This is a genomic window from Streptosporangium sp. NPDC051022 (assembly GCF_040683035.1).
Lineage (GTDB): Bacteria > Actinomycetota > Actinomycetes > Streptosporangiales > Streptosporangiaceae > Streptosporangium.
In genome coordinates, this window is the sequence record NZ_JBFBCF010000013.1 from 207,152 (window position 1) to 249,419 (window position 42,268).

Consider the following 42,268-nt stretch of genomic DNA (forward strand, 5'->3'; position numbering starts at 1 on the left):
GTGATGATCGCGGACACCAGGTCTTCGGCCTCGGCCCGCGACATCGCCGCACCCGCGGCGTAGGCGGCGGCGAACCCGGCGGCGCCCAGCGCGGCGGTGGCCCGCCGTGTGATCGCTCGCACGTCGGCGTCGCCGAGGTCCTCCCGGCCCCGCAGCACGGTGGCCACCCCGAGCAGCCGTCCCGCCCGCTCCGGCCGGTCGCGGCACAGCTCGATCGCGGCGGCCGCGGCCGCGATCGCGGCCGCGACCGGCGTGTGCCAGGTCAGCGTCGTGTGCACCGCCGGGTGGTCGAGCCGGCCCGCTGCCTCGTCCGGGAGACCCTCCGCGACGTCCAGCTGGGCGAGCACGCCCAGCAGCAACGCGGTCAGGTGCGGGGCCGACCGGCCGGGCGGCGCCTCGGCCAGGCCGGCCCGGGCGTGCTCGCGGGCCGGCCCCGGCCGCCCGGCCCGCCGTTCCAGCCGCGCCAGGCCCAGGCACACCTGAGCTCGCGACTCCGCCGACCCGGCCCGCTCGGCCTGGCCGAGCAGGTCCGTCAGCCGCCTCCGCCCGCCGTCCGCGTCGCCGGCCTCCGCCCGGTGCAGTGCCGCCGCCACCTCGCTCTCCATCGTGTGCTCGGGCATGCCGAGCTCCCGGAAGTACCGGGTGGCCCGCTCCACCAGGTCGGGCGCGCCGACCGGTTCGCCGGACCGCTGCAACGCCGAGTTCAGGGTGCTCAGTGTGGTGGCCAGGCCCCACCGCTCGCCGACCTCCTCGAAGCCGGTCAGCGCGCGTGACAGCAGGCGCGTCGCCTCGGCGGCGTGCCCGGTGTTCATGGCCAGCACGCCACGCGCGAGCAGGGCCAACGACCGGCTCCATGGATCCGCCCGCTCATCGGGCTCCTCCGGCTCGTCCGCAGAGCCGGGCATGTCCGGTGAGGGGGCGCGTCCCGAGCCTATGGCGAGCGCCAGACGGGCCATCTCCGCGATGGGGTGGGTGCCGGGGGCGGCGTCCTCCAGCGCCTTCCCGATCCGGCCGAAGGCCGCTTCCGCCTCGTCCGGTCGGCTGATGGCCTCGGTGGCGGCGAGCGCGTGCGCGGCGGCCACCAGCGCCCGCGCCCGCGGATCGGCCGGGCCGGGGACCCGCAGCACCCGGCCGAGCAGGTCCAGCGACTCCGGCGGGTGGTCCCGCAGGAACCAGAACCAGCACAGCGCGACGCCGAACCGGACCGCCAGGTCGGCGTCGCCGGAGTCGGCCGCCCAGCGGATCGCGGCCGACAGGTTGTCCCGTTCGGCGGACAGGCGGGCCAGCCAGCGCAGCTGGCCGGACGTGCGCAGGTGCGGGTCCGCGGTCTCGGCCAGCCGCAGGAAGAACACGGCGTGCCGCCCGCGTACGGCATCGGCCTCCTCACGCCGGTCCAGCTGTTTCAGCCCGTACTCCCGGATGGTCTCCAGCACGCGGTAGCGCGGCTCGGCCGGATCGGCGGGCTCCACCGGGTGCAGCAGGGACTTGTCGGCCAGTGCCGTCAGCAGCTCCCGGGCGTCGCCCGACCGGCCGATCGCCTCGGCCGCGTCCTCGGTGAAGGTGCCGGGCACGACCGACAGCCGTTCCAGCAGTGCCCGCTCGTCGGTGTCGAGCAGGTCCCAGCTCCAGGCCACCGCGGCGCTCAAGGTCCGGTGCCGCGGCAACGCGGTGCGGCTGCCGCCGGTGAGCAGCCGGAACCGGTCGTCCAGCCGTGCCGCGACCGCCTCGACCGGCAGGGTGCGCAACCGTGCCGCGGCCAGCTCGATCGCCAGCGGCAGGCCGTCCAGGCGGCGGCAGATCTCGGCCGCCGCGGTCAGCGCGCCGCCTTCCGGGGCGAAGCCCGGCCGTACGGCGGCGGCCCGGTCGTGGAACAGCCGGACCGCCGCGCAGGCGCGGGCCCGTTCGGCCGTCGCCCCCGGCTCGGGCACCTCCAGCGGGAGCACCGGGTGCAGGGTCTCACCGTCGATCCGCAGGGGTTCCCGGCCGGTGGCCAGTATCCGCAGCCTCGGGCACCGGCCGAGAAGGGTCCCGGCCAGCGTCGCGGCCGCCTCGATCACGTGCTCGCAGTTGTCCAGCACCAGCACCAGGTCGTCGTCCGCGAGTGTCTCGGCCAGGTGGTCCAGGACCGCCTCCGGGGGGACGGGCCGCTGCGGCGCGCCCCCTTCGCGCATCCGCAACAGGTCGAGCACCACGCGGGGCACGTCGTCCGCACCGGCCGGGGCCAGCGGGACGAACCACACCCCGCCGGGCGGCGTGAGCCGCCGGCCGACGGTGCCGGCCAGCCGGGTTTTGCCCGCTCCTCCGGGACCGACCAGGGTGACCAGCCGAACCCGGCCGAGCAGTTCGACCACGCGGCGCACGTCGTCGTCGCGGCCCACGAAGCTGGTGAGCGGGACGGCCAGGTTGCCGTGCGGCCGGCGGGAGCGGGGGAGTTCACCGCGCAGCGCCGCCAGGTGGGCCTGCTGGAGCAGCGGCCCGGGATCGCTGCCGAAACCGTCCGCCAGCAGGTCGCGGATCCGCTGGTAGGCGGCCAGTGCCTCGGCGCCGCGGCCGTTCAGCGCCAGGGCCCGGATCAGCTGGGCGTGCAGCCGTTCGCGCAACGGGTGCGCGGAGGTCAGCGACTCGAGCTCGGCGACCAGGTCGAGGTCGGCACCCAGCGTGAGCTCGGCTTCGACCCGGTCCTCCAGGGCGGCCAGCCGGGTCCGCTCGAGCCGCTCGGCCTCGGCTGCGGCGAACGGCGCCTCGCGCACGTCCGCCAGAGCGGGGCCGCGCCACAGGCTCAGGGCCTCGCGCAGGGTGGCGGCCGCCTCGGCGGGCCGGGAGCGCGCCTGCGAGCTCCGGCCGGCGCGGGCCAGCCGTTCGAACCGGACGGCGTCGACCGCGTCCGGTTCGACGGCCAGCCGGTACCCTGCCGGGCCCGAGGTGAGCAGCCCGGGGTCGCCCAGGGCGCGCCGCAACCGGGACGCCAGTGATTGCAGCGCGCGCAGCGGGTCGTCCGGTGCCTCCTCGCCCCACAGCGCCTCGACCAGGGTCGCCGGCCGGACGGGCCGCCCGGCCTCCAGCGCCAGCCGGGCCAGCAACGCCCGCAGCCGCGCGCCCCCGACCCGCGCCGGGCCGGTGGCGGTCTCCAGCGCCAGGGAACCGAGGACGCCGACGCGTACCCGTCCGCTGCCGTCGCACGTCTCGGTCGCATTCGCCATGACCGGCAGTCTGTCAGGTGACGACGTGCAGTCCATCCGGCACGGCGTCCGGCGGGCGGGAACGCCGCCGGTCCGGCCGGGAGCGGGTGCCCGTCCGGCCGGTGTCAGGAGCTCGTGAGGATGACGAGCCGCCGGGTCGCCCGGGTCATCGCGACATAGCGGTCGACCGCTCCTTCGACGCCCGTGCCGAACGCCTCCGGGTCGACGAGGACGACCAGGTCGAACTCGAGCCCCTTGGCCAGCTCCGGGGTCAGCGACCGGACGCGGGACGTCTCCTGGAACGTGGGGTCGCCGATGACGCAGGCGGTCCCGTCGGCATGTGCGGCGAGCCAGGTGCCGAGGATCGAGCCCAGATCCGAAACGGGTCCGTGGACGACGGGGGCGCCGCCGCTGCGGATGGAGGCCGGCACGTTGGCGTCCGGGAGCACGGCCCTGATGACCGGTTCGGCCTCCGCCATGACCTCTTCCGGTGTCCGGTAGTTGATGCTCAGGGAGGCCAGGTCGATCCGGTCGATCCCGATCCGCTCCAGCCGTTCCCGCCACGACTCGGTGAACCCGTGCCTGGCCTGGGCGCGGTCCCCGACGACGGTGAAGCTCCGGGACGGGCAGCGGAGCAGCAGCATCTGCCACTCCGCGTCGGTCAGCTCCTGGGCCTCGTCCACGACGATGTGCGCGAACGGGCCGGCGAGCCGGTCCGGGTCGGTGCCGGGCAGTACGGTCTCGTCGACCAGGGAGTTCTGCAGGTCCTGTCCACGCAGCATCGTCACCAGCCCCTCACCGTCGTCGTCGGCCTCGATCAGGTTGTCGACGACCCGCGACATGCGCTCGCGCTGGGCGGCGACGGCGGCGTCGTTCCGGCGTCTGCGCCGTGACTCCTCCGGGTCGCCGAGCCGCTGCCGTGCCGCGTCCAGGAGCGGCAGGTCGGACACCGTCCAGGCCTGGGCGTTCTCGCGCTGCAGTTTCCGGACGTCGTCGGGGCCGAGCCAGGGAGCGCACAACCGCAGGTAGGCGGGTACCGACCACAGGTCTCCGACGAGGTCGGTCGCCTCGAGCAGCGGCCACGCGCGGTTGAAGGTCGTCAGCAGTTCCCGGTTCCGCAGCAGCGACCTGCGGAGCAGGTCGGCCGGGGCCTCTTCGTCGTCGTGCTTGTCCACCAGGATCGAGAGCAGTTCCTCCCAGATCCGGTCGCGTGCCTCGTTGTGCGGGGTGCCGGGATCCGGCGCATCGAACGCCTCGGCCCAGTCATCGGCGCTCAGCCAGATGTCGGACCAGTGTGTCGTGACCGTCATCCCCTTGGTGGGCGGGTTCTCGTAGAACCTGACGGCCGTCTCGATCGCCTTCACCAGGTCCGCGGACGACTTCAGGCGGGCCACGTCCGGGTCGGTCTCGCCCGTCGCCGAGGCCCCCTCGGGGACGAGGTCCCGCAGGGTGCAGAGCTGTACGCCCTCCTCTCCGAGGCTGGGCAGGACGTCGGCGACGTAGGCCAGGTAGGGCTGGTGGGGGCCGACGAACAGCACGCCGCCCCTGTGGTGGCCGAGGCGGGGGTCGGAGTAGAGGAGGTAGGCGGAGCGGTGCAGGGCGACGACGGTCTTGCCCGTGCCCGGGCCGCCGTCGACGACGAGGGCGCCGCGGGATCCCGCGCGGATGACGGCGTCCTGGTCGGCCTGGATGGTGCCGAGCACGTCCCGCATCCGGGGCGAGCGGCTGCCGCCCAGGCTGGCGATGAAGGCGGACTGGTCGTCGAGCGCGGCGTGCCCTTCGAACCCGTCGGCGGTGAACACCTCGTCCCAGTAGTCGCTGATCCGGCCGCGGGTCCAGCGATATCTGCGGCGGCTTGCCAGCCCCATCGGGTTGGCGTGGGTGGCGCCGAAGAACGGCTCGGCCGCGGGGGAGCGCCAGTCGAGCAGCAGCCGGCGGCCCGTTCCGTCGGTGAGGCCGAGCCGTCCGATGTAAACGGGTTCGGAGCCGTCCGCGCCGACCATGCGTCCAAGGCACAGGTCCAAACCGAAACGGCGCAGCGTGCGCAGGCGGGCGGTCAGCCGGTGGATCTCCATGTCCCGGTCCATCGCCTGCCGGCCCAGGCCGCCGGGTGCCCTGAGCTCGGCGTCGAGGCGGCCGGACAGGTCGGCGATCGTCTGTCCGAGGCTCTCCGCGACGGCCGCGAGGTGCCGTTCGTCGCCGGCGATCAGTGCGGGGTCGGCCTTGGCGGCCAGGTTTCCGGGAAGGTCGAACGCGCTGGTGGTCATGGGGTTCACGTCATCGGCTCCGATCCGAGGTCGTTCGCGTCGTCGCGCGGGGCGGGACGTCCGGCTCCCCGTCCGGCGGCACGCACACCCGTACCTTCGCGCCGAGTCCCCGCGGCCGCGCCGCGAGTCCCGCCACCGGTCCGGCGTCCCCGCCCGACCCATACGCCGACAACAACACGCGCACCTCGCGTCCCCCGTTTCCGTGGCTTCCGGTCTCGGCCGACGATTCTGCGGCACGACCCGGGTCTTGTGGCAAGCCCCCCGCTGCGCTATACGTTGAGAGTGGAGAGGAGCGGGTGCTCCTGTTTCCCCTCGTCGTCCGTGTGGACGGACGACCTCCCCGTGAAGCGGTGGCGCGCCGTGTACGGCTGTGCCGCCGGCTCGGGGGGACCTCGTCGCGCTCCGCGCCAGCGTCGGGCTCGCCCCGGACGTCGTCCTGGCCGCCGTGGTTCAGTCCAGCAGGGTGGCCGGGTCGGTGTTGGCCCCGCAGAGCACGACCGCGACCCTCTCTCCGTCCGCGGGGACGTAGGCGCCCGAGGTCAGCGCCGCCCACGCCGCGGCGGTGCCGTGTTCGATGGCCAGGCGGTGCCGGTCCCACAGGGAACGCCGGGCGTCGACGACGGCGTCGTCGGAGACCAGGAGCGAGCGGGCACGGGTACGTCCGGCCCATTCCAGGGCCATGGCCGAGGCGCGCCGGGCGCCCAGGGAGTCGGCGGCGATCGACTCGACCGTCACGTCGACGGGCCTGCCCGCCTCGACGGCGGCGTTCAGCGCCCGGCTGCCTTCCGGCTCGACCGCCACGACCCGCACGCCGTGGTGGTGGGCCGCCGCGGCGATCCCGGCGAACAGTCCGCCTCCGCCGACCGAGACGATCACCGTGTCCAGGCCCTGGGGCAGCGCGGCGAGGATCTCCGGCAGCAGGGTTCCGGCGCCGGCGGCGATCAGCGGGTGGTCGTAGGCGTGTGACTCCAGTGCCCCGGACTCGGCGGCGTAGCGGTGGGAGGCCTCCAGTGCCTCGGCGTACTCGTCGCCGCTGTGGCGCACCTGGGCCCCGTAGGCCCGGAGCCTGGCGACCTTGACCGCCGGGGCGGTGCGCGGGACGAACACGGTGGCGGGGATGCGGTGACGTCCCGCCGCCCACGCGCAGGCCAGGCCGGCGTTGCCGCCGGAGGCGATCACCACGCCGGCCTCGGGCATGGAGCCCCTCTCCAGGTGGGCGGTGACGAAGTTGGCCGCGCCACGTGCCTTGAAAGAGCCGGTGTGCTGCATGAACTCGGCGGCCAGGTGCACTCGCGCGCCGTTGAAGGCGCCGGGGTCGGTGCCGGCCACGGCGACGGGACGGATCAGTGCTCCGATGCGGCCGGCGGCGGCTTCGACGTCACCGTAGGTGAGGGTGGACATGGGAAGTGATCAGCTCCTTGGGGGTGAATCGCCGGCGATGCTTACCGGAGAAGGGTGCCATGGCCGCGGTTCCTTCCCCTTCCCCGGTCCTGTTGTCTCCGTCCCCGCCCGCTCGTCTCCGGCGCGCGGGCGACAAGCGCGAACAGTGAAGTTCCCCGCCGGGTTCACTGCCGGGTTCCGCCGCGGGAGGGCCGGTGGGGGTCGGTGTGCATGTGCGCGCGCATTCCCTGCGGGTCGAAGAGGATGAGGAGCTCGACGACGCCGCCGTCGGCGGTGCCCAGCCAGTGCGGCAAGGACGTGTCGAACTCGGCCGCCTCACCGGGCGGCAACGTCAGGTCGCGCTCGCCGAGGACGAGCCGCAGGCGTCCGCTGAGCACGTACAGCCATTCGAAGCCGTGGTGGGTCTGCGGGGCCGGTGCGAGCGGTTCCGGCCGGGCGGGGATGATCATCTTGAACGCGTGTGTCCCGCCCGGCCGCCGGGACAACGGCACGAAGGTCATCCCGAACCTCCGGATCGGCGTGAGGTGGATCCGGGGGTCGCCGGTGCGCGGGGCGCCGACGAGGTCGTCCAGCGGGACGTCGTAGGTGCGAGCCAGCGGCAGCAGCAACTCCAGGGTCGCCCGGCGCTGCCCGCTCTCCAGCCGGGACAGGGTGCTCTCCGACACGCCGGTCGTCGCCGCGAGGGCGGCGAGGGTGATGCCGCGGTGACGGCGCAGCGCACGCAGTCGCGGCCCCACGGCGCCAAGCACCTCGTCCGTTTCGTGGTCCACGAGGCCATCTTGCCAGAACCGCAAGTTTGCGTGCCAAGTCGCGGCGAGCCTGGTCAGACTGTGCGCGTACCGACGGAAGGAGTCTTGATGAGCACCATCGATGCGGTCACGTTCTGGGACGACCTCTACGCGGCCCGGCCTGCGGCCGTCGACCCGCGGCCGAACGCTCGTCTCACCGAGACGGTTACCGGTCTGGCGCCCGGTTACGCGCTGGACCTCGGATGCGGTGGCGGTGGCGACGCCCTGTGGCTCGCCCGCCAGGGGTGGCACGTCACCGCCGTCGACGTCTCGGCCGTGGCGGTCGGACGGCTCGCCGCCCTTGCCCGCTCGTACAACCTGGGCGACCAGGTCATCACCGTGCGGCACGACCTGCAGGAGTCCTTCCCCCAGGGCCGATTCGACCTGATCTGCGCCCACTACCTGCACACCCCCCTGGACCTGGACAGAGCGGCCGTCCTGCGCGCGGCCGCGCACGCACTGCGCCCCGGCGGGCGGCTGCTGATCGTCGACCACGGCTCGGCCGCGCCGTGGTCGTGGGGCCAGGGTCCCGGCATCCGGTACCCGGGCCCGGGGGAGGTCGCCGCCGGTCTCGAACTGGACGCGGCGGCGTGGACGGTCGAGCGGGCCGATGCTCCTCGCAGGATCGCGACCGGGCCGGACGGGCGCACCGCCGAGGTCACCGACCACGTACTGCTCATCCGCCGCAGCGGCTGACACGGCGAACGGCGCCGCCCCCACCCCGCGAAGACAGGAGACCACCGTGCCCGACACCACGACCGACACAATGCCCGACACAATGCCCGACACCACGACCGACACCGTGCACCGCCGCCGCGACACTCCGCCGCCCCGGACCGGGAGCGGCGAGGCCGAGGTCCTGCGCGGATTCCTCGACTACCTCCGGGCCTCGGCCGCCGCGAAGGTCGAGGGCGCCCCCGAACCCCGGGTGCGGACGAGCGCGGTGCCGTCGGGCACGAACCTGCTCGGCCTGCTCAACCATCTGACCTTCGTCGAACGCTCGATGTTCCTCGGGGAGGACGTCACCGACTGGCAGGCGACGTTCCAGGCCCCGCCGGAGGACAGCGTGGCCGATGTCGTCGCCCGCTACCGCGAGACGGCCGAGCGCGCGAACGGCGTGCTCGACCGCTGCGCCGATCTCGGCGCACCGGTCCCTCGGCCGCGGCCGGACCGCCCCGCTCCCAGCGTCCGCTGGGCACTCACCCACATGATCGAGGAGACCGGCCGCCACGCGGGCCACGCGGACATCCTCCGCGAACTGATCGACGGGACGGCCGGACGCTGACCCCACCGCCTTGGCGAAGACGGGAACACACGATCACCGCGCCCCGGCCGTTGCCGCGCCGCCTCCTCCGGCCCGCACCCCCACCGGGCCAAGGGCGGCGCCGCTCGACTCGGGGCCGCGCGGCGGGAAAACCTGGTGCGCCCGGCCATCCTGCCAGGCAAAGTGGACGAAATGATGTCCAGTTTCGTCCCTGGCCTGCAGCTTTCCCACGCCTTCTACACGCAGGTCGTACGGCCCGCCGTCGCCGACGTGCCGCACAGCGCCGCACTGATCGGCCCCGGCTCCGAGGTGCTGGCATTCGACACCGAACGCTCGACGGACCACGACTGGGGGCCGAGGGTGCTGCTGTTCGTCGCCCCCGGCGCGATCGCCCAGGCCCGGGCGGCGGTCACCGCGAACCTGCCGGACACCTTCGGCGGCTACCCCGTCATCTCCGGGGAGGTGGGCGGCACCACCGTCACCGACGCCGCCACCTGGTTCACCCGGCGCCTCGGCTTCGACCCGCTCGAATCCATCACCCCGCTGGACTGGCTGGCCGCACCCTGGCAGCGGCTGGCCGAGGTCACCTGCGGCGAGGTCTTCCACGACGGCCTGGGTGTGCTGGAGGCGGCCCGCGCCGCGCTGCGCTGGTATCCGCCCGACCTGGAACGCTACGTACTGGCCTGCCAGTGGAGGCGCCTGGCCCAGTCGGAGGCCTTCCCCGGCCGGTCCGGCGAGGCGGGCGACGACCTCGGATCGGCCGTCCTCACCGCCGCCCTGGCCGGCGACCTCATGAGGCTGGTGTTGCTGATGCGCCGCCGCTATCCGCCGTACGCCAAATGGGTCGGCAGCGCCTTCGCCCGCCTGTCCGGCACGGCAGAGGTCGGCGAGGCCCTGTCACACGCCGTCGCCGCCGCGGACTGGCGCACCCGCGAGCACCATCTGGGCCGTGCCTGCGAGCGGGTCGCCGGGCTGCACAACCGGCTCGGCCTGACCGAGCCGCTGGAGGCCACCACCCGCGGCTTCCATGACCGGCCCTTCCAGGTCATCGGCGCCCAGCGTTTCGCCGACGCGCTCACCTCGACCATCGCCGATCCGCTGATCCGGGCCCTGCCGCAGGCCGGCTCGGCCGACCAGTTCGGCGGCTCGGCCGACCTGCTCACCGATCCGGGGCACTGCCGGGCCGCGGCGCGCGCCGTACTCGGGCTGTGACCCCGGCCCGCACCGCCGCCGGAACCTCTACAGGGCCGCCGGCTCGCGCTCCGGCTCGCGGTGGCGGGCCAGCATGCGCCGCTCGAACCACAGCGAGGTGAACGGCGGGACCGCGCACGCCAGCCCCAGCACGATCGTCGGCACCCTCCAGCGCGCCACCCGCGCCGCGGCGAACACTCCGGCGACGTACAGCACGAACAGCGCGCCGTGGATCGGCCCGAAGATCTTCACCCCGAGATCACCGGTGGCGGCGACATACTTGAAGTACATCCCCACCAGCAGCCCCGCCCACGAACATGCCTCGGCGATCGCCACATAGCGAAACAAACGGAGTGCGCTGGGCACGGTGGAGCACCTCTTCCTCGACAACGGGGGAAACGGCCTCCACCCTATGGGCGACCTGCGCCGGTCCCGATTCCAGGGCACCGGGCACGCCCCGCCGAAGAGGCGCGGAACCGTTCTCGGCCGCGGGCGGCCCGGCGGGGGTGATGCCGTGACCCGGGAAGGGGAACCGGGGGCAGGGGCCATGCTGGAAGGCGTGAACGACGACGATCTGCTGCCCATCGGGCAGTTCGCGCGGCTGTGCCGGCTCAGTGTCAAACAGCTGCGTCACTACGCCGAGCTCGGCCTGCTGACTCCGGCGTGGGTCGACCCCGGCAGCGGCTACCGCCACTACCGGGCGGCCCAGGCCCGCCAGGCGCTGTCGATCGGGCTGCTGCGCTCGCTGGACGTGCCGCTGGGCGTGATCGGCGAGGTGCTGTCCGGTACGGCCGCCGCCCCCCAGGCGCTGGGCCGGGTCCGCGACGAGCTGGAGGCCGAGCTCGCGCGGCGCAGCCGTACCCTGGCCACCCTGGAGCGGCTGCTGTCGGAGGGGGTGCCCGAGGCGGAGGTCCGCCTGGTCCGGGAGGAGGCCCTGCCGGTCGCGCTGGTGCACGACGTGGCCGAGACCCCGCAGGACATCGCCCGCGTCACCGGCGCGTGCGTGGCCCTGCTGCTGTCCCCGCCCACCGGCCGGGCGGCGGCCGGGAACACCGGGAGCGGCGGGAGCGGGGAGAAGGCCGGGGACATCGTTCCCGGGCGGCTGATCGGCCTGTTCCCGGTGGAGCTGGACGAGCGGATCCCCATCAGCGTCGCCGTCGAGTCCGGCGGCCCGCCGCCGCCGGGAAGCCGGCCGGGCGTGCTGCCCGGGGGGCTGTTCGCGTGCGCCGTCCACACCGGACCCTACGACCAGATCAACCTCACCGCCCACGCGCTGCTGACCTGGTGCGCCGAGCGCGGGCACGCTCCGGACGGCCCGATCCGCGAGGACTACCTGTCCAACCCGGCGGACACGCCGCCCGAACGGCTGCTCACCCGGCTGATGATCCGGCTGCGGGAGTGAACGGCCGCTCCTCGCACGGTCCCGCGAAGGCCCGGTGACCCGGGGCGGGGGAGCGGTCACGGCAGGGTGAGCACCCGCGGCCCGTGCTCGGTGACCGCCACCGTGTGCTCGACGTGGGCCGCCCGGCTGCCGTCGGTGCTGGACAGGGCCCACCCGTCGGGCGCGGTCAGGTAGGCGTCCCCGCCTCCGGCGACGAACATCGGCTCGATCGCCAGCACCAGGCCGGGCCGCAGCACCAGGCCCCGCCCCGGGCGGCCCCGGTTGGGCACGGCCGGGTCCTCGTGCATGGCGCGGCCGATCCCGTGGCCGCCGAAGTCGTTCATGATGCCGTATCCCGCGCCGCGGGCGACCCCCGCCACCGCGTGGCCGATGTCGCCCATCCGGCCGCCCGGCACGCACGCGGCGACGGCCGCTCCGAGCGCGGTCTCGGCCGCGCCGATCAGCCGCAGATCCCGCGGATCGGCCTGCCCGACGACGAGGCTGATCGCCGAGTCCCCGGCCCAGCCGTCCAGATAGGCGCCGCAGTCGACGCTCAGCAGGTCGCCGGAGCGCAGCCGGTAGCCGTCGGGGATGCCGTGCACGATCACCTCGTTGACCGACGCGCAGATCACCGCGGGGAACGGCGTCGGTGCGAAGGAGGGCTTGTAGTGCAGGAAGGCCGGTTTCGCGCCGGAGGCGGAGATCACCTCCGCGGCGGTCTCGTTCAGCTCCAGGAGGCTGACGCCCACGTCCGCCTGACGGCGGACCGCCTCCAGCGCCCGCGCCACCACCCGGCCCGCCTCGCGCATGGCCTCCAGCTCCGCCGCGGTCTTGATCTCCACCATGTGACAACCCCTCTCGGGCCAATACCTATACCGGTATTGTTATCACGTTTGCTAGGCTCCTGCGCATGGTGAGACCTCCACTGACCGAACTCGACCACGAACGCGGCCACCGCCTGGGCGCCCTCCTGCGCCAGGCGCGCGGCGCCCGCAGCATGGCCGAGGTGGCCGCGGCGGCGGGCCTGTCCGCCGAAACCCTCCGCAAGATCGAAACCGGCCGGATCCCCACCCCCGCCTTCTTCACCATCGCCGCCCTCGCCCAGGCCCTGGGCGTCTCCCTGGACGTCCTGGCCGAGGTCTGCGCCGCAGAACGCGCGGCCTGACCCCTTACCCGCCCCCGGCGGGACCCGGCTCCCGGCGGGATCGGGTCTCCGGCCCGGCCCCGGTCTCCGGGGCGCGGGCCGGGACGGTCACGCCCTCATCCGCCCCCGGCGGGCCGCCGCAGCAACGGGTGGGCCCGCATCGCCACCTCCAGTTCGCCGGGCAGTTCGTCGCGGTAGCGGCCCAGGGTCGCCAGATCGCTGTGGCCCAGCACCCGCCGTACCGCGTCCATGTCCACCGCGTCGGCCAGCAGGTGGGTCGCGGTGGTGTGCCGCAGGCCGTGCGGGGTCACCGAGCGCCGCCGATCGGGATCCACCTGCCGCTGCACCCGGTCGATCACCGCCTGGACGTCCCCGCGCGCCAGGCGCCTGCCCCGCCACGACAGCAGCAGCGCCTTCTCCTGCGCTGCGCCCTGCACCGAGCCCTGCCCCGTGCCCCGCACCTCGCTGACATACGCCGCCAGCACTCTGGCCACGTCGTCGGGCAGCGGCACGTCACGCGTCTTGCCGCCCTTGCCGAAGATCCGCCAGTAACGCACCCCGTCGTTGGTGTAGAAGTGCTCCACGTCGGCCCGCACCAGCTCCGACACCCGCGGCCCCACCGTCGACAGCAGCAGCACGATCAGCGCGTCGCGCACCTCCGTGCGCTGGTCGCGCCGTCCCGTCCGCCCGCTCCCCGCCCGCGTCCCGTCCGGCTCCCGCTCCGGAGAGGCCGCCGCCCGCTCCGGAGAGGCGGCCGCCCGCGAGTCGCCGCCGCTCAGGTCGCGCGCCGCGCCGATCAGCCCCTGCGCCTGCTCGCGGGTCAGCGCCCGGCGCTGCGGGCGCAGCCCCCCGCGTTCCCTGGCCGTCACCGTCGCCAGCGTCATCGGGTTGACCTGCACCCACCCCGCCAGCACCGCGTGCTTGAACAGCGCCGAGATCGACCGCCGGAAGCGCGCCTGGGACGAGGCCGACTGCAGCCCGCCGACGGGCTCCGACCGCCGCCCGTCGGGCTTGCGCGCGAACGCCAGCAAGATCGCGTCCACGTCCTCGCCGGTCAGGTCGTCGAGAACCGTCTCCTCGCCCGCCAGCCGCACGAACGTGGCCACATCACGCGCGTAGACCTCCGCCGTCGCCGGTGACAGCGCTCCCGTCAGCGTCTTCGCCCGGACCAACTCCACATAACGATCAGCCGACTCCTCCACGGTGAGACGGTTCAGATCCGCTGGCCGCATTCCCCAGGACACCCTTCCTCGACGATCAGGCCGACCGTACCGGCGGCCACCGACACCCTTGGTCGAGTATCCCCATGACCGCCGGGAAGCCCATCCTCGTCACCGGCGGCACCGGCAGGAGCGGGAGCGCGGGTGAAGCGGTGCCCGGGGCCGGGTCAGATGTAGGGCCGGGTGACCGCGACCAGCTCCGCGACCGCGTCGGCGGTGCTGACGAACACCGCCGACGGGGGAGTGCGCTCGCGCACGTCCTCGGTCCGGATCGCCATCACCGCCGGAGGGCTGCCCAGATCGCCGTATCGGGCGGCGACCGCCCCGGCGACGGCCCCGCGCACGTCGCCCACCACGTCCCTGACCGGGCCGTGCGTCCCGCAGACGGACAGGTAACCGATCAGCGCGGCGAAGCGCAGTTCCTCGTCCGCCCGGCTCTCGGGCCCGTCCGCGCGCGGCGGCCGCGGCGGGTCCAGCCAGAACGCCCCGCCGTACAGAAACCCCGAATAAGACGCCTCGTCCCGCCCGGGCGCCCGCACCGCGTCGGTCACCACCCGCCCGAACTCGGCCAGGTCGGCCTCCGGCGGCAGATCGGTGGTGACCAGCAGCGGCACTATGAGCGCGTCCAGCATCGGCAAGCATCCCTCCGTGAGTCGGCTCATCGTAGGACCCGGCACCGACAATTCCGCGGCTTCATCGCCGCCCGGCGCGTCGGGCGCCTTTTGCGGGGCTTCACCCGTACCGCGCGGCGGGTAAACGAGAAAGGAGCGCGTCCCCGGAAACCCCGCCTTCACCGCCGTTCACGGCCGTATTCCGCATGGGGCTCGTTATCGTGATCCGATGTCCGATCCCTACTGGAACCACAACGTCCACCACCGGCGGCCGGTGCTGGAGACCGTACCGCAGGGCTGCCGCAACGCCCTGGACGCCGGATGCGGCGACGGTCTCCTCGCCCGCGAGCCGGCCGGGCGGACCCCGGCCGTGACGGGGGTGGATCGATCGGCCGAGGCGAGCGGGGCCGGCGGGCCGGCCGTGAATCCCACCGCGTCCTGGGGGGAGGTGGGGCGGACGGCGCGTGCCGTACTGCCCGGCTGTCGATTCCGCCGCCTGCTGCTGCGGCGTTACCTCCTGGTGTGGGACAAACCCTGAGCCACCTCCTAGGGCGGGACAAACCCTGAACCGGAATCACGGACCGGCCCCTTTCCGGGCGCATTCGATATACCGGTGATCGTCCATCGCCCTTACGGCGGAAGATCGAAACTACGTCATTTGACGCAATCGAGGTTCATTCGTGCCCGTCTAGCGTTCCGGACATCTCCCCGATCGAGCCCGGGCCGAATCCCGGGCGAAGGAGGCTGTGCCGTGAGCTCAGATGTGGAAGTGAAGAACATCGTGCTGGTGCACGGCGGGTTCGTCGACGGCTCCGGCTGGCAGGGGGTCTACGACCACCTGACCGCCGACGGCTACCGGGTGGCCGTCGTGCAGAACCCGACCCTGTCACTGGCCGGAGACGTCGCCGCGACCCACCAGGTCCTCGACGGCCTGGACGGGCCGGCGGTTCTGGTCGGGCACTCCTACGGCGGCGTCGTCATCACCGAGGCCGGCAGCCACCCCAACGTCGCCGCGCTGGCCTACATCGCCGCATTCGCCCCCGACAAAGGCGAGTCGGTCAACACCCTCATCGCCGACCCGCCGCCCGGCGCGCCGGTCCCGCCGATCCTGCCGCCCAAAGACGGGTTCCTCTTCCTCGACCGTGACAGGTTCCCCGCCTCGTTCGCCGGTGACCTGCCCGAGGCGCAGGCGCGGTTCATGGCCGACTCGCAGGTGCCGTGGGGCGTCGACGCGCTCGGTGGCGTGGTCTCCGAGCCGGCCTGGCGGATCAAGCCGTCCTGGTACCTGGTCGCCACCGACGACCGCATGATCCCGCCGCCCGCCCAGCGCGCCATGTCCGAGCGAGCCGGTTCGACCGTCACCGAGACGCCGGGCAGCCACGCCGTCTACGTGTCCAACCCGGCCGCGGTGGCCGCGGTCATCGTCCAGGCCGCCACGGCCGTCACCGGCCGGTAGAGAACGTAGAGAACGCGGTGCGTTCCCGCGCCGCGCCACCGAACCACCTGCGAACCGTCTCGCCCGGCACCTGCGGCCGGGCGAGACGGCCTCCCCGCCCTCCCCGCCCTCCACATCCGCGACGATGAGCATGTCGAACCGGGGCCGTCTCAGGGGGAAGCCGTCCGGCGGCGGGCATGACGACTGTGCGGGCATGACGACTGTGCGGGCTGGACAGAGGCCCGGCGGGCCGAGGAAGGTCGGGAGATGGAGTGGTTCAGCGGGCACCGCGATCAGGCGGCTGCCGCGCCGACGAAGCTGATCGGCCGCGAACCGGAGATCGGGCGACTACAGCTGTTCGTCGGCCGGATCACCGAGGGAGCGGGGGACGCGCTCCTTTTGACGGGTGACCCGGGCGTCGGAAAGACGGCCCTGCTCGATCACGCCGCCACTCTCGCCGCCGGCTCGGGGATCAGGCTGCTGCGGGCGACCGGCTCGCAGTTCGAGGCGGACATCTCCTACGCCGCCCTCCATCAGCTCCTCCACCCGTGCCTTGGCGAGATACCCCGGCTGAGTCCCCTGCTCGCCGGGGCGCTGAGCGTGGCGCTGGGTCTGGGGGAGGGGGCGGCACCCGCGCAGTTGCTGGTCGCCGGCGCGGTGCTGGCGCTGCTGGAGCGGGCGGCCGAGCGGCAGCCGCTGCTGCTCGTCGTCGACGACCTGCCGTGGCTGGACCGGGCCAGCGCGCTCGTGCTCGGCATGGTGGCCCGCCGTCTGGCGGGCTTGCCGGTGGCTCTGGTCGCGGCCTGCCGGACCGGTGAACCCGGCTTCTTCGACCAGGGCAACCTGCCGGTCGTGTACGTGGAATCCCTCTCGGAGGAGGCGGCGACCGAGCTGCTGACCAGCCGCTATCCCGTGATGACCCCGCGCGTGCGGCGGCGGCTGCTGGACGCCGCCCTGGGCAACCCGCTCGCCCTGCTGGAACTGCCCGTCTCCCTCGGAGACCTGGCCCGCACCGTCGCCGGGGCCCTCCCCGCGGCGCTGCCTCTCAGCCGCCGGCTGCAGACCGTCTTCGCCTCCCGTGTCCGGGCGCTGCCGGCGCAGGTCGTCGAGCTGCTGCTCCTGACCGCCCTGGACGGCACGGGCGACCTGCGCCTCGTCCGGGCGATCGACGCCGACCGGGGCGGCGGGGGCCTGTCGGCCGCCGAACGCTCCGGTCTGGTGCGCGCTGACGAGTCCAGCGAACGGCTGACGTTTCGCCACCCCCTCATCCAGTCGGCGATCGTGGAGCTGTCGACCAGCGAGCAACGCCGCCGTGCCCACGCCGAACTCGCCGACCGCCTCGCCGACCGGCCTGAACGGCACGCCTGGCACCGGGCCGAGGCCACCGAGGAGCCCGACGAGGAGGTCGCCGCCCTCCTCAAGGAGGTCGCCATCGCCAATCTGCGGCGAGGCGACTCCGTCGGCGCCGTCACCCAGCTGCTGCGCGCCGCCCAGCTCAGCCCCCGGGGGAAGGGCCGCAGCGGACGGCTGGCCGAAGCCGCCTACCTGGGTTCCCTCGTCACCGGTGATCTGAGTGAGGCCCCTCGCCTGCTGGAGCAGGCCCGCCTGGCCGGCCCCGGCCCCGGCGACCTGCTCTCGGTGGCCGGTGCTCGCGCCTTCCATCTCCTGCACGGTGACGGCGACGTCGACACCGCCCACCGGCTGCTGGTCACCGCCGTCCACGAGCACGACGATCCCTATGAGGCGCGCGACATCGTCGTCATCGAGGTGCTGTACACCCTGCTCATGGTCTGTTTCTTCGGCGGGAGAGCCGACCTGTGGCCGCCCCTGCTCGACGCCGTCGGCCGCCTGCGGCCACGCCCGCCCGAACTTCTGGTGATCCTCTCGCACACCTTCGCCGATCCGGCCCGCCTCACCCCGCAGATGCTGGCCCGCACCGACACCGCCGTCGCGAGCCTCAGCCACGAGGTCAGCTCCGCCCGCATCATCCGCACGGGCATCGCGGTGGCCTACCTCGACCGGCTCTCCCGGTGCCGGGAAGCCCTCCAGCGCGTCATCCAGCACGGCCGTGAAGGCGGCGCGATCAGTTCGGCGATCGAGGCGTTGTTCCTCCTCGGCCAAGACTCCTTCCACACCGGCCGGTGGGACGAGGCCCGGCAGCTGGTCGACGAGGGGCTCCACCTGTGCGAGGCCCACGGCTACGACCTGCTGGTCTGGCCGGGCCGCCTGACCGGTGCCCTGCTCGCGGCGGCCCGCGGTGACTTTCGGAAGGCCGCCGGCACCGCCCGGGACATGGACGCCTGGGCCGCTCCCCGCCGCGCCGGGATCATCGGCGCCTACGCCTCCCACATCCGCGGCCTGGCCGCGCTGGGTCAGGGCGACTTCGAGACCGCCTTCCACAACGCCGCCGCCATCAGCCCGCCCGGCGTCCTGGCCCCCTACGCGCCGCACGCCCTGTGGGTGTTCCACGACCTCATCGAGGCCGCCATCCACACCGGCCGCGGCGCCGAGGCCGCGGCCCACGTCGCCGCCGCCCGCGAGGGCCGCCTCGACCGGCTCTCCCCGCGCCTGCGCCTGGTGGTCCTGGCCGCCGCGGCTATCACCGACCCCCGCACCGGCCCCAGTACCGACACCGCCGCCCTGGAACAGGCGATCGCCGAGCCCGGTAACGACCGCTGGCCCTTCGACCTGGCCCGTATCCGGCTCACCTACGGCTCCCATCTGCGCCGTGTCAAACGCACCGCCGACGCCCGCCGGCACCTGGCGGGCGCCTCACAGATCTTCCAGCGCCTTGGAGCCACCCCCTGGGCGGAGCGGGCCGACCGGGAACTACGCGCCACCGGCATCAGTCACTCCACCCCGGCGACCGGCCTGGCCGCCCTCACTCCGCAACAACGCCAGATCGCCCAGCTCGCCGCGGCGGGTCACACCAACAAGGAGATCGCCGCCCGCCTCTTCCTGTCCCCGCGAACGGTCTCCACCCATCTCTACCAGGTCTTTCCCAAACTCGGCATCACCTCCCGCGCCGCCCTCCGCGACGCCCTGGCCGACACCGGGGGTGAGGAACCGGCGGACAGCCGTCGGGGCTGAGAAGGATCTTGATTGCGGCGAGCGAGGCCGCTCCCGGTTCGTGAAGCCTCCTCGGCTCGTTGCCCGGTGCCGGTGCCGGTGCCGGTGCCGGTGCCGGTGCCGGCGTGCGGCGTGCGGCGTGCGGCGTGCGGCGCGGGTCAGGACGGCTGGACTTCGTCGAAGAGGGCGAGGGCCTGGGCGGGGTCCGGGCTCACGAGGCGTTCCAGACCGGCCGCCGTGATCTTCGCCCACCTGCCGGCCCGTGCCCACATCTGTTCCTCGAAGGCGCGGACGGCCTCGTCCAGATCGTCAGGGCCGGGGGCGGTGGCGACGGACTCGGCGAGTTCGGCGCCTTCCAGCATCGCGAGGTTCGCGCCCACCCCCAACGGGGGCATCAGGTGGGCGGCGTCGCCCAGTAGCGTCACCCCGGGGACGTGGGCCCAGGTGTGGGGAACGGGCAGGACGTGGAGGGGGCGGTGGACGAAGGCGGTGCCGTGGCGGAGGAGGTCGAGGACGGGAGCGGCCCAGCCGTCGAACAGGTCCAGCAGGCTTGATCGCACGGCCTCGGCGTCGGCCGGGTCCACGCCCGCGCGCCGGTCCGGGCCCATATGCCGGTCCGGGTTCGTGTGCCAGTCCAGCGGCGCGCGGAACTGGGCGTACACCTTGACGTGGCCGCCGCTGTTGCGCTGGGCGACGAGGTTGCGGTTCACACCGTACACGGCCACGGAACCGTCGCCGATCAGCCGGGCGAGGCCGGGGTGGCGGGTGTCGACGTCGTCCAGGGAGGTCTCGACCGAGGTGACGCCGGTGTAGTGCGGCGTCGCGGACGAGACCGCCGGGCGGACCCGGGACCAGGCGCCGTCCGCGCCGATCACGAGGTCGAATGTCTCCTGCCGCCCGTCCGCGAAACGGACCAGCACGCCGTCCCGGGTTCCCGGCACCACCTCCGTCACGCCCCGCCCCCACCGGACGTCCAGGGGCCCGAGCAGCAGGTCGCGGAGCTGCCCGCGGTCGATCTCGGGATGGGCCCGCTCGTCCGGGCGGGGTTGCCAGTCGCGCAGGACGGTCCCGTCCGTGGCCAGGATGCGCATGGCCTGCCCTTCGGGACGGGACAGCTCCTGGAACCGCTCCAGCAGCCCCGCCTTGTCCAGCGCGAGCTGGCCCAGCTTTTCGTGCAGGTCCAGTGTGCCGCCCGGAGGCCGGGCGTCGGGGGCGGGATCGCGTTCGAGGACGGTGACGGGGTGACCGTGGCGGTGCAGGACGCGGGCGAAGGTAAGGCCGGCGGGGCCGCCCCCGATCACGGCGATACGATGTCTCATGTCAATACACTGTATTTGAGCAATACGGCGTATCGCAACAGTACGATGTAACCCATGACTGTGTGGGACCGGCCTGAGCCGCCGACTCGCCCCGCCCCGCTCGACCGCGAGCGAATCGTTGCCGCCGCCGTCGCGCTGGCCGACGAGGGCGGGCTGGAGGCGGTGTCGTTGCGCAAGGTCGCCGCCCGGCTGGACGTCGGCCCGATGCGGCTGTACGGATACATCTCCACCAAGGAGGAGCTGTTCGACCTCATGGTGGACGAGGTCCACGCCGAGATCCTCCCCGAGGAGCGGCCCGGCGACTGGCGGGAGGCGCTGCGCGTCCGCGCCCACCGCACCAGGCGGGCCGCCCTCCGTCACGAATGGCTCGCCGACCTGCTCGGCGGCCGTCCGAGCCTGGGCCCGAACGCCCTCGCCGTGACGGAGGGCACGCTGGCCGCCCTCGACGGCCTCGCCGACCTCGACACCGTCATGCGCGCCGTGGAGACCGTCGGCGCCTACATCACCGGCGCGATCAGGCGCGAGATCGCGAACCTGCGGGCCGAGCGCGCCACGGGCCTGTCCGAGCGCGACTGGCAGCGCGCCTACGGCCCGCATGTGAGCAGGATGCTGGCCACGGGCCGCTTCCCCGCGCTGGCCAGGGCCGTGCACGACGGCACGGAGGTGGACGCCGAGACGTCCTTCGCGACCGGCCTGGACTGGATCCTCGACGCCGTCGCCGCCAAACTCGCCCGGCCTCCGGCGTAACGCCCGGGATTCCCGGCCCGCATCCCCGGTACCGCACGACCCCGCCGGACCGCGCACCCGCCTGCCCGGCGATCGCCGGCGGATGCCGTGAACTCCACGGCGCGACCGCGCCGGCCACCGGCCCCGACGCGGCGGCCTTCCGGGCCGCCGCGCCTTCACTTTTGGGTTGACCGATTGTCCAATCTTGTGCCTATTGTCACACTACAGGTCCTTCTATATGGTCAGAGGTCATACGACATACGACCTCCCCCCATTCAGGGTCGTCTGTGTATCCTCGCTGGTCAGAAAGGACCGCGCATGGGACTTCGGAGCAACCCCCTCACCGTCGTCCTCGTCTGTGTGGCGTTCGCCGCGATGGCGTGTTCCGGTGAATCCACGACGAAAGGGTCCGACAAGGCCGCTTCAGGACCGTCCGGAACCCTCCGGGTGGCCACTGACACCCCTCCGGACAACTGGGATCCGGCGGACGCGACGCCGCAGGACGTCAATATGCTCTACTACCAGGGACCGTACGACTTCCTGGTGAACACCGACGAGACCGGAAAGATCGTTCCCGGGCTGGCCACGGCCTGGACGCAGAAGCCGGACTCCCTCACCCTCACCCTCCGCCCGGGCGTCACCTTCACCGACGGAACCCCGTTCGACGCGGCCGCCGTCAAGGCCAACCTCGAGCACATCCAGAAGGACGGCATCCCGCCGAACAAGCGCAAGTTCGCGAACGTCACCTCGATCGACGTCGTGAGCCCCACCGAAGTGAAGATCAACTTCAGCCGGCCCACCCCGCAGCTGCTGGACAACCTCGCCCGCCAGCAGGGGCTCATGGCCAGCCCCAAGGCGCTGGCCGACCCGCAAAAGCTCAAGACGAACCCGGTCGGCACCGGCGGCTGGACGCTGGACACCGCCGCGACGATCCCCAACTCCAAGTACGTCTTCACCGCCAACCCCAACTACTGGAACAAGGCGGCCCAGGGCTTCCAGAAGATCGAGATCCACCTCATCGAGGACCAGCAGGCGCGCACCAACGCCCTGATGACCCGCAAGGTCGACTGGATCAACATGGACAACCAGTTCGCCGACCAGGTGAAGGGCGCCGGGTTCGAGGTCAAGGACGCCCCCGGCTTCCCCTACTACCTGCAGATCCTCGACCGCGAGGGCAAGACGGTCCCCGCGTTCAAGGACGCGCGGGTCCGGCGGGCCATGGCGATGGCCATTGACCAGCAGGCCTTCTACAAGGTCACCAACAGCGGCTTCGGCACCCCGTCCAACCAGTGGGCGATCCAGGGGCAGTACGGCTTCGACCCCGGCTACACGGGCCTGGCCTACGACCCCGCCAAGGCGCAGAGCCTGCTGAAGGAGGCCGGGGCCGGCCCGTTCACGTTCACGGTCCCCTCCTACGGCCCCTTCGACGTCAAGAACGAGGCCATCGCCGGGTTCCTCGCCAAGATCGGCATCACCATGAAGCTGGAGACCGCGCAGACCGGCAACCTCTCGGGCGCGGCGGCCAGCGGGAAGTACGCGGCGGCGATCCTGCCCGCGCACGAGACCCACCCGCAGGACTTCTACGAGTCGCGCGTGGCCAAGGGCGCCAGCCTGAACCCGTTCGGCGTCACCGACCCGGCCGTGGACGCGATCATGAAGAAGATCACCGGTGTCGATCCCGCGGCGGACGAGGAGACCTACCGGAAGATGGCGGCCGAGGTCTCCGAGGAGGGCATCGTCATCCCGATCGGCGTGGTGAACTGCACCACGGCCTTCGACGCCAAGAAGATCACCGGCGTCCAGGTCTGGCCCTGGACCTGCGCCAACACCAGGTTCGCCGGGATCAAACCCGCCAATGGCTAAGCTCATCGGCTTCCGCCTGCTGAGCATGGTCCCGCTCCTGCTGGTCATCTCGGTCCTGGTCTTCCTGCTGGCTCACCTGATCCCGGGAAGCGTGGCCGTGGTGCTCCTGGGGAGCGGGGCCAGCCCGGAGGCGATCAAGGAGCTGGAGCACCGCTTCGGCCTGGACCAGCCGCTGCCGGTGCAGTACGGCACCTGGATCGGCAACGCGCTCAGGGGTGACCTGGGGCTGTCGACCCGTTCCCAGGAGAGCGTGCTCAGCGAACTGGGCAACCGGATCCCCGCGACGGTCTCCCTGCTGGCCGGGGCGCTGCTGATCGCGGCCCTGGCCGGGATCGCCGCCGGGATCGCGGCCAGCCTGCGGCCCGGCGGCCCGCTGGACCGCCTCACCACCGTGGGCGCCTCGGCCGCGCTGGCGCTGCCGTCCTTCTGGGTCGGCATCCTGCTCAGCGTCTACGTCGGGGTCCGGCTGGGCTGGCTGCCCGCCGGGGGCTACGTCCCGATATCGGAGGATCCCGGCGGGTGGGCCATGTCGCTCGTGCTGCCCTGGATCGCGCTGGGGCTGCCCTCGGCGGCCGTCATCGCCCGGCAGACCCGCAGTTCGATGATCGTCGTGATGCGCAGTGACTTCATCCGGGCGGCCGTCGCGTGCGGTGTCCCCCCGCGGACGGTGATCCTGCGGCACGCGGTCAGGAACGCGCTCGTCCCGGTCATCCCGGTGATCGGCTTCCAGCTCGTGGTCATCCTGGGCGCGTCGTTCGTCGTCGAGTCGTCCTTCGTCATCGACGGCATCGGCTCCATGGCGATTCAGGCGATCTTCGACAGGGACATCCCGCTGATCCAGGGCACGGTCCTGGCGGTCGCCGTACTCGTGCTCGTGGCCAACCTCCTCGCCGACGTCGCGCTCGGCTGGGTCAACCCGAAGGTACGCTCGTGACGATCCCCGAGGAGCGGCCAGGTTTCTGGCGCAGGCTCATCCGCAACCGGCCGGCCTTCGCCGCCGTGCTGTTCCTGGCCTTCACCGTCGCGGTGGCGCTGCTGGCGCCGTGGATCACGCCGCAGGACCCCGCCGCGCAGGATCTCGCCTCCTCCCTGCAGGGCCCGAGCGGGGCGCACTGGCTCGGCACCGACCAGGTCGGGCGCGACAACCTGGCCAGGCTCATCGCCGGCACCCGCCTGTCGGTCCTGGCCATGCTCCAGTGCATCGCGATCGCGCTGGCCATCGGCATCCCCCTGGGCATGTCCGCCGGGTACGCGGGCGGACGCTGGGAGCGGGTCGTCATGTGGCTCAGCGACCTGGTCTTCGCGCTGCCGGCGATCCTGCTGGTGTTCGGCATCGTGGCGGTGATGGGGGTCAGCCTCGGGCACGCCATGACGGCCCTCGGCCTGGTCTTCAGCACCCGCTACATCGCGCTCGGCCGGACCCTGGTCAAGGCGGCCAGGCAGGAGTCCTACGTCGACTCCGCCCGCGTCGTCGGGCTGGGCGGGCCGGCCATCGTGACCCGGCACATCACCCCCAACATCCTGCGCCCGCTGATCGTGCAGACCTCGGTGCTGCTGAGCGCGATCATCCTGGTCGAGGCCGAGCTCAGCTTCCTCGGGCTGGCGGCCGAGCCCGGCCAGCCGAGCTGGGGGCGCATGCTGCACGACGCGCAGAACTTCTTCGTCCGCCAGCCGTTCCTGCCCGTCCCGCCGGGCCTGGCGGTGACGCTCCTGGTCATCGCGCTGAACCTGGCCGGCGACGGGATCGCCGACGCGCTGGCCAAGCAGGTCCACGGCGCCGTCCCGCCCGCCGGTCGCGCCGCCCGCGCCGCCCGCGCCCGGGTCCGCGAGCGGGTACCCGCCCCGGCCGGTCAGGCGGGCCAGGCCGTCCAGGCCGATCCGGACGCGCTGCTGCGGGTCGAGGGGCTCGAGGTCAGCTTCCCCACCGAGGACGGGGGGCACCTCGTCGTGGTGGACGGCGTCTCCCTGTCGGTACGGCCCGGCGAGACGCTGGGCCTGGCGGGGGAGTCGGGCTGCGGCAAGAGCATGACCGCCTCGGCCATCCTCGGGCTGGTCCCGGCTCCCGGCCGGATCACCGCGGGGCGGGTCTGGCTGGGCGAGCACGAGCTCACCGCCCTGCCCGAGCGCGAGCTTAGGCGGATCAGGGGCCGAGAGATCGGCATGGTCTTCCAGGAGCCCGCCAGCGCGCTGGACCCGGCGATGACGATCGGCCGCCAGATCGCCGAGCCGCTGCGGGTCCACGAGGGGCTCTCACGCAAGGCCGCCCAGGAGCGGGCCGCCGAACTGCTGGCCATGGTCGGGGTCCCCGACCCCCGCGCCCGGCTGCGCGACTACCCGCACCAGTTCTCCGGCGGGATGGCCCAGCGGGTGGTCATCGCCCGGGCGCTGGCGTGCGGGCCGAAGGTCCTGCTGGCCGACGAGCCGACCACGGCCCTCGACGTCACCGTGCAGGGCCAGGTCCTCGACCTGCTGGCCGACCTGCACGACCGGCTCGGCACGGCCGTGGTGTTCGTCACCCACGACCTCGGCGTGGTGGCCGACATCTGCGACCGGGTCGCCGTGATGTACGCCGGGCAGGTCGTGGAGAGCGGGACCTGCGAGGAGGTCTTCGCCCGGCCCTCGCATCCGTACACCGCCGCGCTGATCGCCGCGGCGCCCGGCGGCCAGAGCAGCGGGCGCAACCGTGCGGACCGGCTCGCCACGATCCCCGGGCGGGTCCCGCCCACCTGGGAGTGGACGCCGACCTGCAGGTTCCGCGACCGGTGCGCCTTCGCCGTCGACGCGTGCGCCGAACAGCCCTCGGCGCTGACGGGCGGCGCCCACGCCGTCCGCTGCCTGCGGGCCGCCGAACTGGCTTTGGAGGGCTCCCCGTGAGCGAGCTGCTGCAAGTGGAAGGTCTGTCGGTCCGCTACCCCGGGGGCGGGCTGCTGCGCCGCCGGGAGGGCCGCACCGCGGTGCACGACGTCGGCTTCACCGTCGCGGCGGGCAGGACGTTCGGCCTGGTGGGGGAGTCGGGCTCGGGCAAGTCCACCACGGGCAGGGCCGTCCTGCGGCTGGTGGAGCCGAGCGCGGGCCGCATCGTGTTCGACGGCCGGGAGGTCACCGCCTTCGGGCGGCGTACCCCGGCCTCCTACCGCCGGGACGTCCAGGTCGTGTTCCAGAACCCGATCTCGGCGCTCAACCCGAGCATGACGGTCGAGGAACTGCTCGCCGAGCCGGTGCGGGTGCACCGCGCGGCGAACCGGGCCGAGACGGACGCCGCGGTGGCCGAGCTGCTGGAGCAGGTCGGGCTGGCCGCCTACCACCGCCGCCGCCTGCCCTTCGAGCTGTCGGGCGGGCAGCGTCAGCGGGTGGCCATCGCCCGGGCGCTGGCCGTACGGCCCCGCCTGCTGGTGTGCGACGAGCCGGTCAGCGCGCTGGACGTCTCCACCCAGAGCCAGGTCGTCAACCTGTTCATGGACCTGCAGGCCGAGCTCGGCATCGCCTACATCTTCATCGCGCACGACCTGTCGGTGGTCCGCCACGTCAGCGACGACGTCGGGGTGATGTTCGCCGGCAGGCTCGTGGAGTCCGGCCCGGCCGACCGGGTCTACGACGCCCCCGCGCACCCCTACACCAGGGCGCTGCTGGGCGCGGCGCCCGTGCCCAGCCCGGCACGGCAGCGGGCGGCCCGCGAGCGGCGCAGGGCGCTGCTGCGCTCGGCCGACGCCCCGGCCCCCGCCGGTGGGTGCCCGTTCCAGAACCGCTGCCCGTCGGTCATGGACGTGTGCCGGACCCTGACCCCGTCCCCCGTCCCGGTGGCGGCCGGCGGCACGGTCGCCTGCCACCTGGAGCAACCCCTCAGGAGTCTCGATGCCCAGCTCACCTGACCTGATCCTGGTCAACGGGCTCGTCCGCACGATGGACGAGCGCGGCACCGCGCAGGCGGTGGCGGTCGCCGGCGGCCGCGTCACCGCCGTCGGGTCCACCGCGGAGATCGCCGCCCTGCGGGTACCGCAGACCGAGGTCGTGGATCTGGCGGGCCGCACGCTGCTGCCCGGCATCCACGACGGGCACATCCACCTGGCCGACTGGTCCCTGCGGCGGGCGCCGTACTCGGTCGACCTGTCGGAGGCGGCCTCGCTGGCCGACGTGCGCGCGGCGGTGCGGGCGGCCGCCGCCCGGACCGGGGCGGGGGGCTGGATCCGGGGGCACGGCTGGTACGAGGGGCGCATCGCCGAGCTGGCCGGCCGGCCGCCGACCCGCCACGACCTCGACGAGGTGAGCCCGGACCATCCGGTCGTGCTCGGCCACTTCTCCGAGCACGGCGTCTGGGCCAACACCGCCGCGCTGCGGCGCTGCGGGATCGGCGAGGACGGCACCGGAATGCTGCTGGAGACCGACGCCGACCTGGTGCTGTCGCGGATGCCCGAGCCGACGCCCGCCGAGCGGGACGCGGCGCTGCGGGAGGCGGCCGGGCAGCTCAACCGGCTCGGCGTGACCAGCGTGACCGACCCGATGGTCTCCCCGGAGCTGACCGGCCTCTACCTGCGCGCCCGCAACGCCGGATCGCTGAGCGTGCGGGTGAACATGCTGCTGCACTGGACGGGGCTGGCCCGGCCGAACTCGGTGGAGGAGCTGGAGCGGGCGCTGACCTACTGCGGCGTCTCCAGCGGCCTGGGCGACGAGTGGCTGCGGGTCGCCGGGTGCAAGCTCTTCGCCGACGGCGTGCCCGCGCTGCTGACCGCGTGGACCTGGCGCCCCTACGCCGACGGGTGCCTGGGCGGCCTGGTCGTCGACGGCGACAGCGACGAGGAGCGCTACGACGAGCTGATCACCATGATCCGGATGCTGCACGGGCGCCGCTTCCAGGTCCAGGTGCACGCCACCGGCGACCGGGCCTGCGACGCGGCCATGGACGGGTTCGCCGCCGCCCAGCGCGACGATCCGTGGCCGCGGGCGCGCCACGCCATCATCCACGCCAACCTGCTGAGCAAGGCGACCGCCGAGCGGATGGCCGAGCACGGCTTCCCGGTCAACATCAACTCGCTGATCAAGTGGACGGTCGCCGACAAGCTCGAAGGCCTCTACGGCGACGAGCGCGCCGGATACACGATGCCGGCCAGGACCCTGATCGACGCCGGGGTGCACCTGGCCGACACCTCCGACGCGCCCGTGGTCGAGCCCGACTGGCGGCGCGCGGTGGAGTTCCTGGTGCTGCGCGAGGCCCGGGGCTCGGGCCGGGTCAGCGGCCCCGACCAGCGCATCGGCCGTGAGGAGGCGCTGCGCGCCTGGACCGCGGAGGCGGCCTACCAGGAGGGCACCGACCACCTCAAGGGCACGGTCACGCCGGGCAAGCTGGCCGACTTCGCCGTGCTCGGGGCCGACCCGATGGCGGTGGACGCGCACGAGCTGCACGCGCTTCCGGTGGAGATGACCTTCGCCGGCGGCGAGCTGATCCACGGATGACAGCGACGACCACGACGGACGACTCCGACGATCAAGGAGGATCGACATGACTTCTCGCGGTGAGAACGCGGATCCGCAGGCCGATCTGCAGGCCGATCTGCAGGCCAAGGCCCGAGACCATCTGTGGCCCCACTTCGGGTCGCTGGCCGCGCTGCGGGCCAAGGGGCTGCCGGTCATCACCCGGGGCGAGGGCTGCCACGTCTGGGACGACCAGGGCAGGCGCTACCTCGACGCGCTGGCCGGGCTGTTCGTCGTCCAGGCCGGGCACGGCCGCGACGAGATCGTCGAGCGCGGCGCCGAGCAGGGCAGGCAGCTGGGCTACTTCCCGATCTGGAGCTACGGTCATCCGCCGGCGATCGAGCTGGCCGCGCGGCTGGCCGAACACGCCCCCGGCGACCTCAACCGGGTCTTCTTCACCACGGGCGGCTCCGAGGCGGTGGAGACGGCCTGGAAGCTGGCCAGGCACTACTTCAAGGTGATCGGGCAGCCGCAGCGCTACAAGGTGATCTCCCGGACCCGCTCCTACCACGGCACCACGCTGGGGGCGCTGTCCATCACCGGGGTGACGGCGCTGCGCTCGCCGTACGAGCCGATCACGCCGGGCGCCTACCACGTGGCCACGACCAACAGCTACCGGTCGGCCTTCCCCGACGAGATCACCGCCGACCCCGAGGCCTTCGCCAAGGCCTGCGCCGACTCCATCGAGCAGGCGATCGAGGCCGAGGGGCCCGAGACGGTGGCGGCGGTGTTCCTGGAGCCCGTGCAGAACTCCGGCGGCTCCTTCACCCCGCCGCCGGGATACTTCGCGCGGGTGCGGGAGATCTGCGACCGGTACGGGGTCCTGCTGGTCAGCGACGAGGTGATCTGCGCCTACGGGCGCCTGGGGCACATGTTCGGCTGCGAGCGCTACGGTTACGTGCCCGACATGATCACCAGCGCCAAGGGGCTGACCAGCGGGTACGCGCCGCTGGGCGCGGTCCTGGTGAGCGACAGGATCGCCGAGCCGTTCACCGAGCCCGGTGTGGTCTTCACCCACGGCCTGACCTTCGCCGGTCATCCGGTCAGCTGCGCGGTGGCGCTGGCCAACCTCGACGTCTTCGAGCGCGAGGACCTGCTGGGCAACGTCCTGGCCCACGAGGACGATCTGCGCGGGCGGATGGAGAGCCTGCTCGATCTGCCGATCGTGGGCGACGTGCGGGGCGCGGGGTACTTCCTGTCGCTGGAGCTCGTCAAGGACAAGGCCAACAAGTCGATCAAATTCACCCAGCAGGAGTCCTCGGCGCTCATCCGCGGCCACCTGGGGCCCAAGCTGTACGAGGCCGGGATCATCTGCCGCGCCGACGACCGGGGCGAGCCGGTCATCCAGCTCGCGCCGCCGCTGGTGATGGGGCCGGAGGGGTTCGCCGAGATCGAGAAGATCCTGCGGCCGGTGCTGGCCGAGGCGTGGACGCACATCAACGGCTAGACGCCCGCCCCCGGATTCCCGCGGAAAGGGGTCCGGGGGCATTCCCTGAACGCACGAATAGAATTAGTATGACGTCTGACGTCTTATCCTTCGGGGACGGAGTGAGGATGAACCACCCCTCGGTGTGGATCCAGGAACTCACCTGGCAGGAGGTCGAGACCTACCTGGCACACGACAAGGTCGCCCTGGTGCCGATCGGCAGCACCGAGCAGCACGGCCCCGCCGGCGTGCTCGGCGTCGACTCCTACGTCGCGATCACCCTGGCCGAGGACACGGCCACCAGAACCGGAGTGCTGTGCACGCCGCCGATCTGGTTCGGCGACTCCTCCCACCACTCGGGCTTTCCCGGCACCATCAGCATCCGCACGGAAACACTCGTCGCGCTCGTGCGCGACGTGTGCCGCAGCCTGGCCCGGCACGGCTTCACCCGGATCGTCCTGATCAACGGGCACAAGGGCTCCAACCTCCCGGCACTGGTCACCGCCGTGCGCTCGCTGCACGAGGAGGAACTGCCCCAGGTCATGTTCGCCGTGGCCGACCCGCTGCACCTGGCCAGGTCGGCCGCGCCGACCATCAAGGAGACCAACGAGCACCACTGCGGCGAGCTGGAGCTGTCCCACGTCCACCACCGCTTCCCCGGCATGGTCCGGATGGACCGGCTGACCGGCGCGGGCGTCGACTTCGGCGCCGTGTTCGGCGGATTCGTCGGCGACGACCTGTTCGGCCCGGCCCCGGACGGGGTCGAGATCATGTGGACCGGCGCCGAGCAGCGGGCCTTCGCCCCCACCGGCAGCTTCAGCTCCTCCCTCGGCGTGACCGAGGAGAAGGGCGAGGCCTACCACGAGCACATCGTGGCCAGGCTGTGCGAGCTGGTCGAGTGGATGCGCGGCTACGACGGGCCGATCGGGGCCGGGCGATGAACGAGCTCCACACCGGCGTCCTGGTCGTCGGCGCGGGCGCCGCCGGGGTCTACGCGGCGCTGGAGGCCACCCGCCTGGGCGCCGAGGTCTGCCTGGTGGACAAGAGCATGGTCGGCATGGGCGGCGCGACGATCATGGCCCAGATGACCGTGGCCGCCGCGCTCGGCCACCAGGAGGACGACGCCGCCGAACTGCACTACGCCGACACCGTCGCCGGCGGCAGGGGACTGGTGCACGAACCGCTCGCCGAACTTCTGTGCGAGGACGCGCCCCGGCGGATCCTGGAGACCAGGGCCATGCGGGTGAACTGGGCGGCCGACGGCGACCGGCTCCGGCAGGTCACCGCCCCCGGCCACAGCCGCAGGCGCTGCTGCTACGTCGACGTCCTGGCCACCGGGACGGGCGTGATGAAGGGAATGCGGGCCGAGCTGCGCCGGCGCGGCGTCACCCGCCACCAGAACCTCTTCGTCACCCGCCTGATCACCGACGGCCAGGGCGGGGTCGCCGGCGCGGCCGCCCTGGACGTCGCCACCGGCCAGACGGTCGCGCTGTGGGCGGGCGCGGTGGTGCTGGCCGGCGGCGGCCTCACCGAGATGTACCTGCGCAACTCCGCCTCGGTGAACATGACCGGCGACGCCTACGCGCTCGGCCTGGAGGCCGGCGCCGAACTGGTCGACTTCGAGATGGTGCAGTTCTTCCCCATCGCCAACCTCGCCCCCCGCACCATCGGCCTGGACCCCATCATGTGGGACCCGTTCCGCTACAAACTCGGCGGCAGGCTGCTCAACGGCGACGGCGAGGAGTTCGTCGGCAACTACACCGGCGTCGCCGACGAGGGCAGCTACACCGCCACCCGCGACCAGGTCAGCTACGCCATCCTCAAGGAGGTCGAGGCCGGCCGCGGCTCGCCCAGCGGCGGCGCGTGGCTCGACTTCACCGACCTGCCCGCCGAGCAGATCCACGCCGCCTTCCCGCCCGTCGTCGACAAACTGCTGGCCCAGGGCATCGACCTCACCAAACGCGCCGTCGAGGTGGCCCCCACCGCGCACTACACGATCGGCGGGCTGCGCGTCGGCACCGACATGCGCACCCGCGTGCCCGGCCTGCTGGCCGCCGGGGAGGCCGTCGGCGGCCTGCACGGCGCCAACCGGCTGTCGGGCAACGCCATCAGCGAGGCGTTCGTGTTCGGCGCGCGCGCCGGAAACAGCGCCGCCGACGACGCCAGGGCCCGCGGCGAATCCCGCCCGGACCGCGTGGCCGCCGAGCGGATGGCCGAGGCCCGCGCGCGGATCGCGGAGGTCCGCGGCAGGAACGCCGGAAGCGGCGTCTTCCTGCCCGGCCTGCGCACCCGGCTGCAGCGCACCATGTGGACGCTGGCGGGCCCCTTCCGCACCGAGGGGAAGCTGACCGAGGCCGCCGCCGAACTCGCCGACATCACCACCGCCCTGGGCGAGGCCCAGGTGGGCGAGCAGCATGCCTACAACCTCGAATGGGTTGAATGGTGGGAGATGCGGATGATGCTCCGCAACGCGGAGGCGATCAGGATCGCCGCACTGGAACGCCGCGAGAGCCGGGGAGCCCACCAGCGGGAGGACCACCCGCACACCGACCCCGCCTACGCCCGCACCTCCGTGGTGACGGCCGAGAACGGCACGCTCACCCACCGCTTCACGCCCGTCCCGCGCCGCGGCGCCGTACCCGAGGGAGAGCCCTGTGAGACTGGAAGTGACTCGCGCTGACGGCGCGGGCACCCGCGTCGAGACCTACGAGGTGCCCGAGTTCGAGGGGATGACGGTCCTGGACGCCCTCAACTGGGTGCGCGAGCACGTCGACCCCTCGCTCGCCTTCCGCTTCTCCTGCCGCTGCGCCAACGCGTGCAAGGAGTGCCTGGCCGTGGTGAACGGCGAGCGCACCTACACCTGCACCGTGGCGGCGACCGGCACCGTGACCGTCGAACCGCTCGGCCACAAACCGCACGTCCGCGACCTGGTGGTGAAGCTGTGACGGCGGCGGCGGCGCGCCCGCCGAGGATCGTGGTGGCCATCACCGGCGCCACCGGCGTCGTCTACGGCGTGCGCACCCTGCAGACGCTGGCCGCGCTGGGCGCCGAGACCCACCTGGTGGTCAGCAGGCACGGCGCGCTCACCCTGCGCGCCGAGACCGACTACACCCTGGACGACCTGCGCTCCCTGGCCACGCACGTGCACCCCGCCGGCGACGTCGGCGCCTCCATCGCCAGCGGCTCCCACCGCTTCGACGGCATGATCATCGCACCGTGCACCGTCAAGACGCTCTCCGGCCTCGTCAACGGCTACGCCGACAACCTGGTCACCCGGGCGGCCGACGTGACCCTCAAGGAGGGCCGCAAACTGGTGATCGTGTTCCGGGAGACCCCGCTGCACCTGGGACACCTGCGGCTGCTGACGGCCGCCGCCGAGATGGGGGCCACGGTCTTCCCGCCCATGCCCGCGTTCTACCACCGGCCGGACTCCATCGATGAGATCATTTACCACACCGTAGGCAGGGTCCTCGATCAGTTCGGCTTCGAGATCCCGATGGACCGCTGGACCGGCCTGCGCCCAGACAGAGACCGCCCCTCCGACCGGCTCCAGACCTCCGCCTGCCCCACGACCGATGTTTGACGTCAGTCCTCTCGGGGCCGGGATGTCCCGCCGCGACGACACGGGCGGCCACCACAAGGAGGAACCACCGTGGCACCACGCGGCGTGAGCCGGGACCTGGAACAACTCGCCGAGGGCCGGCCCATCATCACCGACGCCTACCACCAGGTCAAGGCACGGCTGTCGGAACTGGTCGAGAAGATGGCGGACTCCGGAAAACTCCGCCTCCCCTCCGAAGACCAGCTCGGAGCCCTGCTCGGCGTCAGCCGCCCCACCGTGCGCTCGGCCCTGCTGTCACTGCAGAAGGAGGGCAAGGTCCAGCGCCTGCACGGCCGGGGCACCTTCATCAACAAGTACGCCCTGCGCATCCGGGCCAACGTGGGGGAGGACCGGCCCTTCCTCGAACTGCTGACCCGCCTCGGCTACACGGCCACGCTGCGGACGCTGTCGCTGCGATCGGTGACGCTGTCGGGACACATCGCCGAACGCCTGGAGGTCAACCCCGACACCGAGGGATGCGCGATCGAGCGGCTGTTCGAAGCCGACGGCCGGCCCGCGGTGCTCAGCGTCGACTACGTCCCCGCCCGGCTGCTGAACGCGCCGATCGACGACGTCCACCCGATGAACTCGACCTTCGAGTTCCTGGAGGTCCACACCGGCCACCAGGTGCAGTACTCCGTGGCCGAACTGATCCCCGTGGTACCGGACGAGACCGTGGCCCGGCACCTGAACATCGACCGGCAGCAGGCGCTGCTGCTCATGCGCCACCTCCACCTCAACGACGACCAGCGGCCCGTCGCCGTCACCGAGGCCCACGTCAACGACGCGTTCCTGCGGTTCTCGGTCGTCAGGACCTATGTGGGCGCATAACCCGCCCCCCTAGCGAAGGATCACAATGAGCAAGGACCTGAGAAGCTTTCTGGCCGAGGTGGTCACCCACCTGCCGGGCGGCCTGCGGCGCGTGGACAGCGCGGTCGACCGCCGCTTCGGCATCACCGCCTACGGTGCCGACGCGGAGAAGCGGCACGAGTTTCCGGCCTTCCTCTTCACCAACGTGACCGGCAGCGACGTGGCCTGCGTCAGCAACCTGCTGGCCACCCGCGAACGCATGGCGCTGGCCCTCGGCACCACGGTCGAGGAGCTCATCACCGGAGTCACCCGGCAGCGCCAGGAGCACCCGCCGGTCGAGGTGGACGCCGCAAGCGCCCCCGTCAAGCAGATCGTCTGGCGCGGCGACGAGGTGGACCTGCGCAGGCTCCCCATCCCCGTCCACAACGAACTGGACGGGGGACCGTTCCTCACCGCCGCCGCCGCGCTCATGCGCGACCCCGAATCCGGGCGCGTCAACGCCGGCATCTACCGCCACCACGTCTACGACGACCGGCACATGGGCGTGTGGTTCTTCGGCTCCCACCACGGCGGCACCATCCACCGCCGCTACGCCGAACGCGGCGAGCCCACCCCCGTCGCGATCGTCATCGGCCACCACCCGGCCTTCCTCATGGGCGCGGTCTCCCGCGTCCCCGGCATCGGCGGCGAATACGAGGCCGCCGGCGCCTTCCTCGGCGAATCCGTCGAGGTCGTCCGGGCCGAGACCAGCGACCTGCCGGTACCCGCCCGCGCCGAGATCGTCCTGGAAGGGGTGATCCTGCCGGGCGAGACACGCGAGGAGGGCCCCTTCGCCGAATGGCCCGGCCACTACGTGGGCGGCGGCCCCAAGCCCGTCATCCGCATCGACGCCGTGACCATGCGCCGCGACGCGATCTTCCAGGACATCCAGGCCTCCGGCTACGAGCACCGCCTCATGGGCGCCCTGCCCAGGATCGCCAGCATCCACCGCAACGTCAGCCAGGTCATCCCCGGCCTCAAAGCCGTCAACGTGCCGACCTACGCGCGGATGCACTGCTACCTGTCGATCCGCAAGGAACAGGACAACGACCCGGTGCGCGCCGCGTTCGCCGCGCTCAACACCGAACCGGAGAATCTGCGCATGGTGGTCGTGGTCGACGACGACATCGACATCGACGACGAGCGCGAGATGGCCTGGGCCATCGGCACCCGCTTCGACGCCGCCCAGGACCTGCTGGTCGTGCCCACCTGGAACGGCCCCGGCGGCCTGCTGCCCACCAACTGGAGCTACGACGCCGAAGGCGGCCGCAGCGCCCGCCGCTCCTCCGCCGTGATCATCGACGCCACCAAACCGGCCCCGCCCGTGGTCTTCCCGGTGCGCGCCAGAGTCCCCCAGGCCGCCGTCGCCGCGGCCGGCCTGGACGAGACCCTGGCCGTGACGGCACTGAAGGAGCTGCCGTGGCTCGCCTAGCACTCACCATGGCCTGCGGCGACTACGACCGCGTCCAGGCGCTGCGCACCGGCCGCGTCACCCCCGAGGGCATCGACCTCAACCTCCTGCCACTGGAGCCCGAGGAGTGCTTCTGGCGGATGCTGCGCTTCGGGGAGTTCGACATCGCCGAGATGTCCCTGTCCAGCTACTGCATCGCCAGGGCCAAGGGAGACGACAGGTTCGTGGCGATCCCCGCCTTCCTGTCCCGCAGCTTCCGCCACTCCTCGATCTACCTGCGCTCCGGCGCCGGCATCGGCGACCCCCGCGACCTCGCCGGACGCCGCATCGGCGTCCCGGAGTACCAGATGACCGCCTCGGTGTGGACCAGAGGCCTCCTGCACGACGACTACGGCGTCGAGGCCTCCTCCGTCACCTGGCGCACCGGCGGCCTGGAACAGCCCGGCCGGGCCGAACGCCAGCCCCTGACCCTGCCCTCCCACCTGAGGGTCGAACCGGTGGCCGCCGACAGGACACTGATCGACGAACTCCTCGACGGCGAGATCGACGCCATCATGGCCCCGCGCATCCCCTCGGCCTTCCGCCGCGGCGAGCCCGCCATCGGCCGCCTGTTCCCCGACTACGCCGCCCGCGAACTGGACTACTTCCAGCGCACCGGAATCTTCCCGATCATGCACCTGGTGGTGATCCGCGCCGACGTCCACGCCCGCCACCCCTGGGTCGCCCAGAGCGTCTACAAGGCGCTGACCGAGGCCAAACGCCTCGCCCTCGACGGCATCACCGCCGCCCCCGCGCTGCGCCACACCATGCCGTTCCTGCTGGACGCCCTGGAACGGCAGGAGGCCGTCTTCGGCCCCGACCCCTGGCCCTACGGCGTCGCCGCCAACCGCCCCGCGCTGGAGACCTTCACCCGCTACCTCGTCGAACAGGGCCTGACCACCGAAAAACCCGACATCGACCACCTTTTCGCCCCCAGCACCCTGGCCGAGTCCCGGATCTGACGGAGGACAGATGATCGACCTACGCGTCAACGGCACCCCCTACACGGTCGACGGCTCCCCCCTGCGGCCCCTGGCCGGCGTACTGCGCGAGGAACTGGGCCTCACCGGCACCAAACTCGGCTGCGAGGCCGGAGACTGCGGCGCCTGCACCGTCCTGCTGGACGGCCAGGCCGTCGCCTCCTGCCTGCTGCCCGCGGTACGGGCCGAAGGAAAGACCGTGACGACCGTGGAGGGCCTCGGCGCCCCCGGACACCCCCACCCCCTGCAGGAGGCGTTCAAACGGCACGCCGCCAGCCAGTGCGGATTCTGCATCCCGGGCATCCTGATGGCCGCGACCGAGATCGTGGCCCGCCCCGGACCGCTGACCAGGGCCGACGTCGTCGCGGGCCTCACCGGCAACCTGTGCAGGTGCACCGGCTACGCCGCCGTCATCGACGCCGTCCTCGACGCCCACGCCCAACTGCACCCCGCCGCCCAGACGCAGGAGACCACCGCGACACCCGGAGCCCCCGATGCGTGAGCCCCGCTGGGTGGGACGCGACGTCCCGCAGATCGACACCGACGACAAACTCAGCGGCGCCACCGCCTACCTCGGAGACCTGGCACTGCCGCGGATGCTGCACGGCGCCATCGTGCGCAGCCCCGTCCCGCACGGCCGGATCAGGGGCATCGACCTCACCCGGGCCCGCAAGGTCCCCGGAGTACAGGCGGTGGTGACCGCCGCCGACGCACCCCACGTCGCCTTCGGCCCCTACACCCCCGACTGGGAGATCCTCGCCCGCCACAAGGTGCGCTTCGTCGGCGACGAGGTCGCCGCCGTCGCCGCGACCACCCCGGAGGCGGCCCGCGAGGCCGCCGCCCTGGTCACCCTCGACATCGAGGAACTGCCCGCGGTCTTCGACCCCGCGCTCGCCCTCGCCGAAGGAGCCCCGGTCATCTGGGACGAGCACCCCGACAACGTCTCCACGCTGTTCACGATCGAACGCGGTGACGTCACGGCCGCCTTCGACCGCGCCGACCTCGTCTTCGAGGACACCTACGCCACCAACCGCATCTACCACGCCTACCTGGAACCCATCGGCGCCATCGCGGCCTACGAACACGGCTCCTACCTGATGCACGTGCCCACCCACATCCCCTACCGGGCACGCCTGACCTACGCCGCCGCCCTCGGAGTCGACGTCGACCGCGTCCGCATCGTCGTCCCGCCGATCGGCGGCAGCTTCGGCGCGAAATACGAGATGAACACCCCCCTGATCGCGGCACTGCTCGCCCGGCAGGCAGGACGGCCCGTACGCATCCTGTTCGACCGGGAGGAGGACGCCGCCGTCGCCCACCCGCGGCCACCCTTCGTCTTCCAGCACCGCATCGCCGTCGGCTCCGACGGAACCTTCCTCGGCAGGCAGACCGACGTGATCGGGGTCGCGGGCGCCCGCACCTACTGGTCACCCACGGTCGTCGCCACCGCCGTGCACCGCGTCGACTCCCTGTACCGCTTCGGCGCCATGTCCGGCAGGGGACGCCTGATCTACACCAACGAGAACCCCACCACCTGCATGCGCGGCTTCGGCAACGCCGAGGCGCTGTTCGGCATCGAGCAGATGATCGACGACATCGCCGCGAAACTCGGCCACGACCCGGTCGACATCCGGCTGCGCAACGCCGTCCGCGAGGGCGAGACCACCATCCACGGCTGGCACATCAGCTCCTCGAAACTGCCGCAGTGCATCGAACGCGTCCAGCGGATGTCCGGCTACCCCCACCGCCCCCGAACCCCCGCCGAAGCCACCGGCACCCCCGGGGGAGTGGCGCGGGGAATGGGACTGGCCATCGGCCACCACGTCTCCGGCTACCGCACCATCCTCGGCGACTACGACGGCTCCTCGGCCTTCCTGCGGCTCGGAGCCGACGGCGACGTGTCGCTGTACGTCGGGGAACCCGACATCGGCCAGGGACAGCGCACCGTCCTGGCCCAGATCGTGGCCGAGAAACTGGGCCTCGACCCCGGCCGGATGTCCGTGCACGGCGTCGACTCGGCACTGAGCCCGGCGGCCGTCGGCACCCTCGCCTCCCGCGCCACCACCATGGCCGGAATGGCCACCCTCGCCGCCGCCGACGACGCCCGCGCCAAACTCACCGCCTTCGCCGCCGCGCACTGGGGCATCCCCGCCACCGACGTCACCTTCGACGACGGCGTCCTGACCGGAACCGGAACCACCCTGCCGGTCCGGGAGGCACTGCGCCTGTACGGCGTGGCCAACTGCGGGCTCCCGCTGCTGGCCACAGGAGTGCACCACCCGCCCACGACGGTCCCCGACAAGGACAAATACGGCAACCCATCGGCCGCCTACCCCTTCGCCGCCCACGTCGCCGAGGTCGAGGTAGACCTCGCCACCGGCCAGGTCACCGTCACCGGCTACTGGGCCGCCCACGACAGCGGCACCGTCATCAACCCCGCCACCGCCCGCGGCCAGGTGATCGGAGCCGTGGCACAGGGCATCGGCTGGGCGCTGATGGAGGACGTCGTCCTGCGCGACGGAGTGGTGCGCAACCCCAACTTCCTCGACTACCGCATCCCCGGCGCCGGAGACATCCCCGACGTCCAGGTCGAGTTCGTCGACGGCTACGAACCCAACGGCCCCTACGGCGCCAAAAGCGTCGCCGAGGCGGCCATCAACCCGGTCGTCGCCGCCATCGCCAACGCCGTGCACAACGCCACCGGCCACCGCTTCCACGAACTGCCCATCACCGCCGAACGGGTCTTCTGGCGGCTGCACGGCACCGGACCGAACGTAGGGAGCCCCGCATGACACCCGCCACGCCGTTCGCCACGCCGTTCGCCACACGGTCCGCCCCGGCACCCACCGCCACACCCGCCTACCTGCGGCCCGCCACGGTGGGGGAGACGGTCGGCCTGCTCACCCGCCACCCCGGAGCCCACCTGCTGGCCGGCGGAAGCGACCTGATGAACGAACTACGGCTCGGCCTCCTGCCCCCGGCCACCGTGATCGACACCGCCGACCTGCCCGAACTACACGTCCTGTCGGCCGACGGCGACATCGTCCTGGGAGCCGGGATCACGATGCGCCACCTGCTGACCGCCTTCCCCCCGGCGGACGGGCGCCTGCGGGCCCTGCGGCAGGCCGCCGACCTGCTCGGCGGACGGCAGATCCAGGCCGTGGCCACCCTCGGCGGCAACATCTGCCACGCCTCACCCGCCGCCGAGACCGCCCCGCCCCTGCTCGTCCACGACACCCTGGCCAGGATCGCGGGCCCCCACGGCGAACGGACCATCCCCGTCGCCGACCTGTGGACGGCGCCACGCCGTACCAGCCTGACCTCCGGCGAGATCCTGCTCGACCTGCGCATCCCGGCCGCCTGCGCCACCCGCCCCTCGGCCTACCGCCGCATCGAACTGCGCAGATCCGTCGACATCGCCGTGGTCAGCGCCGCCGCCGCCCTGGAGACGCACGACGGGACGATCCACGCCGCACGCCTGGCGCTGGGCGCCGCCGGGCCCGTGCCGTTCCGCGTGCCGGAGGCCGAACGGCTCCTGACCGGCGTCGAACTCACCCTCGACGCCGACGGCGCCCCCACGGGCCCACTCGCCACCGCCCTGGCACAGGCGGCCCAGGCCTGCACGGCCGCCGCCCGCCCCATCTCCGACGTCCGTTCCGGCGCCGAGTACCGCCGGCAGATGACCGCCGTCGTCGCCCGCCGAGCCCTCGAGGCCGCAGCCAGAAAGGTGTCTCCATGACCGTCCACCACACCGAACTGCTCATCGACGGCCAGTGGACCCCCGCCTCCGGCGGAGCCGTCTTCGACGTGCTCAACCCGGCCACCGAACAGATCATCGCCAAGGTCGCCTCCGCCGCCGCCGCCGACGTGGCCCGGGCGGTACAGGCCGCCAGAGCGCAGTTCGACGGGGGAGCCTGGTCACGCCTGAGCGGGGCCGAACGGGGCAGGCTGCTCAACCGCCTCGCAGACCTGATCGAACGCGACGCCGACGAACTGGCCCGCCTGGAGAGCCTGGACGTCGGCAAACCGCTCGGCGAGGCCCGCATGGTCGACCTCAACAGCGCGATCGGCACCTTCCGCTACTTCGCCGGCTGGGCCGACAAGATCGAAGGCCGGGCCGTACCCACACCCGGCTTCCGGGGACGGCCCACCCACGCCTACACGATCCGCGAGCCCCTGGGCGTCGTCGGCGTCATCACCCCGTGGAACGCCCCCATCATGATCGCCGCCTGGAAGCTCGCCCCCGCCCTGGCGGCCGGCTGCACGCTCGTGCTCAAACCCGCCGAGGACGCGCCGCTGAGCACGCTGCACCTGGGCGCGCTCATCCAGGAGGCCGGATTCCCGCCCGGCGTCGTCAACCTCGTGCCCGGCCTGGGAACCGAGGCCGGCGCCGCCCTCACCGCCCACCCGGACGTCGACAAGATCACCTTCACCGGCAGCCCCGAGGTGGGACGGCAGGTCCAGCGCACCGCCGCCGACACCTTCAAACGGGTCACCCTCGAACTCGGCGGCAAATCCCCGCAGATCATCCTGGCCGACGCCACCGTCGAGGACGCCGTCCGCGGCGCGGCCCGCGGCCTGTTCGCCAACCAGGGCGAGGTCTGCGCGGCCGGCACCCGGATCCTGGTCCACCGCTCGCTCCACGACGAGGTGGTCACCGGACTGGCCGAGGCCGCCCGGGCCGTCAAACTCGGCGACCCGTTCGACCCCGCCACCACGATGGGCGCGCTGATCAGCGCACGGCACCGGGAACGGGTGCTCGGCTACGTGGAGGCCGGACGCCGCGAGGGCGCCACCCTCGCCGCCGGAGGCGGGCGGCCGGACGGGCCCGGCTTCTTCGTCCAGCCGACCGTCTTCACCGGCGCCTCCCCGGACATGACGATCGCCCAGGAGGAGATCTTCGGCCCCGTCGGCACCGTACTCGCCTTCGACGACGTCGACGAGGCCGTCCGGATCGCCAACGGCACCCGCTACGGCCTGGCCGCCACCGTCTGGACCCGCGACGTCACCCTCGCCCACGACCTGGCACGCCGCATCCGCGCCGGCTCGGTCTGGGTGAACTGCTGGGGCGTCATCGACCCCCGCCTGCCCTGGGGCGGCGTCAAGCACAGCGGCATCGGCCGCGACCTGGGCGCCTCGGCCCTGGACGCCTACACCGAGGACAAGGCCGTCACCGTCCTGCTGTGAACGGCACCCGCCACGTCACAGACGACACCGCACAGACGACACCGTGACGACACCGTGACGACACCGTGCCCCCTTGCCGCGACCGGCCGCGGCAAGGGGGCACGGCCTTTCAACACCCCGGCGGATTCACGACCGTCGGAAGGAAAGGCGGTGGCGGGTACCGGCGTCCGGTACCCGCCACGGGGCGTTTGGGCCGCTGAACCCCCCGCCCCGGCAGGCGGGGCGGGGGAGCGGGGAGGTCACCCGATGCGCCAGGTGTCCCCCGACAGCAACAGCTCGGTGAGGTCCCCCGGGCCGTACCGTGTGACGGCCGCCCGCACCTGCCCGGCCATCAGTTCGTCGTAGGAGGGGCGCTTCACGCTGCGGAAGACGCCGATCGGGACGTGCTCGAAGGCGGGCTCGTCGAGGCGGGACAGTGCGAAGGCCAGGGAGGGGTCGGGGCGGTGCACGT

At 72.9% G+C, this 42,268-nt stretch carries 35 protein-coding genes and 1 pseudogene; 26 read left to right on the forward strand and 10 right to left on the reverse strand.

Annotated elements, in window-relative coordinates; genetic code table 11:
• From AB0N02_RS22450 to AB0N02_RS22465, 4 genes are all read right to left on the reverse strand, one after another.
• Positions 1-3,200 (reverse strand): BTAD domain-containing putative transcriptional regulator (locus AB0N02_RS22450; protein WP_363949637.1); only part of this gene is annotated, 3,200 nt, incomplete at its 3' end.
• A 104-nt stretch (positions 3,201-3,304) separates the two neighbouring features.
• The gene (gene helR / locus AB0N02_RS22455) at positions 3,305-5,446 is read right to left on the reverse strand and encodes an RNA polymerase recycling motor ATPase HelR (protein WP_363949639.1); all 2,142 of its coding nucleotides are present in this window, start codon (positions 5,444-5,446) and stop codon (positions 3,305-3,307) included.
• Positions 5,447-5,896: 450 nt separating this feature from the next.
• Positions 5,897-6,847 (reverse strand): threonine/serine dehydratase, encoded by a 951-nt coding sequence (locus tag AB0N02_RS22460; protein ID WP_363949641.1) that lies wholly within the window; start codon positions 6,845-6,847, stop codon positions 5,897-5,899.
• Positions 6,848-7,011: 164 nt separating this feature from the next.
• Positions 7,012-7,617: an XRE family transcriptional regulator gene (locus tag AB0N02_RS22465; RefSeq protein ID WP_363949644.1), complete on the reverse strand. Its 606-nt coding sequence runs from the start codon at positions 7,615-7,617 to the stop codon at positions 7,012-7,014.
• 87 nt (positions 7,618-7,704) lie between these two features.
• Here AB0N02_RS22465 and AB0N02_RS22470 point away from each other — a divergent pair, with 87 nt between their 5' ends.
• From AB0N02_RS22470 to AB0N02_RS22480, 3 genes are all read left to right on the forward strand, one after another.
• Positions 7,705-8,331, forward strand: a complete 627-nt coding sequence (locus AB0N02_RS22470) for a class I SAM-dependent methyltransferase (RefSeq protein WP_363949646.1) — start codon at positions 7,705-7,707, stop codon at positions 8,329-8,331.
• Between the two features lie 82 nt (positions 8,332-8,413).
• Positions 8,414-8,920, forward strand: a complete 507-nt coding sequence (locus AB0N02_RS22475; RefSeq protein ID WP_363949734.1) for a DinB family protein — start codon at positions 8,414-8,416, stop codon at positions 8,918-8,920.
• A gap of 171 nt (positions 8,921-9,091) precedes the next feature.
• On the forward strand, positions 9,092-10,111 hold the full coding sequence (locus AB0N02_RS22480) for a DUF4037 domain-containing protein (RefSeq protein ID WP_363949648.1): 1,020 nt from the start codon (positions 9,092-9,094) through the stop codon (positions 10,109-10,111).
• Between the two features lie 27 nt (positions 10,112-10,138).
• Here AB0N02_RS22480 and AB0N02_RS22485 read toward each other — a convergent pair whose 3' ends face one another.
• Positions 10,139-10,456 (reverse strand): DUF3817 domain-containing protein, encoded by a 318-nt coding sequence (locus tag AB0N02_RS22485; protein WP_363949650.1) that lies wholly within the window; start codon positions 10,454-10,456, stop codon positions 10,139-10,141.
• A 193-nt stretch (positions 10,457-10,649) separates the two neighbouring features.
• On the opposite strand from AB0N02_RS22485, the gene AB0N02_RS22490 reads away from it, so the two are divergent.
• Positions 10,650-11,492 carry a MerR family transcriptional regulator gene (locus AB0N02_RS22490; RefSeq protein ID WP_363949652.1) on the forward strand — a complete coding sequence of 281 codons (843 nt, stop codon included), beginning with the start codon at positions 10,650-10,652 and terminating at the stop codon, positions 11,490-11,492.
• 56 nt (positions 11,493-11,548) lie between these two features.
• Here AB0N02_RS22490 and map read toward each other — a convergent pair whose 3' ends face one another.
• Positions 11,549-12,316: a type I methionyl aminopeptidase gene (gene map / locus AB0N02_RS22495; protein WP_363949654.1), complete on the reverse strand. Its 768-nt coding sequence runs from the start codon at positions 12,314-12,316 to the stop codon at positions 11,549-11,551.
• A 65-nt stretch (positions 12,317-12,381) separates the two neighbouring features.
• Here map and AB0N02_RS22500 point away from each other — a divergent pair, with 65 nt between their 5' ends.
• Positions 12,382-12,636 carry a helix-turn-helix transcriptional regulator gene (locus tag AB0N02_RS22500; RefSeq protein ID WP_363949656.1) on the forward strand — a complete coding sequence of 85 codons (255 nt, stop codon included), beginning with the start codon at positions 12,382-12,384 and terminating at the stop codon, positions 12,634-12,636.
• Positions 12,637-12,731: 95 nt separating this feature from the next.
• Here AB0N02_RS22500 and AB0N02_RS22505 read toward each other — a convergent pair whose 3' ends face one another.
• Positions 12,732-13,847: a tyrosine-type recombinase/integrase gene (locus AB0N02_RS22505; RefSeq protein ID WP_363949658.1), complete on the reverse strand. Its 1,116-nt coding sequence runs from the start codon at positions 13,845-13,847 to the stop codon at positions 12,732-12,734.
• Between the two features lie 155 nt (positions 13,848-14,002).
• Positions 14,003-14,467 carry a hypothetical protein gene (locus AB0N02_RS22510; RefSeq protein ID WP_363949737.1) on the reverse strand — a complete coding sequence of 155 codons (465 nt, stop codon included), beginning with the start codon at positions 14,465-14,467 and terminating at the stop codon, positions 14,003-14,005.
• Positions 14,468-14,675: 208 nt separating this feature from the next.
• Between AB0N02_RS22510 and AB0N02_RS22515 the strand changes: the two genes are divergently transcribed.
• From AB0N02_RS22515 to AB0N02_RS22525, 3 genes are all read left to right on the forward strand, one after another.
• The gene (locus AB0N02_RS22515; RefSeq protein WP_363949660.1) at positions 14,676-14,984 is read left to right on the forward strand and encodes a hypothetical protein; all 309 of its coding nucleotides are present in this window, start codon (positions 14,676-14,678) and stop codon (positions 14,982-14,984) included.
• A gap of 213 nt (positions 14,985-15,197) precedes the next feature.
• Positions 15,198-15,902 carry an alpha/beta hydrolase gene (locus AB0N02_RS22520; protein ID WP_363949662.1) on the forward strand — a complete coding sequence of 235 codons (705 nt, stop codon included), beginning with the start codon at positions 15,198-15,200 and terminating at the stop codon, positions 15,900-15,902.
• 246 nt (positions 15,903-16,148) lie between these two features.
• Positions 16,149-18,971, forward strand: a complete 2,823-nt coding sequence (locus AB0N02_RS22525; RefSeq protein ID WP_363949665.1) for an AAA family ATPase — start codon at positions 16,149-16,151, stop codon at positions 18,969-18,971.
• Positions 18,972-19,108: 137 nt separating this feature from the next.
• Here AB0N02_RS22525 and AB0N02_RS22530 read toward each other — a convergent pair whose 3' ends face one another.
• Complete coding sequence (locus tag AB0N02_RS22530) at positions 19,109-20,269, reverse strand: NAD(P)/FAD-dependent oxidoreductase (RefSeq protein ID WP_363949667.1); 1,161 nt, start codon at positions 20,267-20,269, stop codon at positions 19,109-19,111.
• Positions 20,270-20,323: 54 nt separating this feature from the next.
• On the opposite strand from AB0N02_RS22530, the gene AB0N02_RS22535 reads away from it, so the two are divergent.
• The 18 genes from AB0N02_RS22535 (at position 20,324) to AB0N02_RS22620 (ending at position 41,817) form a co-directional block, all read left to right on the forward strand.
• The gene (locus AB0N02_RS22535; RefSeq protein ID WP_363949670.1) at positions 20,324-21,016 is read left to right on the forward strand and encodes a TetR/AcrR family transcriptional regulator; all 693 of its coding nucleotides are present in this window, start codon (positions 20,324-20,326) and stop codon (positions 21,014-21,016) included.
• A gap of 297 nt (positions 21,017-21,313) precedes the next feature.
• The gene (locus AB0N02_RS22540) at positions 21,314-22,858 is read left to right on the forward strand and encodes an ABC transporter substrate-binding protein (protein ID WP_363949673.1); all 1,545 of its coding nucleotides are present in this window, start codon (positions 21,314-21,316) and stop codon (positions 22,856-22,858) included.
• Positions 22,851-23,792 carry an ABC transporter permease gene (locus tag AB0N02_RS22545; protein ID WP_363949676.1) on the forward strand — a complete coding sequence of 314 codons (942 nt, stop codon included), beginning with the start codon at positions 22,851-22,853 and terminating at the stop codon, positions 23,790-23,792. Before AB0N02_RS22540 ends, AB0N02_RS22545 begins: the two co-directional genes overlap by 8 nt.
• Positions 23,789-25,732, forward strand: a complete 1,944-nt coding sequence (locus AB0N02_RS22550) for a dipeptide/oligopeptide/nickel ABC transporter permease/ATP-binding protein (RefSeq protein ID WP_363949679.1) — start codon at positions 23,789-23,791, stop codon at positions 25,730-25,732. Before AB0N02_RS22545 ends, AB0N02_RS22550 begins: the two co-directional genes overlap by 4 nt.
• Positions 25,729-26,727: an oligopeptide/dipeptide ABC transporter ATP-binding protein gene (locus AB0N02_RS22555; protein ID WP_363949682.1), complete on the forward strand. Its 999-nt coding sequence runs from the start codon at positions 25,729-25,731 to the stop codon at positions 26,725-26,727. The genes AB0N02_RS22550 and AB0N02_RS22555 overlap by 4 nt, the downstream gene beginning before the upstream one ends.
• The gene (locus tag AB0N02_RS22560; RefSeq protein WP_363949684.1) at positions 26,711-28,306 is read left to right on the forward strand and encodes an amidohydrolase; all 1,596 of its coding nucleotides are present in this window, start codon (positions 26,711-26,713) and stop codon (positions 28,304-28,306) included. The genes AB0N02_RS22555 and AB0N02_RS22560 overlap by 17 nt, the downstream gene beginning before the upstream one ends.
• Positions 28,307-28,352: 46 nt before the next feature.
• A complete protein-coding gene (locus AB0N02_RS22565) occupies positions 28,353-29,771 on the forward strand; it encodes an aspartate aminotransferase family protein (RefSeq protein WP_363949687.1) in 1,419 nt (472 codons plus the stop codon).
• Between the two features lie 107 nt (positions 29,772-29,878).
• Positions 29,879-30,691: a creatininase family protein gene (locus AB0N02_RS22570; protein ID WP_363949690.1), complete on the forward strand. Its 813-nt coding sequence runs from the start codon at positions 29,879-29,881 to the stop codon at positions 30,689-30,691.
• Positions 30,688-32,430 carry an FAD-binding protein gene (locus tag AB0N02_RS22575; protein WP_363949693.1) on the forward strand — a complete coding sequence of 581 codons (1,743 nt, stop codon included), beginning with the start codon at positions 30,688-30,690 and terminating at the stop codon, positions 32,428-32,430. The genes AB0N02_RS22570 and AB0N02_RS22575 overlap by 4 nt, the downstream gene beginning before the upstream one ends.
• The gene (locus AB0N02_RS22580; protein WP_363949695.1) at positions 32,405-32,695 is read left to right on the forward strand and encodes a 2Fe-2S iron-sulfur cluster-binding protein; all 291 of its coding nucleotides are present in this window, start codon (positions 32,405-32,407) and stop codon (positions 32,693-32,695) included. Before AB0N02_RS22575 ends, AB0N02_RS22580 begins: the two co-directional genes overlap by 26 nt.
• A complete protein-coding gene (locus AB0N02_RS22585; RefSeq protein WP_363949697.1) occupies positions 32,692-33,333 on the forward strand; it encodes a UbiX family flavin prenyltransferase in 642 nt (213 codons plus the stop codon). Before AB0N02_RS22580 ends, AB0N02_RS22585 begins: the two co-directional genes overlap by 4 nt.
• 69 nt (positions 33,334-33,402) lie before the next feature.
• The gene (locus AB0N02_RS22590; protein WP_363949700.1) at positions 33,403-34,182 is read left to right on the forward strand and encodes a GntR family transcriptional regulator; all 780 of its coding nucleotides are present in this window, start codon (positions 33,403-33,405) and stop codon (positions 34,180-34,182) included.
• Between the two features lie 25 nt (positions 34,183-34,207).
• Positions 34,208-35,632 (forward strand): UbiD family decarboxylase, encoded by a 1,425-nt coding sequence (locus tag AB0N02_RS22595; protein WP_363949703.1) that lies wholly within the window; start codon positions 34,208-34,210, stop codon positions 35,630-35,632.
• Positions 35,620-36,612, forward strand: coding sequence for an ABC transporter substrate-binding protein (locus AB0N02_RS22600; RefSeq protein ID WP_363949706.1), 993 nt, complete (start codon positions 35,620-35,622; stop codon positions 36,610-36,612). Before AB0N02_RS22595 ends, AB0N02_RS22600 begins: the two co-directional genes overlap by 13 nt.
• 10 nt (positions 36,613-36,622) lie before the next feature.
• Positions 36,623-37,132 (forward strand): (2Fe-2S)-binding protein, encoded by a 510-nt coding sequence (locus tag AB0N02_RS22605; protein WP_363949709.1) that lies wholly within the window; start codon positions 36,623-36,625, stop codon positions 37,130-37,132.
• Entirely contained in the window at positions 37,125-39,422 is a 2,298-nt protein-coding gene (locus tag AB0N02_RS22610) for a xanthine dehydrogenase family protein molybdopterin-binding subunit (protein WP_363949712.1), read from the forward strand. The genes AB0N02_RS22605 and AB0N02_RS22610 overlap by 8 nt, the downstream gene beginning before the upstream one ends.
• Positions 39,419-40,369, forward strand: a complete 951-nt coding sequence (locus tag AB0N02_RS22615; RefSeq protein WP_363949715.1) for an FAD binding domain-containing protein — start codon at positions 39,419-39,421, stop codon at positions 40,367-40,369. The genes AB0N02_RS22610 and AB0N02_RS22615 overlap by 4 nt, the downstream gene beginning before the upstream one ends.
• The gene (locus AB0N02_RS22620; RefSeq protein WP_363949718.1) at positions 40,366-41,817 is read left to right on the forward strand and encodes an aldehyde dehydrogenase family protein; all 1,452 of its coding nucleotides are present in this window, start codon (positions 40,366-40,368) and stop codon (positions 41,815-41,817) included. Before AB0N02_RS22615 ends, AB0N02_RS22620 begins: the two co-directional genes overlap by 4 nt.
• Positions 41,818-42,056: 239 nt before the next feature.
• On the opposite strand, the pseudogene AB0N02_RS22625 reads toward AB0N02_RS22620, so the two are convergent.
• A pseudogene (locus AB0N02_RS22625) lies at positions 42,057-42,268 on the reverse strand (2-oxoacid:ferredoxin oxidoreductase subunit beta); the annotation flags it as partial.

What these genes read in the sequence shown, in the direction of transcription:
- AB0N02_RS22515 (WP_363949660.1), top strand. Translation starts at nt 14,676, where the DNA reads ATGTCCGATCCCTACTGGAACCACAACGTCCACCACCGGCGGCCGGTG.
- AB0N02_RS22610 (WP_363949712.1), top strand. Translation starts at nt 37,125, where the DNA reads ATGCGTGAGCCCCGCTGGGTGGGACGCGACGTCCCGCAGATCGACACC.
- AB0N02_RS22565 (WP_363949687.1), top strand. Translation starts at nt 28,353, where the DNA reads ATGACTTCTCGCGGTGAGAACGCGGATCCGCAGGCCGATCTGCAGGCC.
- AB0N02_RS22545 (WP_363949676.1), top strand. Translation starts at nt 22,851, where the DNA reads ATGGCTAAGCTCATCGGCTTCCGCCTGCTGAGCATGGTCCCGCTCCTG.
- AB0N02_RS22530 (WP_363949667.1), bottom strand. Translation starts at nt 20,269, where the DNA reads ATGAGACATCGTATCGCCGTGATCGGGGGCGGCCCCGCCGGCCTTACC.
- AB0N02_RS22500 (WP_363949656.1), top strand. Translation starts at nt 12,382, where the DNA reads ATGGTGAGACCTCCACTGACCGAACTCGACCACGAACGCGGCCACCGC.
- map (WP_363949654.1), bottom strand. Translation starts at nt 12,316, where the DNA reads ATGGTGGAGATCAAGACCGCGGCGGAGCTGGAGGCCATGCGCGAGGCG.
- AB0N02_RS22510 (WP_363949737.1), bottom strand. Translation starts at nt 14,467, where the DNA reads ATGCTGGACGCGCTCATAGTGCCGCTGCTGGTCACCACCGATCTGCCG.
- AB0N02_RS22460 (WP_363949641.1), bottom strand. Translation starts at nt 6,847, where the DNA reads ATGTCCACCCTCACCTACGGTGACGTCGAAGCCGCCGCCGGCCGCATC.
- AB0N02_RS22475 (WP_363949734.1), top strand. Translation starts at nt 8,414, where the DNA reads ATGCCCGACACCACGACCGACACCGTGCACCGCCGCCGCGACACTCCG.
- AB0N02_RS22525 (WP_363949665.1), top strand. Translation starts at nt 16,149, where the DNA reads ATGGAGTGGTTCAGCGGGCACCGCGATCAGGCGGCTGCCGCGCCGACG.
- AB0N02_RS22480 (WP_363949648.1), top strand. Translation starts at nt 9,092, where the DNA reads ATGATGTCCAGTTTCGTCCCTGGCCTGCAGCTTTCCCACGCCTTCTAC.
- AB0N02_RS22615 (WP_363949715.1), top strand. Translation starts at nt 39,419, where the DNA reads ATGACACCCGCCACGCCGTTCGCCACGCCGTTCGCCACACGGTCCGCC.
- AB0N02_RS22470 (WP_363949646.1), top strand. Translation starts at nt 7,705, where the DNA reads ATGAGCACCATCGATGCGGTCACGTTCTGGGACGACCTCTACGCGGCC.
- AB0N02_RS22505 (WP_363949658.1), bottom strand. Translation starts at nt 13,847, where the DNA reads ATGCGGCCAGCGGATCTGAACCGTCTCACCGTGGAGGAGTCGGCTGAT.
- AB0N02_RS22535 (WP_363949670.1), top strand. Translation starts at nt 20,324, where the DNA reads ATGACTGTGTGGGACCGGCCTGAGCCGCCGACTCGCCCCGCCCCGCTC.
- AB0N02_RS22540 (WP_363949673.1), top strand. Translation starts at nt 21,314, where the DNA reads ATGGGACTTCGGAGCAACCCCCTCACCGTCGTCCTCGTCTGTGTGGCG.
- AB0N02_RS22570 (WP_363949690.1), top strand. Translation starts at nt 29,879, where the DNA reads ATGAACCACCCCTCGGTGTGGATCCAGGAACTCACCTGGCAGGAGGTC.
- helR (WP_363949639.1), bottom strand. Translation starts at nt 5,446, where the DNA reads ATGACCACCAGCGCGTTCGACCTTCCCGGAAACCTGGCCGCCAAGGCC.
- AB0N02_RS22560 (WP_363949684.1), top strand. Translation starts at nt 26,711, where the DNA reads ATGCCCAGCTCACCTGACCTGATCCTGGTCAACGGGCTCGTCCGCACG.
- AB0N02_RS22575 (WP_363949693.1), top strand. Translation starts at nt 30,688, where the DNA reads ATGAACGAGCTCCACACCGGCGTCCTGGTCGTCGGCGCGGGCGCCGCC.
- AB0N02_RS22595 (WP_363949703.1), top strand. Translation starts at nt 34,208, where the DNA reads ATGAGCAAGGACCTGAGAAGCTTTCTGGCCGAGGTGGTCACCCACCTG.
- AB0N02_RS22605 (WP_363949709.1), top strand. Translation starts at nt 36,623, where the DNA reads ATGATCGACCTACGCGTCAACGGCACCCCCTACACGGTCGACGGCTCC.
- AB0N02_RS22620 (WP_363949718.1), top strand. Translation starts at nt 40,366, where the DNA reads ATGACCGTCCACCACACCGAACTGCTCATCGACGGCCAGTGGACCCCC.